The 45261-nt window shown below is 31.0% G+C and carries 46 protein-coding genes and 1 pseudogene (1 of these 47 cut by a window edge); 25 read left to right on the forward strand and 22 right to left on the reverse strand.

What is annotated here, in order from left to right; translation table 11 throughout:
- The 5 genes from mutL to M3P09_RS16540 all read right to left on the reverse strand — a co-directional run.
- A protein-coding gene (gene mutL / locus M3P09_RS16520) for a DNA mismatch repair endonuclease MutL (RefSeq protein ID WP_249973966.1) crosses the window boundary here: on the reverse strand, nucleotides 1-400 show its 5' portion. It extends 1451 nt beyond the left edge of the window; the window shows 400 of its 1851 coding nt (coding positions 1-400); it begins with the start codon at nucleotides 398-400; its stop codon lies off the left edge, out of view.
- A gap of 3 nt (nucleotides 401-403) precedes the next feature.
- The gene (locus M3P09_RS16525; protein WP_099563912.1) at nucleotides 404-682 is read right to left on the reverse strand and encodes a riboflavin synthase subunit beta; all 279 of its coding nucleotides are present in this window, start codon (nucleotides 680-682) and stop codon (nucleotides 404-406) included.
- A gap of 19 nt (nucleotides 683-701) precedes the next feature.
- Entirely contained in the window at nucleotides 702-932 is a 231-nt protein-coding gene (locus M3P09_RS16530; protein WP_249973967.1) for a hypothetical protein, read from the reverse strand.
- Nucleotides 933-1070: 138 nt separating this feature from the next.
- The gene (gene ribH / locus M3P09_RS16535) at nucleotides 1071-1556 is read right to left on the reverse strand and encodes a 6,7-dimethyl-8-ribityllumazine synthase (protein WP_099563910.1); all 486 of its coding nucleotides are present in this window, start codon (nucleotides 1554-1556) and stop codon (nucleotides 1071-1073) included.
- Between the two features lie 18 nt (nucleotides 1557-1574).
- Nucleotides 1575-2342 carry a tetratricopeptide repeat protein gene (locus M3P09_RS16540; RefSeq protein WP_099563909.1) on the reverse strand — a complete coding sequence of 256 codons (768 nt, stop codon included), beginning with the start codon at nucleotides 2340-2342 and terminating at the stop codon, nucleotides 1575-1577.
- Between the two features lie 139 nt (nucleotides 2343-2481).
- On the opposite strand from M3P09_RS16540, the gene recF reads away from it, so the two are divergent.
- The 5 genes from recF (at nucleotide 2482) to M3P09_RS16565 (ending at nucleotide 5464) form a co-directional block, all read left to right on the forward strand.
- Nucleotides 2482-3561, forward strand: coding sequence for a DNA replication/repair protein RecF (recF, locus tag M3P09_RS16545; RefSeq protein WP_099563908.1), 1080 nt, complete (start codon nucleotides 2482-2484; stop codon nucleotides 3559-3561).
- Nucleotides 3562-3567: 6 nt separating this feature from the next.
- Complete coding sequence (locus tag M3P09_RS16550) at nucleotides 3568-4578, forward strand: DUF2268 domain-containing putative Zn-dependent protease (protein WP_249973968.1); 1011 nt, start codon at nucleotides 3568-3570, stop codon at nucleotides 4576-4578.
- A complete protein-coding gene (locus M3P09_RS16555; RefSeq protein WP_249973969.1) occupies nucleotides 4578-4874 on the forward strand; it encodes a DciA family protein in 297 nt (98 codons plus the stop codon). The genes M3P09_RS16550 and M3P09_RS16555 overlap by 1 nt, the downstream gene beginning before the upstream one ends.
- 97 nt (nucleotides 4875-4971) lie before the next feature.
- A complete protein-coding gene (locus tag M3P09_RS16560; protein WP_076698245.1) occupies nucleotides 4972-5163 on the forward strand; it encodes a cold-shock protein in 192 nt (63 codons plus the stop codon).
- A gap of 109 nt (nucleotides 5164-5272) precedes the next feature.
- On the forward strand, nucleotides 5273-5464 hold the full coding sequence (locus tag M3P09_RS16565; RefSeq protein ID WP_099563905.1) for a cold-shock protein: 192 nt from the start codon (nucleotides 5273-5275) through the stop codon (nucleotides 5462-5464).
- Between the two features lie 80 nt (nucleotides 5465-5544).
- Here M3P09_RS16565 and M3P09_RS16570 read toward each other — a convergent pair whose 3' ends face one another.
- Entirely contained in the window at nucleotides 5545-5964 is a 420-nt protein-coding gene (locus M3P09_RS16570; protein ID WP_099563904.1) for a nucleoside-diphosphate kinase, read from the reverse strand.
- Between the two features lie 89 nt (nucleotides 5965-6053).
- On the opposite strand from M3P09_RS16570, the gene M3P09_RS16575 reads away from it, so the two are divergent.
- The 7 genes from M3P09_RS16575 (at nucleotide 6054) to M3P09_RS16605 (ending at nucleotide 10971) form a co-directional block, all read left to right on the forward strand.
- A complete protein-coding gene (locus M3P09_RS16575; protein WP_249973970.1) occupies nucleotides 6054-7073 on the forward strand; it encodes a DHH family phosphoesterase in 1020 nt (339 codons plus the stop codon).
- On the forward strand, nucleotides 7063-7614 hold the full coding sequence (gene gldI / locus M3P09_RS16580; protein WP_347709817.1) for a gliding motility-associated peptidyl-prolyl isomerase GldI: 552 nt from the start codon (nucleotides 7063-7065) through the stop codon (nucleotides 7612-7614). The genes M3P09_RS16575 and gldI overlap by 11 nt, the downstream gene beginning before the upstream one ends.
- Before the next feature lie 7 nt (nucleotides 7615-7621).
- Nucleotides 7622-8737 carry a peptidylprolyl isomerase gene (locus tag M3P09_RS16585; RefSeq protein WP_249973971.1) on the forward strand — a complete coding sequence of 372 codons (1116 nt, stop codon included), beginning with the start codon at nucleotides 7622-7624 and terminating at the stop codon, nucleotides 8735-8737.
- Between the two features lie 51 nt (nucleotides 8738-8788).
- Entirely contained in the window at nucleotides 8789-9736 is a 948-nt protein-coding gene (lgt, locus tag M3P09_RS16590) for a prolipoprotein diacylglyceryl transferase (RefSeq protein WP_249973972.1), read from the forward strand.
- A gap of 1 nt (nucleotide 9737) precedes the next feature.
- Nucleotides 9738-10223, forward strand: coding sequence for a DUF192 domain-containing protein (locus tag M3P09_RS16595; RefSeq protein ID WP_249973973.1), 486 nt, complete (start codon nucleotides 9738-9740; stop codon nucleotides 10221-10223).
- A complete protein-coding gene (locus M3P09_RS16600) occupies nucleotides 10220-10582 on the forward strand; it encodes a VOC family protein (RefSeq protein WP_099563898.1) in 363 nt (120 codons plus the stop codon). Before M3P09_RS16595 ends, M3P09_RS16600 begins: the two co-directional genes overlap by 4 nt.
- A 98-nt stretch (nucleotides 10583-10680) precedes the next feature.
- Nucleotides 10681-10971 (forward strand): YdhR family protein, encoded by a 291-nt coding sequence (locus tag M3P09_RS16605; protein ID WP_249973974.1) that lies wholly within the window; start codon nucleotides 10681-10683, stop codon nucleotides 10969-10971.
- A gap of 84 nt (nucleotides 10972-11055) precedes the next feature.
- Here M3P09_RS16605 and secDF read toward each other — a convergent pair whose 3' ends face one another.
- The 7 genes from secDF to asnB all read right to left on the reverse strand — a co-directional run bounded on the left by secDF (nucleotide 11056) and on the right by asnB (nucleotide 22202).
- Nucleotides 11056-14040: a protein translocase subunit SecDF gene (secDF, locus tag M3P09_RS16610; RefSeq protein ID WP_249973975.1), complete on the reverse strand. Its 2985-nt coding sequence runs from the start codon at nucleotides 14038-14040 to the stop codon at nucleotides 11056-11058.
- A 152-nt stretch (nucleotides 14041-14192) separates the two neighbouring features.
- On the reverse strand, nucleotides 14193-14804 hold the full coding sequence (locus M3P09_RS16615) for a hypothetical protein (protein WP_249973976.1): 612 nt from the start codon (nucleotides 14802-14804) through the stop codon (nucleotides 14193-14195).
- Between the two features lie 73 nt (nucleotides 14805-14877).
- Nucleotides 14878-15804: a malate dehydrogenase gene (locus M3P09_RS16620; RefSeq protein WP_249973977.1), complete on the reverse strand. Its 927-nt coding sequence runs from the start codon at nucleotides 15802-15804 to the stop codon at nucleotides 14878-14880.
- 209 nt (nucleotides 15805-16013) lie between these two features.
- Nucleotides 16014-17024: a DUF6588 family protein gene (locus M3P09_RS16625; protein WP_099563893.1), complete on the reverse strand. Its 1011-nt coding sequence runs from the start codon at nucleotides 17022-17024 to the stop codon at nucleotides 16014-16016.
- A 152-nt stretch (nucleotides 17025-17176) separates the two neighbouring features.
- Nucleotides 17177-19126 carry a DNA topoisomerase (ATP-hydrolyzing) subunit B gene (gene gyrB, locus M3P09_RS16630; protein WP_099563892.1) on the reverse strand — a complete coding sequence of 650 codons (1950 nt, stop codon included), beginning with the start codon at nucleotides 19124-19126 and terminating at the stop codon, nucleotides 17177-17179.
- A 314-nt stretch (nucleotides 19127-19440) separates the two neighbouring features.
- The gene (locus M3P09_RS16635; protein WP_249973978.1) at nucleotides 19441-20457 is read right to left on the reverse strand and encodes a dipeptide epimerase; all 1017 of its coding nucleotides are present in this window, start codon (nucleotides 20455-20457) and stop codon (nucleotides 19441-19443) included.
- Between the two features lie 80 nt (nucleotides 20458-20537).
- Entirely contained in the window at nucleotides 20538-22202 is a 1665-nt protein-coding gene (gene asnB / locus M3P09_RS16640) for an asparagine synthase B (RefSeq protein ID WP_249973979.1), read from the reverse strand.
- A gap of 261 nt (nucleotides 22203-22463) precedes the next feature.
- Here asnB and M3P09_RS16645 point away from each other — a divergent pair, with 261 nt between their 5' ends.
- Complete coding sequence (locus M3P09_RS16645; RefSeq protein ID WP_249973980.1) at nucleotides 22464-22991, forward strand: DUF2911 domain-containing protein; 528 nt, start codon at nucleotides 22464-22466, stop codon at nucleotides 22989-22991.
- Nucleotides 22992-23045: 54 nt separating this feature from the next.
- Here M3P09_RS16645 and M3P09_RS16650 read toward each other — a convergent pair whose 3' ends face one another.
- Nucleotides 23046-23675, reverse strand: coding sequence for a 7-carboxy-7-deazaguanine synthase QueE (locus tag M3P09_RS16650; RefSeq protein ID WP_099563888.1), 630 nt, complete (start codon nucleotides 23673-23675; stop codon nucleotides 23046-23048).
- Between the two features lie 210 nt (nucleotides 23676-23885).
- Between M3P09_RS16650 and M3P09_RS16655 the strand changes: the two genes are divergently transcribed.
- From M3P09_RS16655 to M3P09_RS16700, 10 genes are all read left to right on the forward strand, one after another.
- Complete coding sequence (locus tag M3P09_RS16655) at nucleotides 23886-24644, forward strand: hypothetical protein (RefSeq protein WP_249973981.1); 759 nt, start codon at nucleotides 23886-23888, stop codon at nucleotides 24642-24644.
- A 132-nt stretch (nucleotides 24645-24776) separates the two neighbouring features.
- Nucleotides 24777-25499, forward strand: a complete 723-nt coding sequence (locus M3P09_RS16660; RefSeq protein WP_249973982.1) for a hypothetical protein — start codon at nucleotides 24777-24779, stop codon at nucleotides 25497-25499.
- A 258-nt stretch (nucleotides 25500-25757) separates the two neighbouring features.
- Nucleotides 25758-27299, forward strand: a complete 1542-nt coding sequence (locus M3P09_RS16665; protein ID WP_099563885.1) for a helicase HerA-like domain-containing protein — start codon at nucleotides 25758-25760, stop codon at nucleotides 27297-27299.
- 42 nt (nucleotides 27300-27341) lie between these two features.
- Entirely contained in the window at nucleotides 27342-27902 is a 561-nt protein-coding gene (locus tag M3P09_RS16670; RefSeq protein ID WP_249973983.1) for a hypothetical protein, read from the forward strand.
- Nucleotides 27903-27915: 13 nt separating this feature from the next.
- Nucleotides 27916-28890: a YitT family protein gene (locus M3P09_RS16675; RefSeq protein ID WP_099563883.1), complete on the forward strand. Its 975-nt coding sequence runs from the start codon at nucleotides 27916-27918 to the stop codon at nucleotides 28888-28890.
- On the forward strand, nucleotides 28890-29729 hold the full coding sequence (locus M3P09_RS16680) for an alpha/beta fold hydrolase (protein ID WP_233192456.1): 840 nt from the start codon (nucleotides 28890-28892) through the stop codon (nucleotides 29727-29729). Before M3P09_RS16675 ends, M3P09_RS16680 begins: the two co-directional genes overlap by 1 nt.
- Nucleotides 29730-29749: 20 nt before the next feature.
- Nucleotides 29750-30511 (forward strand): 23S rRNA pseudouridine(2604) synthase RluF, encoded by a 762-nt coding sequence (rluF, locus tag M3P09_RS16685; RefSeq protein ID WP_249973984.1) that lies wholly within the window; start codon nucleotides 29750-29752, stop codon nucleotides 30509-30511.
- Nucleotides 30512-30513: 2 nt separating this feature from the next.
- On the forward strand, nucleotides 30514-31380 hold the full coding sequence (locus M3P09_RS16690; RefSeq protein WP_249973985.1) for a LytR/AlgR family response regulator transcription factor: 867 nt from the start codon (nucleotides 30514-30516) through the stop codon (nucleotides 31378-31380).
- 110 nt (nucleotides 31381-31490) lie between these two features.
- Nucleotides 31491-32057: a hypothetical protein gene (locus tag M3P09_RS16695; protein ID WP_249973986.1), complete on the forward strand. Its 567-nt coding sequence runs from the start codon at nucleotides 31491-31493 to the stop codon at nucleotides 32055-32057.
- A 31-nt stretch (nucleotides 32058-32088) separates the two neighbouring features.
- Nucleotides 32089-32511: a VOC family protein gene (locus tag M3P09_RS16700; RefSeq protein WP_249973995.1), complete on the forward strand. Its 423-nt coding sequence runs from the start codon at nucleotides 32089-32091 to the stop codon at nucleotides 32509-32511.
- Between the two features lie 15 nt (nucleotides 32512-32526).
- Here M3P09_RS16700 and M3P09_RS16705 read toward each other — a convergent pair whose 3' ends face one another.
- Both M3P09_RS16705 and M3P09_RS16710 read right to left on the reverse strand, forming a co-directional pair.
- Nucleotides 32527-33261: a LytR/AlgR family response regulator transcription factor gene (locus tag M3P09_RS16705; RefSeq protein WP_099563876.1), complete on the reverse strand. Its 735-nt coding sequence runs from the start codon at nucleotides 33259-33261 to the stop codon at nucleotides 32527-32529.
- Nucleotides 33261-36758, reverse strand: coding sequence for a ligand-binding sensor domain-containing protein (locus M3P09_RS16710; protein ID WP_249973987.1), 3498 nt, complete (start codon nucleotides 36756-36758; stop codon nucleotides 33261-33263). Before M3P09_RS16710 ends, M3P09_RS16705 begins: the two co-directional genes overlap by 1 nt.
- Nucleotides 36759-36935: 177 nt before the next feature.
- Between M3P09_RS16710 and M3P09_RS16715 the strand changes: the two genes are divergently transcribed.
- On the forward strand, nucleotides 36936-37700 hold the full coding sequence (locus M3P09_RS16715) for a LytR/AlgR family response regulator transcription factor (RefSeq protein WP_249973988.1): 765 nt from the start codon (nucleotides 36936-36938) through the stop codon (nucleotides 37698-37700).
- 102 nt (nucleotides 37701-37802) lie between these two features.
- Here the strand turns inward: M3P09_RS16715 and M3P09_RS16720 are convergent, their stop codons facing one another.
- The 6 genes from M3P09_RS16720 to M3P09_RS16745 all read right to left on the reverse strand — a co-directional run bounded on the left by M3P09_RS16720 (nucleotide 37803) and on the right by M3P09_RS16745 (nucleotide 44536).
- A complete protein-coding gene (locus M3P09_RS16720) occupies nucleotides 37803-38708 on the reverse strand; it encodes a DUF5694 domain-containing protein (protein WP_249973989.1) in 906 nt (301 codons plus the stop codon).
- Nucleotides 38709-38800: 92 nt separating this feature from the next.
- Nucleotides 38801-39820 (reverse strand): PAS domain S-box protein, encoded by a 1020-nt coding sequence (locus tag M3P09_RS16725; RefSeq protein WP_249973990.1) that lies wholly within the window; start codon nucleotides 39818-39820, stop codon nucleotides 38801-38803.
- 6 nt (nucleotides 39821-39826) lie between these two features.
- Entirely contained in the window at nucleotides 39827-41209 is a 1383-nt protein-coding gene (locus M3P09_RS16730) for a T9SS type A sorting domain-containing protein (RefSeq protein ID WP_249973991.1), read from the reverse strand.
- Between the two features lie 63 nt (nucleotides 41210-41272).
- Nucleotides 41273-41509: a hypothetical protein gene (locus tag M3P09_RS16735; RefSeq protein ID WP_099563871.1), complete on the reverse strand. Its 237-nt coding sequence runs from the start codon at nucleotides 41507-41509 to the stop codon at nucleotides 41273-41275.
- Nucleotides 41510-41546: 37 nt separating this feature from the next.
- Nucleotides 41547-43622, reverse strand: a complete 2076-nt coding sequence (locus tag M3P09_RS16740) for a beta strand repeat-containing protein (protein WP_249973992.1) — start codon at nucleotides 43620-43622, stop codon at nucleotides 41547-41549.
- 152 nt (nucleotides 43623-43774) lie between these two features.
- Nucleotides 43775-44536 (reverse strand): LytR/AlgR family response regulator transcription factor, encoded by a 762-nt coding sequence (locus tag M3P09_RS16745; protein WP_099563869.1) that lies wholly within the window; start codon nucleotides 44534-44536, stop codon nucleotides 43775-43777.
- A 299-nt stretch (nucleotides 44537-44835) separates the two neighbouring features.
- Between M3P09_RS16745 and M3P09_RS16750 the strand changes: the two are divergent.
- Nucleotides 44836-45261, forward strand: a pseudogene (locus M3P09_RS16750) (T9SS type A sorting domain-containing protein); the annotation flags it as partial.

The raw sequence follows: 45261 nt of genomic DNA on the forward strand, positions 1-45261 counted from the left end.
ATACAATATTACTTCCTTCAATAATAATAATATTTCCTATATCGTCTTGATCTTGCTTCGTTTTCAATTCCACATGGGCAATGGCAGCTATACTTGCCAAAGCTTCTCCACGAAACCCTTTAGTATGTAGTTGAAATAAATCGTCAGCAGTTCTAATTTTAGATGTGGCGTGTCGTTCAAAACTCAATCGTGCATCGGTAGTACTCATTCCTTTGCCATCATCAATAACCTGAATAAGGGTTTTACCCGCGTCTTTTACAATAAGTTTAATTGTTGTAGCTCCAGCATCAATAGCATTTTCTAATAGCTCTTTAACCACTGAAGCTGGTCGTTGTACAACTTCTCCAGCAGCTATTTGGTTAGCAACATGGTCTGGTAAAAGTTGAATGATGTCTGCCATGTATTATTTTGAAAAGAAAATAGATAAATCGAAATCGATTATAAAAAGAAATACTAAAATAAGAATACCAACAATAATTAAAATACGCCTGTTTGCTTTTTTATCTGGGTTTTTATAATCTTCTAAAGCATTATTAAACTTAGTTTTTAAACCAGAATTACTTCCTACAGTTGTTCTGTGCTCATCAAATTTATGAGTTATTTCATAGGGGTTTCCTTCTCCTTTATAATAACGAGGTGTATAACTAAATTTCTTGTTTTTACGCAATTTTAAAAGTCCCATAATTATTAGCTTTAAAGGTTTATATGTATTTTTTTTCTAGTATATACATACAAATCAATAATAGTACCAAAACTAGGATAAGTGTACGTATTGACATACCAAAACCTACTTTACGGCTACTATCTCGTTTATCATTCCACCTAGAAACAAACTCTTTTCTGGTCTGTTCGCCATCATTTGAGTTTTCTTCATTTCCTTTAGAAAATCTAGATTTATAATTAAACGTTTTATGTTTTCGTTGCTTAAACAAAGTATAATGCTTACACATCAAAAATACTCAAAAATGGGCAGATAATATAAGTTGAAATGCCAAAAATTGTTAACAATACACCTAAAATTGGGAGTAAAAAGTAAAAAACTATTTATTGAAGATTGTTACTGATCTCTATTAACTATTTTCTCGCAGTTCTGCCATTTTTATAGCAGCAATGGCAGCTTCAGTGCCTTTATTACCATGCTTTCCGCCAGAACGCTCTATAGCTTGTTGCATATTATTGTCTGTAAGCACACAAAAAATTACTGGTGTTTCTCGCGTTACATTTAGGTCTTTTATCCCTTGAGATACGGCTTCGCAAACAAAGTCGAAATGTTTTGTTTCTCCTTGAATAACACTACCAATAGCAATAACTGCATTTACCATTTGTTCTTGCATTTTTTTAGAACCGTAAATTAGCTCATAGCTACCAGGAACATCCCAACGTAAAATATTATTTGGCAATACACCATTTTCAATTAAAGTATCGTAAGCTCCTTTATATAAGCCTTCTGTAATGGTATCGTTCCACTCTGAAACAACAATCCCAAACCGAAATTTACTCGCGTCTGGGATTGTTGTTTTATCGTAATCGGATAAATTTTTATTTACCGTTGCCATTTTATAATTGAATTGGTACTATTTATTTGCCAACACTTGCGCTTTTCCTATAAACACATCAACATTTGCTGCCTCAGTAGATGTAGGATAGTCGTCCTTAATTCTTTTAAAATAAGTTAAAGCTTTATCTGCTTTTCCTAAATCTAAAGCTATAGCTCCAGCTTTATGTAAATACATTGGTGTTGTGTACTCATTATTACGCATTTCAGCAGCTTGCTCGTAATAACTTAATGCATCTTCTTTTTGATCTAACTGAACAAATGCATCCCCTATATTCCCTTTTGCTAAAGCAGCTAAAATTTCATCGTCACTTTTAAAGTTACTTAAATGCTCGACTGCATTTTTATAATCTTTAAGTTTTAAATAAGCCGTTCCTGCATAGTAACTCGCTAAATTAGCCGAAGGTGTACCACTATATTCAGAAATAATATCTAACATTCCAAATTTTCCTTCACCTCCATTTAATGCTAAATTGAATAAAGAATCTTTTGCCACTCCATTTACAGCTTGGTCAAAATATTTTTGAGCTTGAAACATGTCGTTCATAGCTGCCTCTTGCTTTGGCTTTGCTATATATTCTTTATAACCTAAAGATCCTAAAACTACTAAAGCAACAAGTCCAATAATTATGAAAATGTATTTTTGATTCTTCTCTACAAATGCTTCAGTTTTTGATGCCGTTTCATCAAGTGTATTAAAAACTTCAGCAGTTGTTGAGCCTTCTTCAATATTATGCTCTTTCTCTGCTTTAGTCTTCGCTTTATATTTTTTCTTGTAAGTCGCCATTTATTCGTTCTGTATTAATGCGCCGCAAAAATATAATTTTTCTTCATAACTAAAAGGGTATTTATTTGATATTTTTCAATAATTTGCACATCCTTTTAAAGCATTACCGCTTCTTAACACTTTATATGTAGCATTTTCTATGGTTTTAAAATCACTTTCTTTACTTAATTATAAAAATTTTGAAAGCAAACAGTTCACTTTCAACAATAAAATAAACTGTATAGTTGGTAATAATGGCATAGGAAAGACTAATGTTTTAGATGCTATTTATCATTTATCCTTTGGAAAAAGTTATTTTAATCCTGTTGCTACTCAAAATATTAAACATGATGAAGCTTTTTTTGTGATTAATGGCGAATATGAAAAAGATGATAAGAACGAAAAAGTAGTAGTAAGTTTAAAACGTGGTCAAAAAAAAATAATAAAACGCAACGGAAAGGCGTACGAAAAATTTAGTGAACATATTGGTTTTTTACCTTTAGTTATAATATCGCCCGCAGATAGGGACCTTATTATAGAAGGTAGTAGCACCAGACGAAAGTTTATAGATAGCGTGATTTCGCAAAGCGATAAAAGTTACTTAATTGATTTAATTAAGTACAACAAAGTATTAGCACAACGTAATGCCCTATTAAAGTATTTTGCATTGAATCATACTTTTAATGGAGATACTTTAGATATTTATAACAATCAATTAACCGATTACGGAACTAAAATTTTTGAAAAGCGCGATGCTTTTTTAAAAACATTTATTCCCATTTTTAAAGCGCGTTATGAAGCTATTAGCAACGGTAATGAATCAGTAGATTTAATTTACGATAGTGATTTGTTTGAGGATAATTTAACAGCACTTTTACAACTTGCATTAAATAAAGACAAAGCCCTACAATACACAAGTGTTGGCATACATAAAGATGATTTATTGTTTAATATTGAAAGTCATCCTATTAAAAAATTTGGAAGTCAAGGTCAGCAAAAATCGTTTTTAATTGCACTAAAGTTGGCACAATTTGATTTTATAAAAGCTCAAAGCGGTGTGAATCCTATTTTATTATTAGATGATATTTTTGACAAGTTAGATGAGCATCGTGTAGCGCAAATTATTAAATTAGTAGATGATGAAAATTTTGGTCAACTGTTTATAAGTGACACACATGCTGATCGTACCGAGAAAGCTGTTAAACAAGTACATCAATCTTATGAAATATTTAAGTTATAGTACTGTATGAAAAAGATAATATTCATATCATTAATTATATCCTTTCTTTTATTCTTCAGTTGCAATAAAAAAAGCAAGGTTATAAAAACTGAGTTATCACTTTTTAGCAAACTGGAAAAAGTGCCAGATAGTATTAAAATTGATGATATTACTGTTTACAACTTGTTTAAGCATCAAATTTTAGCTCATAAAAACAATACATTTGACAGTACTTTAATAATCGAAAAAGTCTTTAAAAGACAACCAAAAATTTGGAATGATTTATACGGTGTTTTATTTGATAAAGAAATGTTTACTACTAATGAAGGAATGATAGGCTGGAATAAAAAAATCTATCACACTAAAAAGGATTCTATTGAATCTAGAGTAAATAAGTTACTAAATATCAAATTTGATTCAGTACTTAAAGCAAATCTTAGTGGGTTAAAAAATTTAACTGGACGTTCTCCTAAAAATGTTAAATTGAGTATCATACTTGCTCCAATTGAAGGAATTGGTTTTGGAGGCATGGAAAATGATGCATTCATTCTAGACTTATTAGATAATAATTTTGACGTTATTAATATGGTTCAAGAAGGAATTCCACATGAATTCAATCACTTTATCTACGAGCCAACTAGGAATGAAGACCCAAATAAAGACACGCCCTTAAGACTAACTATTGATGAAGGTTTTGCATGTTTTTATACCTACAAATATTTTGATGGTAAAATATCCAAACCACAATCTGTAGAGCAAATGACTGAAGAAGAGTGGCAATGGTATTTATTACATGAAAAAGAAATTTATCAAAAATGTTCTTCTTATTTTTACTATAATGGTGATGAAGATCCTTTAAGAAAATTGGGGTCAGAAATGGAATCTCCTAAAACATTATTTTATTGGTTAGGTTTTAGAATAGTGGAATTTTACGCAAGCAAACATGGTGATGATTCATGGAAAGACTTATATGAATTACCAGTTAAAGAAATATTAGAAAAAAGTGGATATGAAGAATATATTAATGATTTAAAATAATGCCAAAACGTAACAACGAACATATAAGTATAAGTGATGCATTAAAAGAATTTGTAGAAATCAATAAATTAGAAAAAGGTTTAAACAAAGTTAATGTTGCCGATGCCTGGGCAAAACTTATGGGTAATGGTGTAAATAACTACACCACGGCAGTAAATTTAGAGCGAGATACGCTTTATGTACAACTAAGTTCTAGTGTGCTTAGAGAAGAGTTAAGCTATGGAAAACAAAAAATAATCAATATGCTTAATGAAGAATTAGGAAAAGAAATCATTAAAAAACTGATACTACGTTAATTAGAATTTTTAAACTAATCGATTTTTTTTTATTAAAACTACTTATGTATTGTTTTTTGTATTACCTTTGAAGCTTAATTATTTTAATACAAATACAATGAGTAAAGGTACCGTAAAATTTTTCAATGACTCTAAAGGTTTTGGATTTATCGTTGAAGAAGACAACAACAAAGAACATTTCGTACACATTTCAGGACTTATCGATGAAATTCGTGAAGGCGACAATGTTGAATTCGATCTACAAGAAGGTAGAAAAGGATTAAACGCCGTAAACGTAAAAGTAATCTAATATATATACTTTAACAATTACAACTAAGAGCCTATCATTTATTTGATAGGCTTTTTTTTGTGGCATCAAGTTTGCTTACTTATTAATAATTAATTTAATATTTAAAACAATGAGTAAAGGAACAGTAAAATTCTTCAACGATTCTAAAGGATTCGGATTTATAACTGAAGAAGGTTCAAACAAAGAACATTTTGTCCATATTTCTGGATTAATCGATGAAATTAACGAAGGCGACTTAGTTGAATTTGATTTACAGGAAGGCAGAAAAGGATTAAATGCCGTAAACGTTAAAGTAGTTTAGTAAAATATAAAAGACTTTTTTAAAACAAAAATCCCGCAACAATGTTGCGGGATTTTTTAATATATTTTTTTAAATGCTAATTAAAACATCTCTCTACCTGAAAAATGGAAAGCACCTTCAATAGCAGCGTTATCATCGCTATCACTTCCGTGTACTGCGTTTTCCCCAATAGAAGCCGCATAAAGTTTACGTATAGTTCCTTCAGCTGCATCAGCAGGATTTGTAGCCCCTATTAATGTTCTAAAATCTTCAACTGCATTATCCTTTTCTAAAATAGCCGCTACAATTGGTCCACGGGTCATGTATTCTACTAACTCACCAAAAAATGGGCGTTCGTTATGTATTGCATAAAATGCTTGAGCGTCAGCTTTTGTCATTTGTGTTAATTTCATCGCTACAATTCTAAACCCTGAAGCTGAAATTTTTTCTAATATTGCGCCAATGTGTCCTTTTTCAACAGCATCTGGCTTAAGCATAGTAAATGTTCTATTTGTTGCCATTTGATTATTTTTTATTGGCAGCAAAAGTAATGTATTTCTAGATAAAAACAAGGCAATCCAGTTTTAAAAAAATTGTATATTCGCTACCTATGACGAAAGAAGACATCAAGAATATAAAACAATTATTAGCTACACAAAAAAAGATAGTAATAGTGCCGCATAAAAACCCTGATGGAGATGCAATTGGATCTACTTTAGGATTATATCATTATTTATTAAAACACAACCATAATGTTACAGTTATGGTACCTAATGATTATCCAACTTTTTTAAAATGGATACCTGGTAATGAAACTATTTTAAAACACGATTCTCAAACTGAAACATGTGAAAATTTAATTGAAACTGCTGATATTATTTTCACTTTAGATTTTAATGCTTTCCATAGAACTGGGAATATGGAAACCGTTTTAGCGGAAAGTTCTGCTATTAAAATAATGATAGACCATCATCAAACACCAGATGATTATGCAACTTATATGTTCTCGGATGTGAATATGAGTTCTACTGCAGAAATGATTTATCATTTTATAGATATGTTAGGAGATGCAGATATTATCGATTCTAATATTGCAACATGTTTATATGTTGGTATTATGACAGATACTGGCTCTTTCAGGTTTCCTTCAACTACAAGTAAAACACATCAAATTATAGCTAAACTTATTGAAAAAGGTGCAGATAATACTCAAATTCATAATAATGTTTATGATACAAATAGTTATGAAAGGTTACAGTTATTAGGCCGTGCCTTAAGTAATTTAAAAGTAATACCAGAATCAAGAGCATCTTATATAACACTTTCACAAGAGGAACTTAATACTTTCAATTATAAAAAAGGGGATACCGAAGGTGTTGTAAATTATGGCTTATCATTAGAAAATATTATTTTAGCTGCTATTTTTATTGAAGACAAGCAAGAAGGTATTATAAAAATTTCGTTACGATCAAAAGGTAACTTTTCTGTAAACGAGTTTTCTCGTGCTCATTTTAATGGTGGAGGGCACACCAATGCTGCTGGTGGAAGAAGTGAGTTGTCTTTGAAAGACGCAGTCGAAAAATTTATTAGTATATTGCCTAGTTATAATAAAGCCCTGAATGATGACTAAACAATTAACCATAGTATTTGCACTTCTTTTATTATTTAGCTGTAAAACTCCTGAAGCCAGAAAACCTATTTCTGTAAAAACAGGTTCTTTTATTGATGCTTCTGTTGAACGTAATAAAAAATTGAATGCTAAAGAGCAGGCAAGTATTCAAAAACTTATGGCTCAAAAAAAGGAGAACGATTATATCGCTTCAGATAGTGGCTTTTGGTATTTTTATAATACTAGAGCAGATATCGACACTTTAAAAACCCCAATTTTTGGAGATATTATAAACTACAACTACAACATAAAAAACCTAGATGGTGCTTTAATCTATTCAAAAGAAGATATTAAAACACAAACCTATGCCATGGATCAAGAAGAATTATTCACAGGTTTGCGAGAAGGGTTAAAACTTATGAAAACAGGAGAGACAGTTACTTTTCTATTTCCTTCTCTAAAAGCTTATGGCTATTATGGCGACCAGAATAAAATAGGTTCAAATACACCTCTAATCTGCGAAGTAACTATAAATTCTATTACCCAAAATCAATCCAATTAAATTAATTATGCGAATTATAAAAATTTTAAGTTTAGCTTTTTTAATAAGCTTAACATCTTGCAAGGCACAATACCCAAATCTTGAAGACGGAATGTATGCTGAATTTGTAACCACAAAAGGTGTTATGGTAGCCAAATTAAATTATAAAAAAGCTCCAATTACAGTAGCAAACTTTGTATCGTTGGCAGAAGGTACTAATACCATGGTAGATAGTTTATATAGAGAAAAGAAATTTTACAATGGTCTTATTTTTCATCGTGTTATGGATAAATTCATGATTCAAGGTGGAGACCCATTAGGCACTGGAGCTGGGAGTCCAGGTTATAAATTTAATGACGAATTTCATCCCGATTTAAAGCATGATACGCTAGGTATTTTATCAATGGCAAACCCTGGCCCAAACTCAAACGGAAGTCAGTTTTTTATAACCGAAGTTCCGAAACCACATTTAGATAATAGACATAGTGTTTTTGGCGAATTAGTTTTAGGTGCAGATATTCTTGATACAATATCAAAAGTTAAAGTTGATTCTAGAAATAAGCCTATAGAAGCTGTTGTAATAGATGAATTAAATATTATTAGAAAAGGAAAAGAAGCTAAAAAATTTGATGCGCCTAAAATTTTTATTAACCATTTTGCAGAGGTCGATCGTTTAGAAAAAGAGAAAAAAGCTAAAGCCGAAGCTATTATAAAAGCATCAAAAGAAAAATTTAATAAGCAACAAGAAAAAGCAATTACATTACCATCAGGCTTACAATATACTATAACAAAGAAAGGCAATGGGGAAAAATTAAAAGAAACTCATAAAGTTTTAACAGATTACGCTGTTTATTTTGAAAACGGTAAATTACTAGAAACAAGTAGTTTAAAAATTGCTGAAGCGCTAGATGCTGTAAACGAAAAACGCAAATTAGCAGATCAATACCAACCACTAACAGCTAATTTAAGTCCGAATGCAAGAATGATTTCTGGTTTTAAAGAAGGTTTACAACAACTCAATGTTGGAGATCAAGCGACTTTATTTATTCCTTATCATTTGGCTTATGGCGAAGCAGGAAACCGAGGTATTCCGCCCAAATCTAATATTATATTTGAAGTTGAAATTTTAGAAATTGTTAAATAATCACTCAAAACGTATAGCAAACCTTATATTTACGCTTTAAAACATAAGCATATGCATCTTTTAAAATTTGATTGGAACCCTATAACAGGAATTGATATAGTTGGTAATTTTAAGCTTCATTTTTACAGCTTAATGTGGGTTGTTGCTTTTGTAACTGGTTGGTACATTATGAAACGTATTTTTACTAAAGAAAAAGTATCACTATCCTATTTAGACCCCTTATTTATTTATACCGTTTTCGCCACCATGCTTGGGGCACGTTTGGGGCATGTTTTATTTTATCAATCTGAATTAATAACTCAAGACTTTTTCAGTATTTTTCTCCCTTTTAAATTTAAAGGCGGCTTTGAATTTACAGGTTTTCAGGGATTAGCAAGCCATGGTGCTGCTATTGGTATTATTATAGGGATGTACTTATATCGAAAAAAATACAACTACAAATCATTACTTTGGATTTTAGATCGTGTAGTTATTTCTGTTGCTTCTGGTGCCGTTTTTATTAGGATTGGAAACTTTATAAATTCTGAAATTATTGGAAGAGTAGTCGAATCTAAAGATTTTTCATTAGGTGTACGCTTTATTCAAGATTATTATGGCGGTCCAAATCAAAGAAGAGACATAACACAATTAACCGGTATTAAAGATGTACAAAAAGCATATAATGCAGTTACAGATAACCCACAGTTTGCTGAATTGTTAAATGAAGTACCGTACAGGCACCCAGCTCAATTATACGAATCGTTTTGTTATATTTTTGTATTTTTAATTTTATGGTATTTCTATTTAAAAACACCAAAAAGAGACCAGACTGGGTTTTTATTTGGTTTGTTTTTAATTTTACTTTGGACTGTTCGCTTTTTTGTAGAGTTTGTAAAAGAACCTCAAAATAAGGAACGAGCAGAATGGGTGTTAAATACCGGACAATGGTTAAGTATTCCGTTTATACTTATAGGTTTATATTTTATGTTTATTTACAAACCAAAAACTAATACTAAATAAAATGCTTTTTAAGTATTCTAAATTACTTCTTATATTATTAATTTCGGCAAGTATATTATCTTGTAAAGAAGATAAAAAAGTTATAAAACAAACTGAAGTTCCTTTTACTAAAGAAGGTGAGCTAACGCTTTATAAAACAACTACAGATTCAACAAAAGTAGTTATAGATATAGAAATTGCTGATACTGAATATGAAACCCAAACAGGTTTGATGTATAGAAATTCTATGAAAAACAACCAAGGCATGTTGTTTGTTTTTGATGATGTTAGCGAACGTTCTTTTTATATGAAGAACACAAAAATTCCGTTAGATTTAATTTTTATTAATGATAGCAAAACTATTGTTAGTTTTCAAAAAAACGCAAAACCTTTTGATGAAAATTCATTACCGTCAAATTCACCTGCAAAATATGTTTTAGAGGTTAATGCAGGTTTAGTTGATACTTGGAAACTTTCAGTAGGTGATAGCATAGGTTACACTAAATGAATACAGACTTATTAAATATCTCACCCGTATTACCATCATCTCATATTGATAGAGATGTAACTTGGTATATTGATAACGTTGGTTTTACTTTAGTACATAAGGATAGTATGTATGCAGTTTTAAAACGGGATAAGCTTTATATTCATTTACAATGGCATGCTAACACTGATGATGACCCATTACTTGGTGGATCTGTTATTAAAATATTTGTAAAAAACATTCAGCCTCTTTTTGATGAATTTGTAAAACGCGGTACAGTAAACAAAAATAAATTACGACTTAAAACCGATTGGGGTACAAATGAATTTGGATTTTACGATTTGAATAACAATGCTATCTTTTTTGTAGAAGACATATAAAAAATACAAATGTTCAGTATTTTGGTAAAGCTTGACTTTATTAGAAAAAATTTCCAAATTCGTTTTGAAGCTGATATAGAACATTAAAACCAAACCATATGATTTTACAGATTATTAAATTAAAATCCTCTCTTCCAGAAAAAGAACTTTTAATTAGGGCAAAGGAACGACAACCTCAGTTCGAAGCGATCCCAGGGCTTTTACAAAAATACTATGTAAAAACTGGTCAGCCTGATCAATATGGTGGAATATACATTTGGGATTCTCAAGAATCACTTAATGCATATCGAGAGTCTGATTTAGCAAAAAGTATTCCTGAAGCTTACGAAATTATTGAAGCTCCAGATATTGAGATTATGGATATTCTTTTTCAGTTAAGAAACAAATAAGTTACTTATTATAAATAACATGTTTTCAATAAAAAAGCCTATCAAATACATGATAGGCTTTCCAATTAAAGAAAAAAATTTGAGTTAGTCTTTCTTCTTTTTTCCTTCCAATTTATTTACTGTATCATACATTATTGGTGTTGCAATAAATAGAGACGAATACGTACCTACTATTACACCTACAATTAAGGCAAACATAAAGCCTCTAATTGAATCTCCACCAAAAATGAAGATAGCTAATAATACTACTAACGTTGTTAATGATGTATTTAGTGTTCTACTTAGTGTACTACTTAATGAAACATTAACAACTTTATTAAATTCCCAAGAAGTATGTTCATTAAAGAACTCACGAATTCTATCGAATACTACCACCGTATCATTTAACGAATAACCAATAACGGTTAGTATTGCGGCTATAAATGCTTGATCTATTTCCATACTGAATGGCATAAACTTATACGTTAATGAGAATACACCTAATACAATTAATACATCATGGAAAACCGCTGCTACTGCACCAAGCGAGTATTGCCATCTTTTAAAACGCATTAAAATATAAAGGAATACTACAATTAATGACCCTAAAATAGCCCAGAATGATGCTTGCTTAATATCATCGGCAATGGTAGGACTTACTTTGTAGTACTTCATTAAACCTACAGTTTTTGTATCGGCGTCGCTAATAAAATCTTCATAAGAGACTCCGTCTAAATGTGGCACTAATGCAGTGTATAATGATTTTCTTAATTCTTCATCAACTTCAGCACCTGTTTCATTTACTTTATATTTTGTTGTGATTTTCAATTGATTAGCATCTCCAAAAGTTTTAGCATCTGCACTACCAAAAACATCTGATAATGTCGATGTAATTTCTGAAGCACTAACATCTTGAGCAAAACGGACTTGGTAAGTTCTACCTCCAACAAAATCGACTCCTTGATCTAAACTATTTGTAAATAATGACCCTAAGCTTAATAAAATAAAAACTCCAGAAATAGTATAAGCCACTTTACGTTTCTTTAAAAATTCGATACTTATATTTCTAAATAATTTTTTAGTAAGTGCCGTAGAGAAATCTAACTTACCTCCTTTGTTTACATACCAATCTACCAATAATCTTGTTATGAAGATTGCTGTAAATAATGACGTACCAATACCTATTAATAAAGTTGTAGCAAAACCTTTAATAGGTCCTGTTCCAAAAATGAATAATATTAATGCTGTTAAGCCTGTAGTAATATTAGCATCTAAAATAGATGATAGTGCATTACTAAATCCGTCTTGAATAGCTTCTTTTTGACCTTTCCCTTTAACTAATTCTTCTCGAATACGCTCGAAAATAAGTACGTTAGCATCGACCGACATACCTATAGTTAAAACAATACCGGCTATACCTGGCAATGTTAATACAGCTCCTAAACCTGATAATATACCAAAGATTAACAAGATATTTAATATCATGGCTAAGTCCGCAAATCCACCAGCTTTTCCGTAATAGAAAATCATCCATATTAATACTAAAGCCAAAGCTATCATAAACGACATCGTACCACTATCGATAGCTTCTTGACCTAATGAAGGCCCTACCACTTCACTTTGAATAATATCTGCTGATGCTGGTAATTTACCAGCTCTTAAAACATTCGCTAAATCTATAGCTTCGTTTAATGTAAAATCTCCTGAGATTGAAGAGCTTCCTCCTGCAATTGGACCTGTTGTAACTCCTGGAGCAGAATACACAATATCATCTAATACAATTGCTATATTACTACCTTGATTAAAGGCCTCTCCAGTCATTTCTTCCCATACCTTAGCACCTTTAGCATTCATCTGCATAGATACTTCAGATTTTCCTGTTGGTCCAAATTGGTTACGTGCATCTGTAACTACCGCTCCACTCAATTGAGGAATATTATCCCTATTTCCTACTAAAGCGTATAAATCTATAAGTTCACTATCTTTATCTGGTTTACCAAAAGCAAATTTCGCATAACGCTGTTCCGCAGGCAATAAAGCTCTAACTTGTGGTAAACTTAAATAGTTAAAAACAGTTTCTTTATCTTTTAATTCAAAACGTGCTATTACTGGACCGCCTTGGTAACCTTGACCTTTAATTAAATCGAATAACGGATTTACTGTTGCAACTGTAGTTGAATCGGTCTCTGCTTCACCTAAAAGTGCATCAATTTGTGAATCTTCAGCATTTTCTTCATCTTGAGATTCAGCTTTTTCAGGGGCCTCATCAACTTTAACAATATCTTTTAAAACATCATTAGCTTGCACTAAAAATGGAAAAAACTGTTCGCCTTTATAAGTATCCCAAAATTCTAATTGTGCTGTACTTTGTAATAATCCTGTAGCACGCTCAACATCTTTAACACCTGGTAATTCTACTAAAATACGACCAGATGTTCCTAAACGCTGAATGTTTGGTGAAGTTACTCCAAATTCATCAATACGTTTACGTAAAACTTCAAAAGCAGATACAATAGATTCATCAATTTTTGTTTCTATGATGCCTTTAACCTCATCATCACTCATGCTTCCGTCAATTTCACCATCTAATGCTTTGGTATAAAATATATCTGGAGATGCTAATTTGGTATCACCTTTAATAGCATCAAATGCCACGAAGAAATCTTCTAAATATGTGTTTTGACTGTTTTTTTGAATTTTAGCAGCATTATCTAGCGCTTGATTAAAAACAGGGTCTTTAGTATTATTTGCTAATCCTTTTAAAATATCTTTAACCGATACTTGTAATATAACATTAATACCTCCTTTTAAATCTAAACCTAGATTCATAGCTTTTTGCTTCACTTCGTTATAAGTGAACTTTGCAATACCTATATTAAAAACGGTATCAGTAGCTATTGACTCTAAATAATTTGCTTCTTCAATACTTCTTAAGGCTCTGTAGCCTTCTTCAGTATCTGCTATTTTATTTATAGCAATTTCTTGAGCATTGCTCTCTATTTGGTTTGCCTTAAATGTAAACGATAACTGATAAATACTTACCAAACCGAATAACAAAGCAAATAATTTTACTAATCCTTTATTTTGCATTTTGTGTTTTTTGTGTCAAATTTTTTAAAAGCGAGCAAATATAAAATTTACTGCATGATTTGACTATTTTTATGGTTAAAATTTTTATAGCTTTTTGATACTGAAACAAGTTCAGCACAGGTTGATAATAAAAGCTAACTTACTTGAATTGACTAAACTAATGGTCCTGCTCTGACCTCAGGTATTTTGCGTGAAGTTTTATCTATTGCTATTGCAATATTATAATATGTTTTATAAGTAACTTTTACAATGCTTTCATTAATTTCTAAAGTATTAAAAAAGGCATGTGTATTAGGTTTGGCAAGCCTATTACTTTCAGGTTTTAGCTTGACAACAGAAATACCATTTAAATCCCATTCCGTATCACTTCCATTTTGAATTTCATAGACATCAAGGTTGTAAGAGATTGTGTTTTCATCAAAAGGAAGTTTTGAAGGTTCTTCGTCCTGGTTTATAAAAGCAGAAACTAGTCCTATTTTTTCCTTTGAAAAAATTTCCTTAATACTCGCAACATCGGCATCGCTATAATAGGTAATTGTTAGTTTTCCGTTTTCTGTTTCATTTACTTCTATGTTACTAACACCTATGTCTTGCAATTGCTTTTTCACAATAGCAATAGTCTTTTGGGTGTCTTCTGATGTTATAGAAGTATTAGTAAACTGTAAAACAATTTCTTGATTTGGTACGGCAATTTGCTGCTGACAAACAACACCAAATAGGGAAAGAATAATAATTAAAGTACTTATGTACCATTTTGCTTTCATGCGCCAAATATAAAAAATAAAGACTGTATTTCTACAGTCTTTATAATAAAAATCTATTTTGTATTATTGAATCTTACAACTCAAGTAGTCCGTTAGTTTTCTTAACCCCTTCTGCGCTTTCTTGCATATGTGTTTTTTCAGCATCACTCAACGGAACGTCAACTATTTTCTCGATACCGTTTCTACCTAATATTACTGGTACACCAATACATAAATCATTTAAACCATATTCGCCTTCTAATAATGTTGAACATGGAAACATTTTCTTTTGGTCGCAAGCAATAGCTTGTACTAACCCTGAAACTGCTGCTCCTGGTGCATACCAAGCAGAAGTACCTAATAATTTAGTAAGTGTAGCTCCACCAACCTTAGTATCTTCCTTTACTTGATTTAATCGATCTTCACTTAAAAACTCAGATACTTTTACACTATTCCTTGCAGCTTGCGATGTTAATGGCACCATACCTTTATCACTATGTCCGCCAATTACCATACCATCTATGTCACTAATTGGAGCGCCTAAAGCTTCAGCTAATCTGTATTTAAAACGGGCAGAATCTAAAGCGCCTCCCATTCCAATAATTCTGTTTTTTGCTAAATTTGTAGTTTTATGAACTAAATAAGTCATGGTATCCATTGGATTACTCACAACAATTATAATGGTATTTGGAGAATGCTCAATTAAACTTGATGATACCGATTTTACAATACCAGCATTAATACCAATTAATTCCTCACGAGTCATTCCTGGCTTGCGTGGAATTCCTGAAGTAATTACACAAATATCACTACCTGCCGTTTTGCTATAATCATTTGTAATACCTGTAATTTTAGTGTCAAATCCGTTTAAAGATGCGCACTGCATTAAATCCATAGCTTTACCTTCGGCATAACCTTCTTTAATGTCTAACAAAACAACTTCTGAAGCGAAATTTTTAATAGCAATATACTCTGCACAACTAGCACCTACTGCTCCTGCTCCAACTACTGTAACTTTCATAAGTTTATTTTTTTTAAATGATTTGTGATAAGTAATAAATTCTAATCAAAATTCACGTTTTTTATTAACTTAAAACATGACTTTTGTTTGTTTTACAACTATAAATTTTGGTTAGCAAAAGTATGAATTAAAATGCTTTAAATGAAAAAAGTGCAAGATTAAATCCTGCACTTTAAATTCAACTAACTAAAACTAAAATTAAAACAATATTATCTGAAACTAAATGCAATTCCTGCAGATAGTGTATTGTATTCTTGAATGGTATAATCTCCAAATATTTTAAAGAAACCTAGGCTCAATCTCGCACCAAGAGTTGCCTTAAACCCACTTGCTTTAAAATCCAAATTAATAGGATCTGTAACAGTTTCTGTAATTGTTGGTCCAGAAGCAACAGGGGTATATTGCAAATCATAAGTACCTAACATTTTCAAATCTGAATTACCACCGCTATAACCTATACCTCCATAAACATTGATAATAGGAAAATTTAAAGAAGCTATGGCTTGTGCAGTAATAGAATTCAATTTAAACTCAGCATGCTGGTTATTACCTGGAATCACATTTGTATCTATAACATAATTAACATCCATTGTAGTATAAGCAGCCAATATAGATACATGTAAAGGCAACTTATCTAATGGCCCAAAAATGCTTGTAATTTCTTTTTTAAGTCCAACTCCAAATAATTTTCCTTTTACATCATCACTTCCAACTTCTGGAACCAATCTTAGCATTACATCAAATTTATAAGGTAACCCTAAACCAACTTGAATTGCAGGTGTAGGAATTGCACTTAATGGCAAATCTCCTTGAATACCAGAAGGCATTTCAAATGAAGCGGTTACAGCTTGTCCTTGAACTTCTGTTCCTACAAGCATCATAGCTCCAGATCCAGATCCAGCCACGGTTGGGCTAGTAGCGGATGTAGACGTAATATTAGTTAATCCTAAATTTGCGAAATTGAATACCTCATCTTTACCAGGGACTACAGATGCATTAAAGCCAATAGTGATATCAAACCCAAGTTTTTTATGAACCTTAGCTGTATGATACCAACCACTATTCATTCCATATATTAAACCAGTCATAGCTGGACTAATGTATGCTTTAGTTAATTTGTTTGCATCTTCTCTAGCAGCTAATAGAATACTTTCTAACTCTTGAGCTTTTGAAAATTGAGTTGCCAAACATAGCAACATAAATAGGGTTATCTTTTTCATTTTAATAAATTTGGTTATAACAAATGTAATAAAATATTTCAAAAAACAACATTTAATCGATAAAAATTTACACTTAATCGGTATTATTAATAAAAAAATAACCCTGACATACTAAATATCAGGGTTAAATTAAGATTAACTTTTATGGCTATTTACGCATCAATATTAGCATAAATGGCATTCTTTTCAATAAAGTCTCTACGAGGCGGCACTTCATCTCCCATTAACATTGAGAAAATTCTATCTGCCTCAGTTCCATTATCTATTTGCACTAAACGCATTGTTCTAAACTCTGGATTCATAGTTGTATCCCAAAGTTGTTCTGCATTCATCTCTCCCAAACCTTTATATCGTTGTATTTTTGAACCATCTCCAAATTCAGAAACAATTTCATCGCGCTCATTATCAGACCAAGCATAACGCTTTTTAGCACCACGCTTTACTAAGTATAATGGTGGTGTTGCAATATATATATGTCCATTTTCAATCAACTCCTTCATATATCTAAAAAAGAAGGTTAAAATTAATGTTGCAATGTGACTACCATCAATATCGGCATCACACATGATTACTACCTTGTGGTAACGTAATTTTGAAAGGTTTAAGGCTTTACTATCTTCTTCTGTACCTATAGTTACACCTAAAGCTGTAAAAATATTTTTGATTTCTTCGTTTTCAAACACTTTATGTTGCATTGCTTTTTCAACATTCAATATTTTTCCACGAAGTGGTAAAATAGCTTGAAAGGCTCTATCACGACCTTGCTTTGCGGTTCCACCTGCCGAATCTCCCTCAACTAAAAACACTTCACATTTTGCAGGATCTTGCTCAGAACAATCAGATAATTTTCCTGGAAGCCCTCCAATACTCATTACTGTTTTACGCTGTACCATTTCACGTGCTTTTTGTGCTGCATGACGTGCCTGTGCTGCCAAAATTACTTTTTGAACAATGGTTTTAGCGTCATCTGGATGTTCTTCTAAATAATCGGTCAACATTTCAGATACTGCCTGACTTACAGATGCAGAAACCTCTCTATTCCCTAATTTAGTTTTAGTTTGGCCTTCAAATTGTGGTTCTTGGACTTTTACCGAAATAATAGCTGTTAAGCCTTCACGGAAATCGTCACCAGCGATATCAAACTTTAATTTGTCTAACATACCTGAACCATCTGCAAACTTTTTAAGCGTATGAGTTAATCCACGACGGAAACCTGATAAATGCGTTCCTCCTTCATGAGTATTAATATTGTTTACATATGAATGTAAATTTTCAGCATAAGAAGTGTTATAAATCATAGCTACCTCAACAGGAACTCCATTTTTTTCACCTTCAAAAGCAATAACGTCTTTCATTAAAGGCTCACGAGTTGCATCTAAATATTGGATAAATTCTTTTAATCCTTCTTTAGAATGAAATGTTTCACCTTCAAATTCACCATCTTCCTTTTTATGTCTTTTATCAACTAAATGAACTGTAATTCCTTTATTTAAATAAGCTAATTCACGTAATCTACTTGCAAGTGTGTCATAACTGTATTCTAAAGTTTGTGTAAAAATTGTAGAATCAGGTTTAAAAGTAACTGTTGTTCCTCTTTTATCAGTATCACCAGTTTGCTTAACTGGGTACATAGCCTTACCACGCTCATACTCTTGCTCATAAACTTTACCCTCTCTATAGACAGTGGCTTTTAAGCTTTCTGAAAGCGCATTAACACAACTAACACCTACACCGTGTAAACCACCTGATACTTTATACGAATCTTTATCGAACTTACCTCCTGCTCCAATTTTAGTCATTACAACTTCTAGTGCTGAAACACCTTCCTTTTTATGCAAACCAACAGGAATACCACGGCCATCATCTTCTGTAGTAATAGAATTATCTTCGTTTATAGTTACTGTGATATTATCACAATGCCCTGCTAAAGCTTCATCAATTGAGTTATCTACAACTTCATATACTAAGTGATGTAATCCTCTTGTACCTACATCACCAATATACATTGATGGACGCATACGCACATGCTCCATACCTTCTAAAGCTTGAATACTATCTGCTGAATAATTGTGCTTGTTAAACTCTTCTTTTTGTTCGCTCATATTTTATATTATTTATGATCTTTTTTCTTGATTATATTATGCAAAAAAAGATGCCACATAGCATCCTTTTGAATACAAACAAATATACGAAATTTTCACTCCTTTAGGAAGCATTTTATCTGCTCATAAATAAAATTATCAACATTTGTTAATTACTTGAAAGCGCCTTAAATCGTCTTAAAATAGCCTTAAAATTGATTTCAACTATTTTTTTGGTGATTAATTTTTACTTTTAAGAGAACAAAGCTCTAACGCTTTATTTTATAGTTTAAGATTTTTAAAATTAGTTAAAAAAAGCGGCTAATTTTGTTAAATTAAATCAAAGAAGTTCCCGATCCATTTTCATTAGAAAATATAATTCTTCCATTATCAAAACTAACGCCTTTTGCAATATCTTTTTTTAATAATATAGCACCATCTGCATCAATATAATCTAAAAGGGGAGCTAATTGCACCAGATTAGAAATACCAATTGTAGACTCTGTCATACATCCTGCCATAATTAGCAAATTATTCTCTTTTGCTTTTTTTATCATTTCTAAAGCTGGTGTTATACCTCCACATTTCATTAGCTTAATGTTGATTCCATGAAATGATTCAATGCATAGTTTTACATCTTCAAGTCTTTGACAGCTCTCGTCTGCAACAATAGGTAACACACTTTTACTTTTAAGCACTTTCATGTCTTCCCAATTATTAGCTTTTAATGGCTGTTCTATAAACTCAACGCCTAATAACTTTAGTTCTTTAGCATTATATAAAGTTTCTTCTATGGTCCAAGCGCAATTCGCATCAATTCTAAAAACTGCATCTGTAACATTTCTCAATGCTTTAATAATTTTTACGTCTTCAGAAGTGCCAAGTTTAATTTTATAAATTGGCCAAGGTATTTCAATTATTTTAGCCTTCATTTTTGAAATACTATCAATACCTATAGTATAATTTGTCAGTGGTGTATTATCATTTAACTTACTCCAGAAACTTCGTAAGGGTTTATTATTTTGTTTCGCATATAAATCCCAATAGGCACAATCAATTGCACATAATGTAAAATAATCATCTTTTAAGCGTGGTTCTAATTGCTTCCAAAGTTTTCTAGGATCTAAACCAAATCCTCTTTCAACAATTGTTTTAACTATGCTAATAGACTTTTCAATTTTTTCTATAGTACTTTCATAATAAGGATTAGTAGTTGCTTCTCCATAGCCCACATAGGTGCCATCAGATATAGAGATAATAGCTGTTTTTTGAATATTAACTGTATATCTTGATGTTGTAAACGGGTGTTTTAACTGAAGCTGGTGTGGCCGTATTTTTAATTTTAAATTCACTTTATAAATATAGTGTTTATAAAAAAAAGACCAACAAAAAATGCTGGTCTCGACTAACTCAAATATTCACTTATATGCTTTTAATAAGCATCATCGTGTACCTTTGCAACCGCTCTACCAGATGGGTCGTTCATGTTTTTAAAAGCTTCATCCCATTCTAGAGCTATTTTGGTACTACAAGCTACACTTGGCTCTTGTGGCACACATAAAGCTGCCGCATCGCTAGGAAAATGCTCTTCGAAAATTGAACGGTAATAAAACTCCTCTTTGTTTTGCGGTGTCTGAATTGGAAATCTAAAATGTGCATTTTTAATTTGCTCATCGCTTACAGCTTCTTCAACAACATCTTTAAGAGTATCAATCCAGCTATAGCCAACGCCATCACTAAATTGTTCTTTTTGCCTCCAGGCAACGCTCTCTGGTAACATGTCTTCAAACGCTTTACGAACTACCCATTTTTCCATACGCTCTCCATTAATCATTTTGTCTTGAGGGTTGATTCGCATAGCTACATCCATAAATTCTTTATCTAAAAACGGCACACGTCCTTCAATTCCCCAAGCTGCTAGACTTTTGTTTGCACGCAAGCAATCGTACATATGTAATTTGCTTAATTTTCGAACAGTTTCTTCATGAAACTCTTGAGCATTTGGCGCTTTATGAAAATATAAATATCCACCAAATAATTCGTCAGCACCTTCTCCTGACAATACCATTTTAATCCCCATAGATTTAATAACACGTGCCATTAAATACATAGGCGTTGAAGCTCTAATAGTTGTAATATCGTATGTTTCCAAGTTATAGATTACATCTCTTATGGCATCTAAACCTTCTTGAATAGTGAATTTTATTTCGTGATGAACTGTTCCTATATGATCTGCTACTTTTTGAGCTGCTGCCAAATCTGGCGATCCTTCCAAGCCTACAGAAAATGAATGCAATTGTGGCCACCATGCAGCCTGTTCATCATCTGATTCTATTCTTTTCTCTGCATATTTTTTTGCTATAGCAGATGTAACAGACGAATCCAATCCTCCAGATAACAAAACACCGTATGGCACATCGCTCATTAATTGTCTGTGTACTGCTGCTTCTAAAGCCTCTTTTATTTCTTTAATACTTGTTTCATTATCTTTAACTGCTTCATACTCTGCCCACTCTCTATTATACCATTTTACAAACTCACCATCTTTACTACTCATATAATGTCCTGGAGGAAACAACTCAATCTTAGTACATACACCTTCTAAGGCTTTTAATTCTGAAGCTACATAAAATGTTCCGTTTTGATCCCAACCAATATATAATGGAATAATTCCCATATGGTCTCTTGCTACAAAGTATTCATCTTTTTCAGTATCATAAATAGCAAAGCCAAAAATGCCATTCATTTCATCTATAAAATCAACTCCTTTTTCTCTATACAATGCTAAAATCACTTCACAATCGCTTTCTGTTTGAAACTTATATTTACCTTCAAACTGCTTACGTAAATCTCTATGGTTATAAATTTCACCATTAGCAGCAAGTATTAACTTTTTATCCTCACTAAACAAAGGTTGTTTCCCAGAAGCTGGATCTACAATTGCTAAACGCTCATGTGCTAAGATAGCTTTATCATTGCTATAAATACCACTCCAATCTGGTCCTCTATGACGGATAGTTTTAGACATTTCTAATATTTGAGGTCTTAAATCTTCAGCTTTTTGTTTTAAATCGAACGCACATACAATTCCACACATAATCTTTATCTTTAATCTTTTATATTCTAATTAATGACACAAAAATGCTATTATAGTTTCATTATTAAAACAACAAACAACTTATTGGTTACAATTTATAATTATTTTTAACTTATTTACATATATATGAAATTAAACAATTACAAATCTTCAAGATTTTCTTGTAAAATGTAAACTTTAACATACCAAAGCTAGTTTTATAAAAATTTTAAGACAATATCCATTTACCTTTAAGCAATTAATAAAACTTAATAAATCATTATGAAAAAATCAACAATTATCACAACCATTGCTTTTGCATTTGTTATGCTTTTAACAACTAATGTAAATGCTCAAAAATTTAGCAAACTTGATAAAAGTCCTATGGACGCAGCTATATACAAAACTTCTAGAAATAGTCCAGCTATTGCTAAGGTTATATATAGTAGACCTCAACTTAAAGGAAGAGCTCTTAGCAGTTTAGCTCCTAATGGAAAAGTATGGAGAACTGGTGCTAATGAAGCTGCAACTATTACTTTATATAATGATATGAAAATTGGAGGCAAATCTGTAAGTGCTGGTGAATATTCTCTTTTTACAATTCCTGGAGAAAAAGAATGGACAATCATTCTAAATAAAGATGTTAATGTTTGGGGAGCTTATGCATATAATGAAGCTAATGATGTAGTTAGAGTTTCTGCACCTGTTAGTTCTGGAGATTCGTTAGAAGCATTTTCTATTGCATTTAGCAAAAATGCTATGAATTTAGGATGGGGAACTACTAGAGTTTCTGTACCAGTTACTAAATAATTATTAAAATCTTAATGTCTATAAAAAAACCTTGAAATTTTCAAGGCTTTTTTATTATGGTATATTTAAATACTTATGTGTTTGCAAGGAAACTTTCCATTTTGGATTTGCCATCACATAGTCTACAATTTCCGGTACTACTTTATCGCGTTTGCTCCACTCGGGTTGTAAGTACAAAATACAATCTTTATTAACTTTGGTAGCCTGCTCTTCTGCAAAGCGAAAATCATCTTTATTATAAACAATTACTTTAAGCTCGTGAGCTTTTTCATAAACTTCTTTAGTAGGCAACTTCATCTTTTTAGGTGACAAGCAAATCCAATCCCAAGTACCAGTTAACTTATAAGCTCCAGAAGTTTCAATATGTGTTTGCATACCTTCAGCTTTCAATTTATTAGTCAAAAGCGTCATATCCCAAGTTAATGGTTCTCCTCCTGTTATCACAATAGTATCACTATACTTTTTTGCGTTTTCTACAATCTTGTTTGTATCTGTTGGCGGATGTAAATCTGCATTCCAACTTTCCTTAACATCACACCAGTGGCATCCTACATCACAGCCCCCAATTCTAATAAAATAAGCTGCAGTACCTTTATGATACCCTTCGCCTTGAATGGTATAAAACTCCTCCATTAGGGGTAACATTTCCCCTTTATCAACTAATAATTGAATGTCTTTATTCATCTGTACAATTCTTGATTTTAATATGGTCAGATGTAATTTGCCTTAAAATAAGTTTTAGTAAGTATAAACTTTTAAAATTAAGGCTCATTTCATAGCCTGCAAAGATACATATCCCAATTTGATTTATTTCAATTTTGAATTTCAATTTGATTTTAATAGTTTCGTACTCCCTAGTTTAAAGTAAATTGCCAGCTTCAATCTCTCTCAAGAATGAAAAAAATAGCTTTTTTAATAATGCTACTATGTTGTAGTTATTATTATAGTGCCGCACAAGTTGGTATTGGTACCACAACTCCTGAAGTTTCTTCCATCTTACATATTGAATCATCAAATCGTGGCTTATTGCCCCCTAGGGTTAATTTAACAAGTATAAATGACGTTACAACTATTCCTTCTCCTACAGAGGGACTAATGGTTTATAGCTTATCTACTAATAGTTGTAATTTACCCGCTGGTTTATATGTATTTGATGGCACTGTATGGCAGCGAGTAAGTTATTCTGGTGGGAGCAATACTTATTCAAGATTAATTAGAGATGAAATTGGTGTAGGCAATGTTACTTTTACGCCATATAGTTCTTATAATACTTATGGTACATATACTAGTTTATTCGATAATGTGGATAATACTGGCGGAAGCTCTTTCCACTCAATAAGAAGTGGGTCTCCCACTGGAGATTGGGGTTTTGGTATTACGCTCCCAAGTCAATATTTTATATCTCAACTAATTTTAGATGGCAGAAATGATTGCTGTACTAATAGAATACAAAATGTAGTTATTAGATTATATAGCTGTGGTAACCTAGTTTATTCCAGTCCAGCAATTAGCTCTTCTACTACAGGAGATAATACAGTTACTATACCAAACATCTATGCTGACGAAATAAGACTAGTAGTTCCAAATGGAGGTGCAACTCCTGGTGGAGCAGTTATAAACTTTTCAGAATTGGACGTTGTAGGATATTTATAATGGCGAGTATAATTAAACCAATTATTTCTTGAACAACTCTCCTTCAGTTTGTTGAATTTTGATTTCCAATTGAATTTATATAACTTCGCAATGGATTAATTAAAAGTAAATTGCTCTCAACCTCTCTCTCAAATGAAAAAAACTGCGTATTTAATAATACTGCTATGTTGCGGATATTATTATAGTGCTGCCCAAGTTGGTATTGGCACAACAACTCCAGACGCATCATCTATTCTTGATGTAGAATCTACAGACAAAGGCATTCTTATTCCTAGGTTAACTACTGTACAAATTAATGCTATAACCAATCCTGCTAATGGGTTGATTGTGTTTAATACAGATTTGAATGAATTTCATTTTAATTGCGGCACCACTGCTACACCAGACTGGGTTAAAACATCGCATAGTATGTCTGTAAAATATAGCAATACTGATACTACTACAAATGTTAACCCAAACACTACCGCAATTAATTTACCTATTCTAGGAAGTTTAGAATGGAATGATAATACGTCCCTTTATACTGCTAATACCGTCGCTAACACAATTACAGTAACACAAGATGGAAGGTACAAAATAACAGTAAATGTTTCCTTACTTGCAGCAGCAGCGACTGCTAGATTAACTCCTGAAATGTGGATTGAAATTAATGGAACTCAACAAGGCGCCTACGGATCTACAGGTTACATAAGAAACAATGGAGGACATCGGGAAAGTTCTTTGCACATTACAGAAGTTCTAAATTTAACCGCTAACGATATCATTTCTGTCTCTATAGTAAGGACTGGTGCAAACGGATCGGTAAATTTAAGATCTGCAGGAACGTCCAACATTTATATTGAAAAAATAAAATAACCTATTTAGCAGCTTTCACGTCAATTTCATTACTTCCGTTTCTAGCTAAACCTCCAGCAGCAAAAGTTGTACGAGCTGGTTTTTTTGTAATTTTGCATACTTAATTCATGTGATCTATGAAAGATGATTTCATTTTTACCTCTTTCACATGACATTAAAATAATAAGTATTAATATGTTAATAATTCTTATTGTTTTATTCGTACCATTCAATTTTATAATTGACTAAAATTACACTATTTTTAACAAAACTTTGATGATGAGTAGAACTAACGATTTTGTACAAGCAATAACTGATGGGAACACCTTTAAAGGAGATTCAATAACTGTTGGTTCAGCGATATTAGATGGAGAAACAATAACCAATGCTTATGTAAAAGTCCCATTAAAAACCATGAACCGTCATGGTTTAATTGCTGGAGCAACAGGAACAGGTAAAACAAAGTCTTTACAAGTTTTAGCTGAAAATTTAAGTGATAAAGGAATTCCTGTATTACTTATGGACATTAAAGGCGATTTAAGCGGATTAGCACAACCCAGTCCAGGTCATCCAAAAATTGACGAACGTCACGAAAAAATAGGATTACCCTTTGAATCTAAAAAATTCCCTGTTGAAGTTTTAACACTTTCTGAACAAGATGGTGTAAGGTTGCGTGCCACAGTTAGTGAATTTGGGCCTGTGCTATTATCGCGTATTTTAGATTTATCTGAAACACAATCGGGTGTGGTTGCAGTTATTTTTCAATATTGTGATAATAACAAACTACCATTACTTGATTTAAAAGATTTTAAAAAAATATTACAGTACGCAACGCAAGAAGGCAAAAAAGAATTTACCGAAGCTTACGGTAGAATTTCAACAGCATCAACTGGAGCCATTTTGCGTAAAGTTGTTGAATTAGAGCAACAAGGTGCGGATTTATTTTTTGGAGAGACCTCCTTTGATGTTGATGATTTATTACGAGTTGATAATGATGGTAGAGGGTATATTAATATCATAAGACTTACCGATATACAAGATAGACCAAAGCTTTTCTCAACATTCATGTTAAGTTTATTGGCTGAAATTTATTCAACTTTTCCTGAACAAGGAGATAGCGATAGACCAGAACTTATTATGTTTATAGATGAGGCTCATTTAATTTTCAATGAAGCATCAAAAGCTTTACTAAATCAAATTGAAAGTATTGTAAAATTGATACGTAGTAAAGGTGTTGGCTTATATTTTGTAACTCAAAATCCAACCGATGTTCCAGAAGCAGTTTTAGGACAATTAGGTTTAAAAGTACAGCATGCCTTACGAGCTTTTACTGCAAAAGACCGAAAAGCAATTAAACTGACGGCGCAAAATTATCCAGATTCTGAATATTATGACACAACAGAGGTATTAACATCCTTAGGAATAGGTGAAGCTTTAGTATCTGCTTTAGACGAAAAAGGGAGACCTACACCACTTGCAGCTACAATGATGCGAGCACCAATGAGTAGAATGGATATTTTAACCGATAGTGAATTAAGTAATTTACTTTCTGAATCAAAATTGGTCAAAAAGTACAACGAAGAAATTGACCGCGAAAGTGCTTACGAAATACTTAACGAAAAAATAGAACAAGCAGAAGCTGAGGAAGCTAAAGAAAAAGCCCGCAAAGAAAAAGAGGCTCTTAAAAAAGCAGAATCTAAAAAGCGAACATCTTCAACAAGACGGAAAAGCACACGTATGAATCCAGTAGTAAAAGTTCTTACTAGTGCCACATTTATAAGAAGCGTTTTTGGTATTCTAACTAAAGTTTTAAAAAAGTAGTTTATAATAAACATTTTAAGAATCATAACAACAAAATAATCAATGAAAAAATCATTTTTCAGCCTTTTAATCTTAACCATATTTTTAGCAAGCTGCCAAAAGGAACAAAACCCATTTCAAATCAGCAAACAACATATTGGATTACTAACTGACTCTACTCAAGTTAAAGACCTAGAAATCATTTTTAGTAAAGACTCTATTGTAAAATTCATTAGTGGAGATGAGTTTACAGGAAACAAAAATGATATTGAAATTTTTGAAAAAGGAGGTAAAAAGTTATTATCGTTAACCCCAAGACAATCTTTAGACTCAACCTCAGTAATTGAAAGTGTTCAAATTTTTGATTCACGTTTTAAAACCGATAAAAATATAACAACCCTAAGTACTTTTAAAGACATTGAAAGCAATTATAAAATTTCGCGAATAGATAATTTAATTAACTCTATTGTAATTTCTGTAAACGAAATTAATGCTGCTTTTTCTATTGATAAAAAAGAGCTACCTGCAAACCTCCGCTTTGATATGAATTTAAGCATTGAAGCTGTTCAAATTCCAGATAACGCTAAAGTGAAATACTTTTTCTTAAATTGGAGTAAATTATAACATACAAAACCATATGAACCCTATTATCTCAAAGCTTTTAGTAACTATTGCTCGTAAAAGGCTTGAGGGTAAAAGCACACAGAAACCTGTAAGCAAAAAAGAAATTGTACCTCTAGTTAGACGCTTACAGGTAGAATTATCTCATACACTTAGCGAATATTTTTTTATTATAGTAGGTGTTTTCTCGGCAGGGTTTGGTTTAAAAGGTTTTTTATTGCCAAACCATTTTATTGATGGTGGTGCAACAGGTATTTCTTTATTATTAGAAAATATTACATCATTAAAATTAGGTATTCTACTAGTTTTAGTAAATATTCCTTTTATCATTTTAGCATCAAAAACCATTAGCTTAAAGTTTGCACTAAGAAGCATTGTAGCCATTTCATTTTTAGCCTTAGTTGTACATTACGTAAACTACCCAACCATTACAGAAGACAAACTCCTTATAGCTGTTTTTGGTGGTTTTTTTTTAGGCTTAGGAATTGGTATGTCTATTCGAGGCAGAAGTGTTATTGATGGCACCGAAGTTTTAGCTATTTTTTTAAGCAGAAAACTCTCTTTAACTATAGGAGATGTATTATTAATAATAAACATTATTATATTTTCGTTTGGTGCATATATCCTTTCAATTGAAACTGCTTTGTACGCAATTTTAACATATTTGGCAGCTGCAAAAACTGTAGACTTTGTTGTTGATGGTGTTGAAGAATATGTAGGAGTAACTATTATTTCTGAAAAAGATGAAGAACTTAGAGTTATGATGACAGAAAAACTGAGACGAGCTTGCACTATTTATGCTGGAAAGGGTGGTTTTGGTAAAAATGAAAAGAGTTATGATAAAAATATTATTTATACTGTAGTTACACGTTTAGAGCTTCCTAGATTAAAAACTGAAATTGACAAAATAGACCGAAAAGCGTTCATAATTATGGGCGTGGTAAAAGATATTAAAGGCGGTATGATTAAGCGTAAACCTCTTAAAGATTAATGAAAAAGAAAATTAAAAAGGCAATTCCAAAAATAGTTGGTTCGCTAATTAATACTACAAGTCATGTTTCTAAAACATATGCAGCAAATAAAGCTATGGCTCTTTTTGCTAAACCCAGAAAAGGCAAGATAACTTTGGATCAAGCTAAGTATTTAAAATCTTCTAAACAATTAGAGTTTGAATATAATGGTTTAAAGATAATGACTTATCAATGGGTTGGAAATGAAAAAACTATTCTGTTGGTTCATGGTTGGGAAAGTAATACAGCTCGATGGAAAAACCTTATTTCAGTTTTAGAAAAATACAACTACAATATTATTGCTTTAGACGCTCCTGCTCACGGAAACTCTGGAAGCGAAACATTTAACGCTATTTTATATTCAGAATTTATAAATATAGTCTCTAAGAAATTTCAACCAGAAATAATTATTGGGCATTCGGTTGGAGGAATGGCTTCTATCTTTTTTCAAAAAGAATACCCGCTTGCTAGTCTAAAAAAAATGATTTTACTTGGCGCTCCAAATGAGTTTAAAGACATTTTTAAAAACTACATCAATTTACTAAACTATAACTCTAAAGTAGTTAACGCACTTGAGGATTTAGTTGTTAAACGTTTTGGTGCACCATCGAACTCTTTTTCAACCGCTAAATATAGCACATCCATAAAAGTTGATGGTTTAATTATTCATGATAAAAAAGATAAGATAATTCCTTTTAATGATTCTGAAGCTATTCATAAAAACCTAAAAAACAGCAAACTTATTCAAACAAGTGGTTATGGACATTCGCTAAATAACAATGTGGTTCATAATCATATCATTGAGTTTATAAACGATTAGATTTATTGTACTTTTGAGCCATGAGTGAATCTTTAAAACGTATCAATAAATTCTTAAGCGAAGCTGGATACTGTTCTCGCAGAGAGGCAGATAAATTAATTGAAGCCGGCAGAGTTACTATTAACGGTGTTGTTCCAGAAATGGGAACAAAAATTGCGCCTACTGATATAGTACATGTAGATGGACAAGAAATTAAAAACACAAAAAAAACTTTTATTTATTTAGCTTTTAATAAACCTGTTGGTATAGTTTGCACAACTGACACATCTGTTGAAAAAGATAATATCATTGATTATATCAATTATCCTAAGCGTATTTTCCCAATTGGTAGGCTAGATAAACCTAGTGAGGGCCTGATACTTTTAACAGACGATGGTGATATTGTAAATAAAATTTTACGTGCCAGTAACAATCATGAAAAAGAATATATAGTTACTGTAGATAAACCCATTTCGCAAACCTTTATAAATAGAATGTCTGGAGGTATTTACTTAGAAGATTTAGGAAAGACGACAAAAAAATGTATAGTCAAAAAAATAAACTCGCATACATTTAGTATTATCCTAACCCAAGGTTTAAATAGACAAATTCGACGTATGTGTGAATATTTAACTTATGACGTACAAACTTTAAAGCGCATAAGAATAATGAATATTAAACTTGATATGCCCATAGGTAAATACAGAGAACTTACTAAAGAAGAGTTTAATAAACTGAGTCTGTTGATTAGCTCATCATCAAAAGAGTATAAACCAAACTTAGAAAGAAAAAAAAGACACTAATCTTGTTTAGATTTTTTTCAAAAATATCATCTAAGAAAAAACATATTGCTATTATTACACTTGTATTTATAATAGCCATTCTTTTTGAAGCATTACAACAGATATTCTATATAAAACGTTTCAATTTAGCTCAAAATATTCAATTTTTTGATATACTAAAATCGCAATCATACAAATGGTTTATTTGGGTTGTTTTATCATCAATTTTAATATGGTACACCAAGCAAAAATCGTCTCAAAAAAATAACAACTACTTTCTATATGGCGCTGTAATTTTAGGCTTAGTTTTTTTAAGTGTAATTATAATTTCAATAATTCAATTCTCTATTTCTAATGATACTTTTTCTTGGATTTTATTATTTGACGAATATGTAACTTTCTTTACATTTCAAAAAGCACCTATATATACTTTAGGATATATTGCCATTGCTATCATTATGCATTTTTATTTTACCAATGAAGCTTTACAAATTAAAGTTGAAGGACTCTCTGAATTAAAAAAAACTAATGCCAATCTTTATAAAAAGCTTAGTAAATATAATGATGATAATACTAGAGTGTTGAACATTAAGATTGGAAATAAAAGAAAAATAATTCCAGTAATTGATATTTATTGGATTGAAGCTGACGACTACTGTGTTAAAGTACACACAAATAAAAATAATAGTTATACCATGCGAAGTAGCTTAAAAGCTTTAAATGATAAATTAAGTAATAATTTCTTGAGGGTACATAGAAAAGCTATTGTTAATATGGACGTAGTGAAAGAATTAAATATGTCTAGTACACCAAAACTAGTTCTCAACAATAACATTGAAATTTCAGTTTCTAAAAGCAATTTAAAGCTCGTTAAAAGTTTTATTGGTTAATTTTATAATTTAATTAACTAAGCTTACTGCAAATAAATACCAGTTCTCTGCATTTTTATTTTTTGTAAAGTCTTTTTTTATTGATTTGAGAAAACTAAACTAAATCATTTATGAAAAAAGCATACATTACTATCGTCCTTATTATAACATCAATTACAGCATTTGCTCAATATGAGTACGATGTTTCTGAAACCTATCCATATGGGAAAGCAAATCCTAATGCTCCAGATCAAATTAAAGATTTTGACACTTTAATTGGGGAATGTAATTGTAAATCTACAAGTAGAAAACAAGATGGAACTTGGAATAGCACTATAGATATGATTTGGAGATGGAAATATATAATGAACGGTATGGGGGTGCAAGATGAGACTTTAAAAGTTGATGGTGGACACTCAGGAAGTATCAGGCAATTTATTGCAGATAGCAGTAAATGGTATGTACATTATTACTCATCAAAGTCACCATCGTTAACCTTATCAACATGGACAGGAAATAAACAAGCAAACGGAAACATTGTATTGTATCGTAAACAGAAAGCTCCAAACGGAATGGATGGTTTTTTTAGATTAACTTTTTATGATATAACCAAAATAGGATACAAATGGATAGGGGAATGGGTAGACTTTTCTGAAAAAATCGTATATCCAACTTGGAAAATTGAATGCAAAAAATAAACACTATTTTTATAAATTATTTTTTATATTTATAACAATGGCTTCACCCTTTCATTTAGCAATTCCTGTTCATGATTTACAATTATGTCGAATTTTTTATCGCGACATTTTAGGTTGTGAAGAAGGACGAAGCAGTGACCAATGGGTAGATTTCAATTTTTTTAACCATCAATTAGTAATTCATTATAAGCCAAAATCGAATAGCAATTTACACACCAATCTAGTTGATGGTAAAGATGTACCTGTGCCGCATTTTGGAGTGGTTTTACCTTGGGATGATTTTCACACCTTCGCAGAGGAATTAAAAAAGAAAAACATAGTATTTATAATTGAACCCTATATTAGGTTTGAAGGTTTAGCTGGTGAGCAAGCCACAATGTTTTTTAAAGATCCGAGCGATAACGCTTTAGAATTTAAAGCCTTTAAAGATATAAACCAACTGTTTGCTAAGTAGTTTATAATTATTTTATCAAAGTGATTTAAAAATAGTTAAAAATTCCTTTTTCCTACTTCTTGCTAAATCAACCTCGGTATTATCAATTAATTGAATTTTTCCTCCTCTTCCTTTTATATAGCCTTTAACGCATTTTATATTTATAATATTAGATTGATGCACCCTAAAAAAATTGTGATCTTTTAATAGTTCCTCGTACTCCTTTAATGTTTTAGCCACTAAAAATTGTTTCCCATTCAAAAAATAAACATTCGTATAGTTACGGTCGCCTTCAAACCTTAATATTTCGTTATAGTTAACAACTTGAAATCCATTTTTATGAGGTAATACAATTTGCTCGTGTTTACTATTTAGTTGATGTGCTTTAAAAACATTATACTGCTCCTTGTTTACCACAATTTTTGACACTTTTGATACAGCTCTTTGTAATTCTTCAACATTTATAGGTTTTAATAAATAATCTAAAGCACTAAATTTTATTGCTTTAAGCGCATAATTATTATATGCTGTTGTAAAAACAACATGAAACGTATGATTACCTATCGACTCCAATAAATCAAATCCATTCTCATAAGGCATCCTAATATCTAAAAAAACCAAATCTGGATTAAACTCTTTAATTAAACTTCTGGCTTCATTTGCAGAAGACGCTTTTCCTAAAATTTGAACATCTTTGCAAAACAAATTCAACATTCCAGATAGCGTTTCTAGCGCTCCTTTTTCGTCATCAACTAATATTGCTTTTATCATTAAAAATCTTTTGGCAATTTAATTTCAACCTTGGTTCCTGTCGGGTGTTTTAAATCATTAATAATAATTTTCGAATCTATATTATTACGGTTATTCCAAACAGACATTAATCTCTTTTTGGTTATAATCAATCCTGAGTTTTTATTTTTTTTACTTTTTTTATGCTTTCTACCTACACCATTATCATGTATACTACATAATATGTGGCTTTCGTATTCTTTAAAGTTAATATTGATTGTTTTATGATTCTCTTTTTCACTTAGCCCATGAATAATAGCATTTTCAACAATCGGCTGAATAAACATTGGAGGAATTTTAATATTATAAACATCTATGTCATTGGTGTTAAAATTCAAATCAATAGGTTCAGAAAATCTAAGGTTTTCTAAATCTACATAATTCTTAATAACACTAATTTCTTCTTCTATAGAAACAAATTTCATTTCGGAATGTTCTAATGACGAACGTATTAATTTTCCAAATTTATTAAAATAGTCTAATGATGTTTTCACATTATTTGATACAATAAATTGTTGTATTGAATTTAAAGCATTAAAAATAAAATGTGGGTTAATTTGATTTAACAGTGCTTTTAACTCCATTTTGTTTCGCTCTTGCTCTAAACTGGCATAGGCATCAATAAGTTCATCTTTTTGTTTATTAATGGTAAGTGTTCTTTCTGTTACAGTTTTTTCTAATATTAACTGCTTTTTTTTCATTCTAAACCCATACCATTTAAAACTTCCAATTAGTAGAAGTATGCCTATTGCTAAATAACTACTAATTGCCCAGTTACTTAACCACCAAGGAGGTGATATTGAGAATAAATATTGTAATGGTTCACTCCATTGTCCAGATTTACCAATAGCTTTAACATTAAAAGTATATGATCCTGACGGAATATTTCTATAATTAGCTTTATTTTCACTATTTGGAATACTCCATTCATTATCCAAACCATCAACTTTATATGAGTATTTAATACTATGAGGCGCGCTCCAATCTATGGCTGCAAACTTGAAATTTAAATGATTAAAATCATAAGGTAAATGTAGTTTTTTAGGATAATTATGAAAATTCTCAACTCCAGAAGCATAACTTTTCATTCTGCTTATAAAGGGTGTTGAAGTATTATAAATAGTATCGTTCAACAAGTTATAATTAATGTTTTGTTGATTGATTTCTATTGTACTTAATTGAATTACTGGCGGTGTCCCTATTAAATTAAAGTTATCAAGATTAAAGTTTATAACACCTCCTAATGTACCCAACCACATATCTTTATTTTTATCAATAAGCTTACTGTTTGCATAAAATATGGTAGATTTTAGTCCATCATTTTTTTGAAAACTTGTTATATACCCATCAATAGAACTCGTTTTTACACTTTTATCAATTTTTGAAATCAATTCTTCTTCTAACACCAAACAATTCAGCCCTTTGCTTGTCCCCATCCATATATTCTCATTTTGATCTTGTAATAAAGACCACACTATATTATTAGATAAACCATCCTTTTCTGAAAAGCTTTTTATAGTTTCTCCATCATACATGCATAATCCTTTATGTGTCCCAAACCAAATATTTCCTTTATCATCTTCTAAAATAGTCCAGACAATATCACTTGGCAAACCTTCATTTAGCCCATAAAAAGTAAATTCTCCATCTTTATATTTACTTACTCCACCTCTATTAGTTGCTATCCATATGTTTCCTTCTTTATCTTCTAATATATCCCAAATAGCATAGCTAGAAAAACCTTGCTCATAACTATAATTTATAAATTCCTCACCATCAAATCGACTCAAGCCACCCATTTCAGTACCTATCCATATATTCCCTTTAGAATCTTCTAAAACACTCCATACCATGTTTACTGTTAAACCAGAATCGGTATTGTATTGTGTAAACGTTTTTCCATCAAATTTATATAGTCCATGACTAAAAGTGCCAAACCAAATATTTCCTTTTTTATCCTCGGTTATGGATATAATATTTTTTGCAATTAAGCCCTGTTCTTCACCGTAGTTACTAAAGCTAGAGCCATCATATTTAGACAATCCGCCTCCGTAAGTTCCAAACCAAATATTTCCTTTTTTATCTTCATAAATTGAATATACTTGCTCTGTAGGCAAACCGTCCTTTTCTGTATAATGTAGAAAAGAATTAAGATTCAACTTAAAAAGCCCAGCTCCTTCCGTTCCTCCCCATAAGTTATTTTTACTGTCTATAAGTAAGTTCCTAATTTCATTATGTGGCAAGCCTTCATTTTTAGTGATACTATTAATTGTTTTACCATTGTATCTTGACAATCCACCTCCATGTGTTCCAAACCAAATATTATTGTTTTTGTCTTCAACTATTGATATCACTTTATTATGAGTCAACCCTTCGTTAGTAGTAAAAATCTCAAATGTATATCCGTCATATTTACACGCTCCGCCATAGGTTCCTATCCAAATGCTCTTATCAGAGGCTTCATAAACTGATAAGGTTCTATTATCAGGCAAGCCATCTTTTTCTGTATAAGAGTAGAAAGATTTTCCGTTAAAAATACTAAGTCCAGAATTTTTGGTAGCAAACCATATATTTCCTTTAGCATCTTCTATCATTGATACTATATTACTCCCTATTATACCGTCATCAGCTGTATAATGCGTGAATTTTTCACCATTATATTTAACGGCTCCATTAGAAGTCCCAAACCATATATTATTAGATTTATCTTCAATAATACTCCAAATTGTTCTGTCAGGAAACCCATTCTCATCAGAGTAATGTGTAAATGTCTTTCCGTCAAATTTTGTCACTCCTCCCGAATAATGTCCAAACCATATATTTTGTTTACTATCTTCAAATATGTTCCAAACATAGTTATTGTACAGTCCTTCTTTATCTGTAAAATGTACAAATTCAATTCCATCAAATTTACTTACTCCTCCTCCATAATATCCAATCCAAATATTATTTCTTGAATCTTCGAAACAGTAAACTACATATGAGGAATTTAACCCTTGATCTACATCCATCCACTGGATATCTAAAATGGCATTATCCCTATATAATGGTTTTTCTGATTTTATTGGTTTTGGGTAAAAAACTGAACTTACTTTTCCTCCTAATACGGTATCTTTAGGAAAAGGGATTCCGTTTTCACCATATGCAAACAGTTTTGGTTTAGTTGGTAACGAAACAATTTTAGCCCCATCTATTCTTTTTAGATTTTCTTTTGTTTTTATAATTTTTGGCGGGCTTTGAAGCCTAGTATTTATAACACCTGACTTATTTAACGCTATTTTTTTTCCTTCAATTTTAATTGGCACCTTTGTTTCTAAAGTATCTCCAGTGATTAAAACCATGTAATTATCTTTTATCGCATTTTCATTTTCAAGTTTTAATGTTCTACCATCTTCTTTTTTACAAGAAATAAAAACAAATATTAATAGTAAATAAACTCTACTAGAAATGAACAGTAGTTTCATTAAATTATTCTTCATAAGGTTTTAAAAAATGATTTTGTATAAAAAATTGTATTATTCAGTGTGTTTTTTATTACATAAATGTTCTGTAATGACCAATTATCCTTGCTCTAATCCCGATTGATAAATTTACATATAATCTTAAAAGCAACCAATTACTTTAGTAAATAGTAACCACTCCCTAACAAGTAAATTATGCTTAGAATATTAATAATAGAAGATGAGCCTATTTCTAGTAAACACATTATTAATTTATTAAATAGCTATTCAAAAAACACATTTTATATTGATGCAGAAATAGACAATGTTATTGACGCTACAAATTGGCTTCTATTAAACGAAGCACCAGATTTGATTTTCATGGATATAAATTTATCTGATGGATCTTGCTTTGATGTACTTAATAAACTTGATGTTACTTGCCCTATTATATTTACTACAGCTTATGATGAGTATGCAATAAAAGCCTTCAAAACAAACAGTATTGATTATTTATTAAAACCTATAACACAAACAAGTTTTAATCAAGCTTTAACTAAATTTTTTAAACTTAAAAAAACCAATCTCCATCAAACAAACAGTTATAACAAAATTAGCCTTAAGGATTTAAATAGTTCTTCAATCAACTACAAAGAGCGCTTTTTGGTAAAACTAGGAAATAAATACACCCCTTTAAAAACTGAAAATATTGCCTATTTTTATAAAGATGATATTGTATTTGTAAAATCTTTTAGCGGTAATAGTTATCCAATAAATAGTTCTTTAACAACAATAGAAACATCAATATGCCCTAACGCATTTTTTAGGGCAAATAGAAAAATATTAATAAACATTGATGCTATAGATTACCTTGCTCAATATAAACCTGGTCAATTAACCATAAAGGTTTCTCCAAAGTTTGATGAAGTAATTGTACTAAGTCAAGAAAAATCTAGTCATTTAAAAACATTATTAAATTAATTTTTAATATTAATAAATGGAATCCATGCTTCACTATACAGAATGCAGACTCTGCTTTTTCTAAACATTGTTTTTTCTTATGTTCTGAAATTTTCTTTTATATTAATATTCAAAAGGTTGTATAATTTCAAATTCTGGTGAACCATCAAAAATTTCGTCTAGAGCCCATTTATGTGCTGCTCCATAAATAACTAAAACTCTTTCACTTTTGGTTTTAGTTAAGTTCCTAATATTTACATAGATCCTCGTATTTCTTTGGTACCACATTCCTGTAAAATCTGCACCAACATAATTATCATTATAACCTGCATTTACCAATCCTGTAAATGAAAAAGCCTTAAATCTTCTTATGTTCTCTTTACTATTTATAGCTCTTAGATGCTCTAGTACATTAGATTTTGCAAGTAAATCGTCCATATAATTATTATAAGCATTATTATCATCATCATATTCGCTTACCAAGGATTCTTGATTTAATGATTTAAGGTACTCATCAAAATCTAGCTCCATTTTCATAACACTTTCTGGCTGTGGTGGTCTATTATCAACACAATAAACAGTAGGTAAGTTTAATTTTTTTGCTATTCTAAAGCCTATTTGAAAAGCTTCGCTTTTAGGTAATTTTTCTGTTTTTTTATATTTTGTATATAAAGAATCTATTGTGCCTTGATAATTAGGCATCCACTCTACAGCTAAAATTGTAGGCTTGTAATCTTCCACAATTCTCGAGACCAAATCTTCAATTAACTTTTGATTTTCTTCGGTTGTAATATCAATTTGATTTTTTGCCACAACATCACTTCCATCAGAAGCTCTATTAAAATGGAATGTCCCTAATACCATTGCTTTATGATTATAACCTGTTGTGAATTGAGGGATATTATCAATGTGATTACGCACAATTGAATCTAGTGATGTTTTATTTTCTATTGACTGTGACTTAGTTTTATCTCTAGCACAAGAAGTCATTAAGAATAAAATAAATGTAAAGCTCAAAATTCTTTTCATAAGTTTAATATCATTCAGGTTTCTATTCCTTTTATTAACATTATATATTGATATATATTGATTTGAACTTTCATTCCTCAATTGTTGGGGAACTAATTTTTAATATTAATAAACGGAATCCAAGCTTGATAAAGGTTTTCATTCTCTTTAAATTTAGGTTTTAAATCCGATAGGTATTCGTATTGATTATTAATGTTTTTTAGCCCAATTCCTAGAGACTTAACTGTTGACTCTATTCGCTTATTAATATTATTTTCAACTTGTATGCCTCCAGTAACAGAATTAATATTAATATTTATCTTTTTGTCTTTGTATAGCGCATTATGTTTGAAAACATTCTCTAACAATATTTGAATAGAAAAAGGAATTATTTTTTTGTTTAAATCTGTATCTTTTATGTTATAATTAATAACAAATTTTTCTCCAAAGCGTGCTAATTGTAAAAACTCATAATCTTTAATAAAAGATAATTCTTCCTCAACGGTTACAGTAAGCTTATCTCTAATCTCTAGAATATAACGATAAGTGTTAGCTAGTCGTTCTGTAAACTCTTGGGATTTTATTGGGTCGATACTAATCAAAGGCACCAATACACTTAAACTGTTAAAAAAATAATGTGGGCTTACTTGGTTTTTTAGCACTTTAAGTTCTGTTTGAATTTTTTCATGTTTAAGCTTCTCTACCAGTAACAAGGCTTCTTGTAATTGTTTCTCTTTTTGCTTTCTTTGGGTTATATCTATAATAACTGCTAATGCATAAATTTCATCTTCCTTTTTATAATAGTTTAAACTAATCTCAACAGGAAATGTACGCTCATCTTTATGCAAACCCATAACTTCTACTCCAATTCCGTGAGGTCTCTTTCTTGGGTGTTTTACATAACTATTACGAAGAGGCACGTGTTCTTTTCTACCAGCTTTAGGCATGAGCACTTCAACTTTTTTACCTATAAGTTCTTTTTCTTTGTAGCCAAACATTTGTTCAGTAATAGGGTTTACCATAACAATGTTTCCTGTTTTATTAGTTAAAACCCAAGATTCGGTAGCTGTATTAAAAATAGTTTTAAAAAAATCTTCAGTATATAAATCTAAGTTTGCTGGATTAGAAATCATTTTTTCTTAATTTTTAACTAATTTAATAGAATTACCTCTTAAACTTAAAAAATATATTCCTTTATTAAGATTAGTATTCAAGTGAATGCTGTATTCGATAGTATTTTTAGTTTCTTTTTTTAAAATTTCAGTTTTAATTTTTTTTCCTAAAACATCATAAATTATTGGTGTTTCATTTTCATAAAAGTTCTCGTCTGTATTATTAACTTTTATAGTAACTTCATCAGTCATAGGATTAGGAAATACATCTATTTTATTAGAAATTTTATCGTTTTTCACACTTAATACGTTTCCTAAATAGTTAGTGTCAAAATATTCTCTGATATCATTATTTTCTATACTAGAAGTTTTTTTATTGTAAATTAAAAATGCAGCCACATCTCCATGCATACTCTTCTCTTCACCTGTTTTAGCATTAGTTTTAAAAGCAGATAGTAAATAACCTATTGTAAAAGTTCCCGCTAAATTAATATTAGACGAATTTGTTTTATCTATACCATTTATATAAATAGTAATTTTATTTGAAGCATCTCTATGAACTTCTATTAATTGCCACGTGTTTAAAGTTACAGAATTATTTGGTGTAACTCTCCATACCGAATTCCCAGGCACTCTTAATTGTAAGTAATTATCAGCTACTCTATGTCTAAAATAACTAACCGATTGACCAAAATAATCCCAATCTTCAGTTTGTGCTATTGGTTTCGCTAGTAGAAATATTGAAAACTCACCGGTTAAGTATACAAAATCTTTAATTTGAATTTCTAAATATTTATCTTGAGCTGAGTAATCTGTCGCATAAGCCACTCCTCCTCCTCCTCTTACACATGGTTTTCCATTAATGCAATCATTTATGTAGCAGGGTTTAACACTATCGTCTTGACCAAAATTTCTGCCATTTGTATACTCTGGCGGATTAAATATTGGTGGATCACCAACAGAATTTTGAGTGTAATTTGATTGATCTATCCATCGTCTTACACAACCTTCACTACAATCATTTGTAACATCACAATATTGTTCTGTTATTATAGCTCCTTCTGTATTAGAATGGTTTAAACAGAAATTTGATTCGCAAGTAGCAATGTGATGAGAAGTACTTAAATTAGTAGATTCAACAAAAAACATTAAGTCGCTCACATCTTTTGGGTTAAATTGTGCGTGAACTTTTGAAAGCCCAAACAACATAAGTATCAATACTGACACAAAAAAAACAAAAACATATCCACATATAGCCTTACTCTTTTTTAGTTGCTTAATATTTTTTTGATACTCTTCACTTCTAATCATATCTTCTTCCAAATTTCTATTACATATTGATAATGGGAATAGTTTTATTATTTCTCCGCGAGCCACTTTCTTTTTAAAGTCCATATCTGTTAGTCTCATAATCTTTATCTATTCTAATTTCACAATCTCTCTATAGTTTATTAATAGTATTTATTTAAAATATTAATCAGAAATTTTTTCCTCAAACCCTTCCAACATTTTTACTAATACATTAAACTCTTTTATCGCATATAATTTAAGCTTCTCGTTATATGCCTTTTGAGTTTTTACACAAGTAGTTTCCTTTACATTTCTTCTATAATCATGTTTTACTCCTCTTATCGTATTTCTTAATTTTAATAATGTACTCTCAAAATTTTTTAAGCGAGCTACCTTTTTATTTGTTTCTGTAAGCCTCATTATATAAAGATGTATTGCTAATATTCTATTAATTTTTTTAATTTAAGTCCTCCCATTGACCACCACTAACAGCTGTATAAACACGTAATTTATTAGTAGTAGCATCAAAATAAACATCACCTACCGCAGGTGTAACTGGTGCAGTACCTGGTTTTATATTTATTAGTGTTTCTATTTTTGCACTACCTCCAACTGTTAAGGTGTGATTTAAGGTAGTTGTCATGTCTGTATTAATAGCAACTCTATCATTAGCAAAGTCTCCTCCTATTAGAGGGGTTAACGAATTGCTATTCTCTATATATAACCTATCAGAGTTTATATTTTGAAACCCTGCTCGATAACCAATTAATATATTTCCACTTACCGAAGTTAAACCTGTTCCAAACCCTGCTTCATGCCCAATAACGACATTATTACTTCCTGTTTGGTTATTGTAATTTGAACGATATCCTAAAGTTATATTATTACTCCCTGTTGTATTATTTACTCCGGCTTCGTATGCCAAAGACACATTATAACTTCCTGTTGTATTAAAGTATGAAGCCCTACGCCCAACACCAATATTATCAGCACCTGTTGTATTAGAATATAAAGCCCAACCCCCAATTGCACTATTATAATTAGCATTGTTATTATATAATGATTGAAAGCCTAGTCCTATATTATATTCTCCAGTAGTATTTGTATAAAGAGATTCATAACCTATTGCTAAATTATATTCTGCACTAACATTGTTATATAGCGAACTAAAACCAATAGAAGTATTATGATTTCCTGTAGTATTACTTAAAAGTGATTGATTACCTAAAGCTATATTTTCGTAGCCAGTTGTGTTATTATATAAAGATCTATAACCAAAAGCATTATTTTGGTAACCTGTTGTATTACTGTGCATTGCTTCATCTCCAATTACATTATTCTCATATCCTGTGGTATTATCATGTAAAGCCTCATTACCAAGAGCTACATTTTTATATCCAGATGTATTTATATACATGGCTCTAAAGCCAACACTTACATTATCAGCTCCTGTTAGATTTCCGTTTAAGCTTTGCATTCCTATGGCAATATTATCGTCTCCTGTTGTATTGTTCTGCAGAGAATATGCCCCCAAAGCTGTATTATTGTTTCCAGTATTTCCAATTGGTAAAGCAGCTCCCTCTAAGGCTTGTCTTCCAAAAGCAGTATTACTATTTCCTGAAATATTATTAATAAGTGATTGAAATCCAACAGCACTATTACCTACTCCTGAAGTATTAAATACCATAGCTCTGTTTCCTATGGCAATATTATCCGCACCACTTAAGTTACTGTATAATGTACCTCTACCAACAGCTACGTTTCTACTCCCTGTTATTGTACCACCTGCGCCTTGCATGCTCAAATACCCAATAGACACGTTATCATTAGCTGTAGTTGAACCTTGCTGAGATTCAAACCCTATAGCTACATTGTTAAACCCTGTATTATCCTCTAAAGCAAAACTACCTATAGCTACATTATTATGTGTTGTTGTATTATTGTATAAAGATCTATGACCTATAGCTATATTATTGGCTCCTGATGTGTTTGAATAACCCGCTTCATTACCTACAAATACAGCTCTTTGACCTGTTAAATTACTATTCTCACCTGCATCTAAACCTAAAAATACAGAACCTGCTGTGTTATGAAACTCCAACTGCCCTCTAGTTGTAAATCTGGCTCTAATAATATTATTTGTTCTAACATCCAAGGCTTGTAAATCTGTTGTTCCAATAAAATTATTTCCAAAAGTTGTTCCAGAATTACCAGTAAGCCCCCAACCTGAACCACTGCCAGAATTCAAACCTATCCATGATGTTGTTGGCTGATTCCAATAATAAAACCCTGGTTGATTTGACCCAGAAACGGTGGTTAAAAAAGTTAGCATTCCATTTTGTGACGCTGTTGGATTTGTTGCAGGAAAAACATCCACTTTTGGAATTAATATGCCATCTGTATTTGATGGTGTTGCTTGGTTTGATGATCTAATATCTAATGTTGAATTTGGAGCTGTAGTACCTATTCCTACTTGAGCATTAATAGTTATACTAAACATAAGAACTAAAAGAGTTAAGTATTCTTTTTTCATGACTTTGCATATTTGGGATTGAACACCTAATATATATACCTGACGTAAAAAACAATCTGCCATTCTTCTTAAAAACCAATATTTAGTCCATGAAATACGTTTTTAATCGTTTAAAGGAATAGCTTAATTATCGTAAAAAAGAATAATTATACTTAATTCAACAAGGATTTCAATTGACTTGATTTCTCTTGACTTAGCACAATTACTTCTTCAAACTTTGGTTTTACTCTTATAGCCAACTGCCCTGGTTTATATTGAGCTAAATAATCGATTGCATTAATATTAACCAAAATCTTTCTATTTGCTCTAAAAAAAACATTTGAATCAATTGAGCTTTCTATATTAGACAAAGAGCTACTTATCGGGTAGCTATTCCCATTAAAATCTCTTATAAAAACTAAGCTATCTTTATAAAAATAGGCTATGTTCTCTATTTTTAAGGGTGTATATTTATTACCAAGTTTCACTAAAAAACGTTGTTTATAATTTTTTGAAGTGTTAATGTCCAAAAGCCTAATTTTTTCATTTTCTCTCAATTGGCTATCTCGGTCTCTTCGCACCTTAAAAAACTTCATTACAGATTGATAAAAATCTTTCTCGGTAATTGGCTTTAATAAATAATCAATTCCATTTGTTTTGAAGGCTTTTATTGCATACTCATCATAAGCTGTAGTGAATATAATAGGGCAACTGATCTCTACTTTGTTAAAAATCTCAAAACATAACCCATCACTTAAATGGACATCCATGAAAATTAAATCTGGGATATCATTATCTAGAAACCAATTTACTGCCTCAACTATATTGTCTATTTCTTTTTCTACAGTAAACTTGTCTGAACAGTACTTTTTCAACAAAGCAACGATATAATTACTTGAAATATTTTCATCTTCAATTACAACTACCCTTACCATATATGCTTGTGTTAGGTTATACTAATTTAAGAGTATAGCTTATGTGCTTTGCTCATATTTGCCTCATAAATAAATGGAGCAAACTATACGCTTGCAAAACAAACAATAATACTATTGTAAATTTAAAACTACTCGAGCAACCCTAATAATAATTCGGCGCTCAAAAAGATGGATTCAAATATAAAATATAGTGGTTCATAGGTTTTAAGCTCTAAATCACAAAAATCAAAAGCTATATTTGATTACAATTAACAACGAACAGATTACATATAATATAAATCTTTCAAACCCCAAATCTTATGAAACGTTTATACTTTTTATCTTTGCTAATAATTTTTAGCACCCTCAGTTACGCCCAACTTTCAGTAAGAAACAGTGCTTATGTGTTTGTAAATGATGAAATCGTTTTTGTTGAAAACGATGTGAATCTTAACGAAGCTGCCAGCACCATATATTTGCGTAACCAAGGGCAACTAATACAAGGAACTGGTACAGAAACAGCGGCTACAAAAAATTCTGGTATAGGCGAATTGAGTGTTTATCAAAACGGTAATGTTGGTGTTCATGAATATAACTATTGGTGCTCCCCTATAGCTAGTAAAACAAGCAGTACAGTTAATAACCCCTTTGGTATTTCTCTTTTAAATGATATTACAGGACTTACCACTGCTACACCAGCAACCTATATTTTTGCTAACTACAATGGGTCTGCTAGCCCTTTAAAT

Source organism: Jejuia spongiicola, assembly GCF_023502325.1.
GTDB classification, from domain to species: domain Bacteria; phylum Bacteroidota; class Bacteroidia; order Flavobacteriales; family Flavobacteriaceae; genus Wocania_A; species Wocania_A spongiicola.

Bases quoted from the DNA above. Each gene is read 5' to 3' on its own strand.
- M3P09_RS16595 (WP_249973973.1), top strand. From the start codon at position 9,738: ATGCTTTTTAAGTATTCTAAATTACTTCTTATATTATTAATTTCGGCA.
- M3P09_RS16715 (WP_249973988.1), top strand. From the start codon at position 36,936: ATGCTTAGAATATTAATAATAGAAGATGAGCCTATTTCTAGTAAACAC.
- M3P09_RS16730 (WP_249973991.1), bottom strand. From the start codon at position 41,209: ATGAGACTAACAGATATGGACTTTAAAAAGAAAGTGGCTCGCGGAGAA.
- M3P09_RS16555 (WP_249973969.1), top strand. From the start codon at position 4,578: ATGCCAAAACGTAACAACGAACATATAAGTATAAGTGATGCATTAAAA.
- M3P09_RS16675 (WP_099563883.1), top strand. From the start codon at position 27,916: ATGAACCCTATTATCTCAAAGCTTTTAGTAACTATTGCTCGTAAAAGG.
- M3P09_RS16725 (WP_249973990.1), bottom strand. From the start codon at position 39,820: ATGATTTCTAATCCAGCAAACTTAGATTTATATACTGAAGATTTTTTT.
- M3P09_RS16600 (WP_099563898.1), top strand. From the start codon at position 10,220: ATGAATACAGACTTATTAAATATCTCACCCGTATTACCATCATCTCAT.
- secDF (WP_249973975.1), bottom strand. From the start codon at position 14,040: ATGCAAAATAAAGGATTAGTAAAATTATTTGCTTTGTTATTCGGTTTG.
- lgt (WP_249973972.1), top strand. From the start codon at position 8,789: ATGCATCTTTTAAAATTTGATTGGAACCCTATAACAGGAATTGATATA.
- M3P09_RS16565 (WP_099563905.1), top strand. From the start codon at position 5,273: ATGAGTAAAGGAACAGTAAAATTCTTCAACGATTCTAAAGGATTCGGA.
- gldI (WP_347709817.1), top strand. From the start codon at position 7,063: ATGATGACTAAACAATTAACCATAGTATTTGCACTTCTTTTATTATTT.
- M3P09_RS16645 (WP_249973980.1), top strand. From the start codon at position 22,464: ATGAAAAAATCAACAATTATCACAACCATTGCTTTTGCATTTGTTATG.
- M3P09_RS16735 (WP_099563871.1), bottom strand. From the start codon at position 41,509: ATGAGGCTTACAGAAACAAATAAAAAGGTAGCTCGCTTAAAAAATTTT.
- M3P09_RS16550 (WP_249973968.1), top strand. From the start codon at position 3,568: ATGAAAAAGATAATATTCATATCATTAATTATATCCTTTCTTTTATTC.
- M3P09_RS16680 (WP_233192456.1), top strand. From the start codon at position 28,890: ATGAAAAAGAAAATTAAAAAGGCAATTCCAAAAATAGTTGGTTCGCTA.
- M3P09_RS16705 (WP_099563876.1), bottom strand. From the start codon at position 33,261: ATGATAAAAGCAATATTAGTTGATGACGAAAAAGGAGCGCTAGAAACG.
- M3P09_RS16540 (WP_099563909.1), bottom strand. From the start codon at position 2,342: ATGGCGACTTACAAGAAAAAATATAAAGCGAAGACTAAAGCAGAGAAA.
- M3P09_RS16570 (WP_099563904.1), bottom strand. From the start codon at position 5,964: ATGGCAACAAATAGAACATTTACTATGCTTAAGCCAGATGCTGTTGAA.
- M3P09_RS16620 (WP_249973977.1), bottom strand. From the start codon at position 15,804: ATGAAAGTTACAGTAGTTGGAGCAGGAGCAGTAGGTGCTAGTTGTGCA.
- M3P09_RS16740 (WP_249973992.1), bottom strand. From the start codon at position 43,622: ATGAAAAAAGAATACTTAACTCTTTTAGTTCTTATGTTTAGTATAACT.
- M3P09_RS16585 (WP_249973971.1), top strand. From the start codon at position 7,622: ATGCGAATTATAAAAATTTTAAGTTTAGCTTTTTTAATAAGCTTAACA.
- recF (WP_099563908.1), top strand. From the start codon at position 2,482: ATGGTTTTAAAATCACTTTCTTTACTTAATTATAAAAATTTTGAAAGC.
- M3P09_RS16720 (WP_249973989.1), bottom strand. From the start codon at position 38,708: ATGAAAAGAATTTTGAGCTTTACATTTATTTTATTCTTAATGACTTCT.
- M3P09_RS16605 (WP_249973974.1), top strand. From the start codon at position 10,681: ATGATTTTACAGATTATTAAATTAAAATCCTCTCTTCCAGAAAAAGAA.
- M3P09_RS16625 (WP_099563893.1), bottom strand. From the start codon at position 17,024: ATGAAAAAGATAACCCTATTTATGTTGCTATGTTTGGCAACTCAATTT.
- M3P09_RS16745 (WP_099563869.1), bottom strand. From the start codon at position 44,536: ATGGTAAGGGTAGTTGTAATTGAAGATGAAAATATTTCAAGTAATTAT.
- M3P09_RS16560 (WP_076698245.1), top strand. From the start codon at position 4,972: ATGAGTAAAGGTACCGTAAAATTTTTCAATGACTCTAAAGGTTTTGGA.
- M3P09_RS16710 (WP_249973987.1), bottom strand. From the start codon at position 36,758: ATGAAGAATAATTTAATGAAACTACTGTTCATTTCTAGTAGAGTTTAT.
- M3P09_RS16665 (WP_099563885.1), top strand. From the start codon at position 25,758: ATGAGTAGAACTAACGATTTTGTACAAGCAATAACTGATGGGAACACC.
- rluF (WP_249973984.1), top strand. From the start codon at position 29,750: ATGAGTGAATCTTTAAAACGTATCAATAAATTCTTAAGCGAAGCTGGA.
- M3P09_RS16660 (WP_249973982.1), top strand. From the start codon at position 24,777: ATGAAAAAAACTGCGTATTTAATAATACTGCTATGTTGCGGATATTAT.
- gyrB (WP_099563892.1), bottom strand. From the start codon at position 19,126: ATGAGCGAACAAAAAGAAGAGTTTAACAAGCACAATTATTCAGCAGAT.
- M3P09_RS16525 (WP_099563912.1), bottom strand. From the start codon at position 682: ATGGGACTTTTAAAATTGCGTAAAAACAAGAAATTTAGTTATACACCT.
- M3P09_RS16650 (WP_099563888.1), bottom strand. From the start codon at position 23,675: ATGAATAAAGACATTCAATTATTAGTTGATAAAGGGGAAATGTTACCC.
- ribH (WP_099563910.1), bottom strand. From the start codon at position 1,556: ATGGCAACGGTAAATAAAAATTTATCCGATTACGATAAAACAACAATC.
- M3P09_RS16695 (WP_249973986.1), top strand. From the start codon at position 31,491: ATGAAAAAAGCATACATTACTATCGTCCTTATTATAACATCAATTACA.
- M3P09_RS16670 (WP_249973983.1), top strand. From the start codon at position 27,342: ATGAAAAAATCATTTTTCAGCCTTTTAATCTTAACCATATTTTTAGCA.
- M3P09_RS16655 (WP_249973981.1), top strand. From the start codon at position 23,886: ATGAAAAAAATAGCTTTTTTAATAATGCTACTATGTTGTAGTTATTAT.
- M3P09_RS16575 (WP_249973970.1), top strand. From the start codon at position 6,054: ATGACGAAAGAAGACATCAAGAATATAAAACAATTATTAGCTACACAA.
- M3P09_RS16615 (WP_249973976.1), bottom strand. From the start codon at position 14,804: ATGAAAGCAAAATGGTACATAAGTACTTTAATTATTATTCTTTCCCTA.
- asnB (WP_249973979.1), bottom strand. From the start codon at position 22,202: ATGTGTGGAATTGTATGTGCGTTCGATTTAAAACAAAAAGCTGAAGAT.